This is a genomic window from Curtobacterium sp. NPDC090217 (genome assembly GCF_044746705.1).
Lineage (GTDB): Bacteria > Actinomycetota > Actinomycetes > Actinomycetales > Microbacteriaceae > Curtobacterium.
In genome coordinates, this window is the sequence record NZ_JBIVCR010000001.1 from 112,486 (window position 1) to 168,077 (window position 55,592).

The 55,592-nt window shown below is 70.2% G+C and carries 56 protein-coding genes and 2 tRNA genes (2 of these 58 only partly in view); 27 read left to right on the plus strand and 31 right to left on the minus strand.

Features of this window, described 5'->3' with window-relative positions:
- Both ACIPJ2_RS00540 and ACIPJ2_RS00545 read right to left on the minus strand, forming a co-directional pair.
- Positions 1-23, minus strand: a tRNA-Arg gene (locus ACIPJ2_RS00540); it reaches 52 nt to the left of the window's first position.
- 33 nt (positions 24-56) lie between these two features.
- Complete coding sequence (locus ACIPJ2_RS00545) at positions 57-1,148, minus strand: epoxide hydrolase family protein (RefSeq protein WP_402727126.1); 1,092 nt, start codon at positions 1,146-1,148, stop codon at positions 57-59.
- A 46-nt stretch (positions 1,149-1,194) separates the two neighbouring features.
- Between ACIPJ2_RS00545 and ACIPJ2_RS00550 the strand changes: the two genes are divergently transcribed.
- Together ACIPJ2_RS00550 and ACIPJ2_RS00555 are read left to right on the plus strand one after the other, a co-directional pair.
- Positions 1,195-1,626: an arsenate reductase ArsC gene (locus ACIPJ2_RS00550; protein ID WP_402727127.1), complete on the plus strand. Its 432-nt coding sequence runs from the start codon at positions 1,195-1,197 to the stop codon at positions 1,624-1,626.
- A complete protein-coding gene (locus ACIPJ2_RS00555; RefSeq protein WP_402727128.1) occupies positions 1,623-3,707 on the plus strand; it encodes a bifunctional lysylphosphatidylglycerol flippase/synthetase MprF in 2,085 nt (694 codons plus the stop codon). Before ACIPJ2_RS00550 ends, ACIPJ2_RS00555 begins: the two co-directional genes overlap by 4 nt.
- Before the next feature lie 17 nt (positions 3,708-3,724).
- Here ACIPJ2_RS00555 and ACIPJ2_RS00560 read toward each other — a convergent pair whose 3' ends face one another.
- From ACIPJ2_RS00560 to ACIPJ2_RS00575, 4 genes are all read right to left on the minus strand, one after another.
- Complete coding sequence (locus ACIPJ2_RS00560) at positions 3,725-5,158, minus strand: alanine--tRNA ligase-related protein (protein ID WP_402727129.1); 1,434 nt, start codon at positions 5,156-5,158, stop codon at positions 3,725-3,727.
- 130 nt (positions 5,159-5,288) lie between these two features.
- Positions 5,289-5,783 carry an HNH endonuclease gene (locus tag ACIPJ2_RS00565; protein WP_281265840.1) on the minus strand — a complete coding sequence of 165 codons (495 nt, stop codon included), beginning with the start codon at positions 5,781-5,783 and terminating at the stop codon, positions 5,289-5,291.
- Positions 5,784-6,133: 350 nt separating this feature from the next.
- Complete coding sequence (locus ACIPJ2_RS00570; RefSeq protein ID WP_402727130.1) at positions 6,134-7,084, minus strand: C40 family peptidase; 951 nt, start codon at positions 7,082-7,084, stop codon at positions 6,134-6,136.
- Between the two features lie 322 nt (positions 7,085-7,406).
- Positions 7,407-8,102 (minus strand): metal-dependent transcriptional regulator, encoded by a 696-nt coding sequence (locus ACIPJ2_RS00575; protein WP_281265842.1) that lies wholly within the window; start codon positions 8,100-8,102, stop codon positions 7,407-7,409.
- Between the two features lie 122 nt (positions 8,103-8,224).
- On the opposite strand from ACIPJ2_RS00575, the gene serC reads away from it, so the two are divergent.
- Positions 8,225-9,343 carry a phosphoserine transaminase gene (gene serC / locus ACIPJ2_RS00580; RefSeq protein WP_402727131.1) on the plus strand — a complete coding sequence of 373 codons (1,119 nt, stop codon included), beginning with the start codon at positions 8,225-8,227 and terminating at the stop codon, positions 9,341-9,343.
- A gap of 68 nt (positions 9,344-9,411) precedes the next feature.
- Here the strand turns inward: serC and ACIPJ2_RS00585 are convergent, their stop codons facing one another.
- A complete protein-coding gene (locus ACIPJ2_RS00585; protein ID WP_402727132.1) occupies positions 9,412-10,005 on the minus strand; it encodes a DUF3027 domain-containing protein in 594 nt (197 codons plus the stop codon).
- Entirely contained in the window at positions 10,002-10,379 is a 378-nt protein-coding gene (locus ACIPJ2_RS00590; protein ID WP_281265845.1) for a cold-shock protein, read from the minus strand. Before ACIPJ2_RS00590 ends, ACIPJ2_RS00585 begins: the two co-directional genes overlap by 4 nt.
- A gap of 50 nt (positions 10,380-10,429) precedes the next feature.
- Here ACIPJ2_RS00590 and ACIPJ2_RS00595 point away from each other — a divergent pair, with 50 nt between their 5' ends.
- The 5 genes from ACIPJ2_RS00595 (at position 10,430) to ACIPJ2_RS00615 (ending at position 16,768) form a co-directional block, all read left to right on the plus strand.
- The gene (locus ACIPJ2_RS00595; RefSeq protein ID WP_402727133.1) at positions 10,430-10,729 is read left to right on the plus strand and encodes a multidrug ABC transporter ATPase; all 300 of its coding nucleotides are present in this window, start codon (positions 10,430-10,432) and stop codon (positions 10,727-10,729) included.
- Between the two features lie 28 nt (positions 10,730-10,757).
- On the plus strand, positions 10,758-12,527 hold the full coding sequence (locus ACIPJ2_RS00600) for a helicase-associated domain-containing protein (RefSeq protein WP_402727134.1): 1,770 nt from the start codon (positions 10,758-10,760) through the stop codon (positions 12,525-12,527).
- Positions 12,528-12,557: 30 nt separating this feature from the next.
- Positions 12,558-14,267, plus strand: a complete 1,710-nt coding sequence (locus ACIPJ2_RS00605; protein ID WP_402727135.1) for a DNA repair helicase XPB — start codon at positions 12,558-12,560, stop codon at positions 14,265-14,267.
- A gap of 22 nt (positions 14,268-14,289) precedes the next feature.
- On the plus strand, positions 14,290-14,985 hold the full coding sequence (locus tag ACIPJ2_RS00610; RefSeq protein WP_056120555.1) for a response regulator transcription factor: 696 nt from the start codon (positions 14,290-14,292) through the stop codon (positions 14,983-14,985).
- Positions 14,986-15,061: 76 nt separating this feature from the next.
- The gene (locus ACIPJ2_RS00615) at positions 15,062-16,768 is read left to right on the plus strand and encodes a sensor histidine kinase (protein ID WP_402727136.1); all 1,707 of its coding nucleotides are present in this window, start codon (positions 15,062-15,064) and stop codon (positions 16,766-16,768) included.
- A 311-nt stretch (positions 16,769-17,079) separates the two neighbouring features.
- Here the strand turns inward: ACIPJ2_RS00615 and ACIPJ2_RS00620 are convergent, their stop codons facing one another.
- The 7 genes from ACIPJ2_RS00620 to ACIPJ2_RS00650 form a co-directional block, all read right to left on the minus strand.
- Positions 17,080-17,988: a hypothetical protein gene (locus ACIPJ2_RS00620; protein ID WP_402727137.1), complete on the minus strand. Its 909-nt coding sequence runs from the start codon at positions 17,986-17,988 to the stop codon at positions 17,080-17,082.
- A gap of 335 nt (positions 17,989-18,323) precedes the next feature.
- Complete coding sequence (gene groL / locus ACIPJ2_RS00625; RefSeq protein WP_281265851.1) at positions 18,324-19,946, minus strand: chaperonin GroEL; 1,623 nt, start codon at positions 19,944-19,946, stop codon at positions 18,324-18,326.
- A 210-nt stretch (positions 19,947-20,156) separates the two neighbouring features.
- On the minus strand, positions 20,157-20,360 hold the full coding sequence (locus tag ACIPJ2_RS00630) for a cold-shock protein (RefSeq protein ID WP_022903461.1): 204 nt from the start codon (positions 20,358-20,360) through the stop codon (positions 20,157-20,159).
- A gap of 238 nt (positions 20,361-20,598) precedes the next feature.
- On the minus strand, positions 20,599-21,186 hold the full coding sequence (locus ACIPJ2_RS00635) for a LytR C-terminal domain-containing protein (protein WP_402727138.1): 588 nt from the start codon (positions 21,184-21,186) through the stop codon (positions 20,599-20,601).
- Positions 21,183-21,479 carry a DUF3263 domain-containing protein gene (locus tag ACIPJ2_RS00640; protein WP_402727139.1) on the minus strand — a complete coding sequence of 99 codons (297 nt, stop codon included), beginning with the start codon at positions 21,477-21,479 and terminating at the stop codon, positions 21,183-21,185. The genes ACIPJ2_RS00635 and ACIPJ2_RS00640 overlap by 4 nt, the downstream gene beginning before the upstream one ends.
- Positions 21,480-21,585: 106 nt before the next feature.
- Complete coding sequence (locus ACIPJ2_RS00645) at positions 21,586-22,641, minus strand: DUF2332 family protein (protein WP_402727140.1); 1,056 nt, start codon at positions 22,639-22,641, stop codon at positions 21,586-21,588.
- A complete protein-coding gene (locus tag ACIPJ2_RS00650; RefSeq protein ID WP_402727141.1) occupies positions 22,638-23,105 on the minus strand; it encodes a GNAT family N-acetyltransferase in 468 nt (155 codons plus the stop codon). Before ACIPJ2_RS00650 ends, ACIPJ2_RS00645 begins: the two co-directional genes overlap by 4 nt.
- 57 nt (positions 23,106-23,162) lie before the next feature.
- On the opposite strand from ACIPJ2_RS00650, the gene msrB reads away from it, so the two are divergent.
- Complete coding sequence (msrB, locus tag ACIPJ2_RS00655) at positions 23,163-23,567, plus strand: peptide-methionine (R)-S-oxide reductase MsrB (protein ID WP_281265856.1); 405 nt, start codon at positions 23,163-23,165, stop codon at positions 23,565-23,567.
- Positions 23,568-23,604: 37 nt separating this feature from the next.
- Positions 23,605-23,677: transfer RNA gene (locus ACIPJ2_RS00660), tRNA-Thr, on the plus strand.
- A gap of 202 nt (positions 23,678-23,879) precedes the next feature.
- Here ACIPJ2_RS00660 and ACIPJ2_RS00665 read toward each other — a convergent pair.
- Both ACIPJ2_RS00665 and ACIPJ2_RS00670 read right to left on the minus strand, forming a co-directional pair.
- Entirely contained in the window at positions 23,880-24,911 is a 1,032-nt protein-coding gene (locus tag ACIPJ2_RS00665; RefSeq protein ID WP_402727142.1) for an aldo/keto reductase, read from the minus strand.
- A gap of 140 nt (positions 24,912-25,051) precedes the next feature.
- Positions 25,052-25,840, minus strand: a complete 789-nt coding sequence (locus ACIPJ2_RS00670) for an alpha/beta fold hydrolase (RefSeq protein ID WP_402727143.1) — start codon at positions 25,838-25,840, stop codon at positions 25,052-25,054.
- A 34-nt stretch (positions 25,841-25,874) separates the two neighbouring features.
- On the opposite strand from ACIPJ2_RS00670, the gene ACIPJ2_RS00675 reads away from it, so the two are divergent.
- Together ACIPJ2_RS00675 and ACIPJ2_RS00680 are read left to right on the plus strand one after the other, a co-directional pair.
- Positions 25,875-26,573 (plus strand): NAD(P)H-hydrate epimerase, encoded by a 699-nt coding sequence (locus tag ACIPJ2_RS00675; protein ID WP_402727144.1) that lies wholly within the window; start codon positions 25,875-25,877, stop codon positions 26,571-26,573.
- A gap of 10 nt (positions 26,574-26,583) precedes the next feature.
- Complete coding sequence (locus ACIPJ2_RS00680; RefSeq protein ID WP_281265862.1) at positions 26,584-27,477, plus strand: neutral zinc metallopeptidase; 894 nt, start codon at positions 26,584-26,586, stop codon at positions 27,475-27,477.
- On the opposite strand, the gene ACIPJ2_RS00685 is transcribed toward ACIPJ2_RS00680, so the two are convergent.
- Positions 27,474-28,382: a DsbA family protein gene (locus ACIPJ2_RS00685; protein ID WP_402727145.1), complete on the minus strand. Its 909-nt coding sequence runs from the start codon at positions 28,380-28,382 to the stop codon at positions 27,474-27,476. The genes ACIPJ2_RS00680 and ACIPJ2_RS00685 overlap by 4 nt on opposite strands.
- A gap of 244 nt (positions 28,383-28,626) precedes the next feature.
- Between ACIPJ2_RS00685 and ACIPJ2_RS00690 the strand changes: the two genes are divergently transcribed.
- Both ACIPJ2_RS00690 and ACIPJ2_RS00695 read left to right on the plus strand, forming a co-directional pair.
- On the plus strand, positions 28,627-29,727 hold the full coding sequence (locus ACIPJ2_RS00690) for an ABC transporter ATP-binding protein (protein WP_281265864.1): 1,101 nt from the start codon (positions 28,627-28,629) through the stop codon (positions 29,725-29,727).
- 99 nt (positions 29,728-29,826) lie between these two features.
- Positions 29,827-31,137 (plus strand): DUF4032 domain-containing protein, encoded by a 1,311-nt coding sequence (locus tag ACIPJ2_RS00695; RefSeq protein ID WP_402727146.1) that lies wholly within the window; start codon positions 29,827-29,829, stop codon positions 31,135-31,137.
- Positions 31,138-31,388: 251 nt separating this feature from the next.
- Here the strand turns inward: ACIPJ2_RS00695 and rlmB are convergent, their stop codons facing one another.
- From rlmB to ACIPJ2_RS00715, 4 genes are read right to left on the minus strand one after another with little or no spacing between them, the layout of a single operon-like run.
- On the minus strand, positions 31,389-32,399 hold the full coding sequence (gene rlmB, locus ACIPJ2_RS00700; protein ID WP_281265866.1) for a 23S rRNA (guanosine(2251)-2'-O)-methyltransferase RlmB: 1,011 nt from the start codon (positions 32,397-32,399) through the stop codon (positions 31,389-31,391).
- Positions 32,400-32,427: 28 nt separating this feature from the next.
- Positions 32,428-33,837: a cysteine--tRNA ligase gene (cysS, locus tag ACIPJ2_RS00705; protein ID WP_281265867.1), complete on the minus strand. Its 1,410-nt coding sequence runs from the start codon at positions 33,835-33,837 to the stop codon at positions 32,428-32,430.
- A 9-nt stretch (positions 33,838-33,846) separates the two neighbouring features.
- Positions 33,847-35,052: a 2-C-methyl-D-erythritol 4-phosphate cytidylyltransferase gene (gene ispD, locus ACIPJ2_RS00710; protein WP_402727147.1), complete on the minus strand. Its 1,206-nt coding sequence runs from the start codon at positions 35,050-35,052 to the stop codon at positions 33,847-33,849.
- Between the two features lie 10 nt (positions 35,053-35,062).
- Positions 35,063-35,545 (minus strand): CarD family transcriptional regulator, encoded by a 483-nt coding sequence (locus tag ACIPJ2_RS00715; protein ID WP_017888066.1) that lies wholly within the window; start codon positions 35,543-35,545, stop codon positions 35,063-35,065.
- Positions 35,546-35,709: 164 nt separating this feature from the next.
- On the opposite strand from ACIPJ2_RS00715, the gene ACIPJ2_RS00720 reads away from it, so the two are divergent.
- A complete protein-coding gene (locus tag ACIPJ2_RS00720) occupies positions 35,710-36,231 on the plus strand; it encodes a hypothetical protein (protein ID WP_402727148.1) in 522 nt (173 codons plus the stop codon).
- 99 nt (positions 36,232-36,330) lie between these two features.
- Here ACIPJ2_RS00720 and ACIPJ2_RS00725 read toward each other — a convergent pair whose 3' ends face one another.
- On the minus strand, positions 36,331-37,011 hold the full coding sequence (locus ACIPJ2_RS00725) for a response regulator transcription factor (protein ID WP_281265870.1): 681 nt from the start codon (positions 37,009-37,011) through the stop codon (positions 36,331-36,333).
- Positions 37,008-38,174 (minus strand): cell wall metabolism sensor histidine kinase WalK, encoded by a 1,167-nt coding sequence (locus tag ACIPJ2_RS00730; protein WP_281265871.1) that lies wholly within the window; start codon positions 38,172-38,174, stop codon positions 37,008-37,010. The genes ACIPJ2_RS00725 and ACIPJ2_RS00730 overlap by 4 nt, the downstream gene beginning before the upstream one ends.
- Positions 38,175-38,331: 157 nt before the next feature.
- Between ACIPJ2_RS00730 and phoU the strand changes: the two genes are divergently transcribed.
- Together phoU and ACIPJ2_RS00740 are read left to right on the plus strand one after the other, a co-directional pair.
- Positions 38,332-38,991 (plus strand): phosphate signaling complex protein PhoU, encoded by a 660-nt coding sequence (gene phoU / locus ACIPJ2_RS00735; RefSeq protein WP_402727149.1) that lies wholly within the window; start codon positions 38,332-38,334, stop codon positions 38,989-38,991.
- 27 nt (positions 38,992-39,018) lie between these two features.
- Positions 39,019-39,558: an AAA family ATPase gene (locus ACIPJ2_RS00740; RefSeq protein ID WP_402727150.1), complete on the plus strand. Its 540-nt coding sequence runs from the start codon at positions 39,019-39,021 to the stop codon at positions 39,556-39,558.
- A gap of 138 nt (positions 39,559-39,696) precedes the next feature.
- On the opposite strand, the gene ACIPJ2_RS00745 is transcribed toward ACIPJ2_RS00740, so the two are convergent.
- On the minus strand, positions 39,697-40,443 hold the full coding sequence (locus ACIPJ2_RS00745) for a phosphoglyceromutase (protein WP_402727151.1): 747 nt from the start codon (positions 40,441-40,443) through the stop codon (positions 39,697-39,699).
- 43 nt (positions 40,444-40,486) lie between these two features.
- Between ACIPJ2_RS00745 and ACIPJ2_RS00750 the strand changes: the two genes are divergently transcribed.
- A complete protein-coding gene (locus tag ACIPJ2_RS00750) occupies positions 40,487-41,260 on the plus strand; it encodes a class I SAM-dependent methyltransferase (protein ID WP_402727152.1) in 774 nt (257 codons plus the stop codon).
- 12 nt (positions 41,261-41,272) lie between these two features.
- Positions 41,273-41,887, plus strand: coding sequence for a hypothetical protein (locus tag ACIPJ2_RS00755; RefSeq protein WP_402727153.1), 615 nt, complete (start codon positions 41,273-41,275; stop codon positions 41,885-41,887).
- Positions 41,888-41,978: 91 nt separating this feature from the next.
- On the opposite strand, the gene ACIPJ2_RS00760 is transcribed toward ACIPJ2_RS00755, so the two are convergent.
- The 3 genes from ACIPJ2_RS00760 to ACIPJ2_RS00770 form a co-directional block, all read right to left on the minus strand.
- Positions 41,979-43,043 carry a YgfZ/GcvT domain-containing protein gene (locus tag ACIPJ2_RS00760; RefSeq protein WP_402727154.1) on the minus strand — a complete coding sequence of 355 codons (1,065 nt, stop codon included), beginning with the start codon at positions 43,041-43,043 and terminating at the stop codon, positions 41,979-41,981.
- Positions 43,043-43,657: an FABP family protein gene (locus ACIPJ2_RS00765; RefSeq protein ID WP_281265878.1), complete on the minus strand. Its 615-nt coding sequence runs from the start codon at positions 43,655-43,657 to the stop codon at positions 43,043-43,045. The genes ACIPJ2_RS00760 and ACIPJ2_RS00765 overlap by 1 nt, the downstream gene beginning before the upstream one ends.
- 151 nt (positions 43,658-43,808) lie before the next feature.
- The gene (locus tag ACIPJ2_RS00770) at positions 43,809-44,090 is read right to left on the minus strand and encodes a hypothetical protein (protein ID WP_281265879.1); all 282 of its coding nucleotides are present in this window, start codon (positions 44,088-44,090) and stop codon (positions 43,809-43,811) included.
- An 86-nt stretch (positions 44,091-44,176) separates the two neighbouring features.
- Here ACIPJ2_RS00770 and ACIPJ2_RS00775 point away from each other — a divergent pair, with 86 nt between their 5' ends.
- The 8 genes from ACIPJ2_RS00775 (at position 44,177) to pstB (ending at position 53,107) form a co-directional block, all read left to right on the plus strand.
- Positions 44,177-44,860, plus strand: a complete 684-nt coding sequence (locus ACIPJ2_RS00775) for a response regulator transcription factor (RefSeq protein WP_281265880.1) — start codon at positions 44,177-44,179, stop codon at positions 44,858-44,860.
- On the plus strand, positions 44,860-45,654 hold the full coding sequence (gene mshD, locus ACIPJ2_RS00780) for a mycothiol synthase (protein WP_402727155.1): 795 nt from the start codon (positions 44,860-44,862) through the stop codon (positions 45,652-45,654). The genes ACIPJ2_RS00775 and mshD overlap by 1 nt, the downstream gene beginning before the upstream one ends.
- A gap of 25 nt (positions 45,655-45,679) precedes the next feature.
- The gene (locus ACIPJ2_RS00785) at positions 45,680-47,845 is read left to right on the plus strand and encodes an RNA degradosome polyphosphate kinase (protein WP_281265882.1); all 2,166 of its coding nucleotides are present in this window, start codon (positions 45,680-45,682) and stop codon (positions 47,843-47,845) included.
- Positions 47,842-48,789: an NUDIX hydrolase gene (locus ACIPJ2_RS00790; protein ID WP_281265883.1), complete on the plus strand. Its 948-nt coding sequence runs from the start codon at positions 47,842-47,844 to the stop codon at positions 48,787-48,789. Before ACIPJ2_RS00785 ends, ACIPJ2_RS00790 begins: the two co-directional genes overlap by 4 nt.
- 287 nt (positions 48,790-49,076) lie before the next feature.
- Entirely contained in the window at positions 49,077-50,186 is a 1,110-nt protein-coding gene (locus tag ACIPJ2_RS00795) for a phosphate ABC transporter substrate-binding protein PstS (RefSeq protein ID WP_402727156.1), read from the plus strand.
- Between the two features lie 80 nt (positions 50,187-50,266).
- Positions 50,267-51,214 carry a phosphate ABC transporter permease subunit PstC gene (gene pstC, locus ACIPJ2_RS00800; RefSeq protein ID WP_402727157.1) on the plus strand — a complete coding sequence of 316 codons (948 nt, stop codon included), beginning with the start codon at positions 50,267-50,269 and terminating at the stop codon, positions 51,212-51,214.
- 14 nt (positions 51,215-51,228) lie between these two features.
- Positions 51,229-52,308, plus strand: coding sequence for a phosphate ABC transporter permease PstA (gene pstA, locus ACIPJ2_RS00805; RefSeq protein WP_402727158.1), 1,080 nt, complete (start codon positions 51,229-51,231; stop codon positions 52,306-52,308).
- A gap of 19 nt (positions 52,309-52,327) precedes the next feature.
- Positions 52,328-53,107: a phosphate ABC transporter ATP-binding protein PstB gene (pstB, locus tag ACIPJ2_RS00810; protein ID WP_281265887.1), complete on the plus strand. Its 780-nt coding sequence runs from the start codon at positions 52,328-52,330 to the stop codon at positions 53,105-53,107.
- A 212-nt stretch (positions 53,108-53,319) separates the two neighbouring features.
- On the opposite strand, the gene ACIPJ2_RS00815 is transcribed toward pstB, so the two are convergent.
- The 3 genes from ACIPJ2_RS00815 to ACIPJ2_RS00825 all read right to left on the minus strand — a co-directional run.
- A complete protein-coding gene (locus tag ACIPJ2_RS00815) occupies positions 53,320-54,168 on the minus strand; it encodes an anti-sigma factor domain-containing protein (protein ID WP_402727159.1) in 849 nt (282 codons plus the stop codon).
- On the minus strand, positions 54,165-54,764 hold the full coding sequence (gene sigK / locus ACIPJ2_RS00820) for an ECF RNA polymerase sigma factor SigK (RefSeq protein ID WP_402727160.1): 600 nt from the start codon (positions 54,762-54,764) through the stop codon (positions 54,165-54,167). Before sigK ends, ACIPJ2_RS00815 begins: the two co-directional genes overlap by 4 nt.
- A gap of 478 nt (positions 54,765-55,242) precedes the next feature.
- A protein-coding gene (locus tag ACIPJ2_RS00825; RefSeq protein ID WP_402727161.1) for a DNA-directed RNA polymerase subunit beta crosses the window boundary here: on the minus strand, positions 55,243-55,592 show its 3' portion. It continues 280 nt past the right edge of the window; 350 of the gene's 630 nt are visible here — the last part of the coding sequence; its start codon lies off the right edge, out of view; it ends in the stop codon at positions 55,243-55,245.

The following is a 55,592-nucleotide window of genomic DNA, read 5'->3' on the forward strand; positions in this document are numbered from 1 at the left end:
CTCTTCCATTGAGCTACAGAGGCCGGCCCGTCCACTCTAGCGGGACCGAAGCGCGCTCAGTCCCGGAACGGCTCGAGGAACGCGACGAGCTCGGCCGCGTACGACTCCGGCTGCTCGAACGGGGCGAAGTGCCCGCCGCGCTCGGGTTCCGACAGGTACACGAGGTTCGTCGTCCGCTCGAGCCACTCCCGCGGCGCACGGACGAGGTCGCCCGGGTACAGGGTGAACCCGGACGGCGCCTCCACCCGGCGAGCGGACTGCTCTGGCGGGATCGCCGCGTTCTCGTGGTACATCCGCATGGCGGAGCCGATCGTGCCCGTCACCCAGTACTCGGTGACGAGCTGGAGCACCTCGTCCCGCGTGTACACCGACCACAGGTCGCCGTCGCAGTCGCTCCACGACCGGAGCTTCTCGACGATCCACGCCGCGAGCCCGGCTGGGGAGTCGTTCAACCCGACCGCCGCGGTCTGCGGCTTCGTCCGGTGCATCGACGCGTAGGCACCCTCGGTGTCCCGCCATCGGAACGTCGACTCGACGAATTCGCGTTCCGGCGCAGACAATGACGAGACGTCGATGCCGGGCCACGGCAGCCCGCCGTCGATGCGGTGCACGGCCACCACGCGGTCGGGGTGGTCGAGCGCCAGGTACCGGGCGACGTGCGTGCCGATGTCTCCACCGGCGACCGCGAACCGGTCGTACCCGAGCGCCGTCATGAGCGTCGCCCAGAGCCCGGCGACCGCCCGCGCGTCGATCGGCGTCGGCGGCGCGTCCGAGAACCCGTAGCCGGGCATGTCCGGCACGACGACGTCGAACCCCGCGGCGACCAGCAGCGGTAGGACCTTCCGGTACCGCCAGGTCGAGTCCGGCCAGCCGTGCGCGAGCAGCAGCGGCATGCCGCCCGCTCCGGCGTGCAGCACGTTGATGCCGATCCCGTCGATCTCGACCGTGCTGCTCGGAAGCGCCGCGAGGGCGGCACGATGGGCGTCGAAGTCGAACCCGTCCGCCCAGTACTCGACGAGCTCGCGGAGTTCGGCGACGTCGACGCCGAGCGACCACCCCGGGACACCGGGTGCGTCGGGCCAGCGCGTCGCACGCAGCCGCGCACGGAGGTCCGTGATGGTGTCGTCGTCGATCCGCATCTCGGTCATGGCCCGACGCTACGCATCCCCTCCGACAACCGTGCAGGATGGGCGGATGACCACGCCGAGGCCCGCAGTGCTCTTCGTCTGTGTCCACAACGCGGGCCGCTCCCAGATGGCCGCCGGGTACCTCCGGCACCTCGCCGGCGACCGCGTCGACGTCTTCTCCGCCGGTTCCGAGCCCGCCGACCGCATCAACCAGGTCGCGGTCGACGCGATGGCCGAGGACGGCGTCGACATCCTCGGCGAAGCACCGAGGATCCTCACCACGGACGCCGTCCGGCAGGCGGACGTCGTGATCACGATGGGCTGCGGCGACGCGTGCCCGGTGTTCCCGGGCAAGCGCCACGAGGACTGGGAGCTCAGGGATCCGGCCGGGCTCCCGCTCGACGCCGTCCGCCCGATCCGGGACGAGATCCGAGACCGCGTCCGGATGCTCATCGGCGAGCTGACACCGGGGGCACTGACCCCAGGGGCGCGGCCGTGACAACGATCGAGGACGCGAGCCGACAGCGGCCCCGAGCTGCCGGGGTCCTGACGAGGATCCCGGGCACGCTCGCCGTGGTCGGCGTGCTCCTCGTCGTCGGGATCGTCGGGCAGGGGTTGTGGTCCCCCACCCCAGCGCAGACCTGGTGGCAGGACGTCGCGTACGGGCTCCCCGCACTCGAGGACGGACGGTGGTGGACGCCGGTCACCGGGACGTTCTTCGTCGTCAGTCCGGCCGCGTACATCCCGACCCTCCTGGCCTTCGCCGGGATGGGACTGCTGGAGTGGCGCCGTGGGACGCGTGTCGCACTGCTGTCGTTCGGCATCGGTCAGCTCGTCGCCGTACTCGTCACCTGCGCGTTCCTGGCGGTCGCGTCGCTGTCGGCATGGCCGTGGGCCGACCGGCTCGCCGGCGTGCTCGACGTCGGGCCGTCCGGCGGCGCCGTCGCGTGCATCGCGGCGTGCTGCGCCCTGCTCCCGTCGCCGTGGCGGCAGCGACTCTGGGTGGTGGTGTTCGGGTACGCGGCGATCAGCGTCCTGTTCCTCGGCACCCTCGCGGACGTCGAGCACGCGGTGGCGGTGCTGTTCGCCCTCGCCGTGACGCGGTCGTTCCGGATCGAGCGGGCGACCCTCCGCGACCGGCGGCTCCTGGCGTTCGCGATCAGCCTCGCACTCGGGGCCGTGCAGGTCATCTCGCTGCTCGTCCCGACGGACGGTCCGTTCGGCCCCACGCAGGCGCTCGACGGACCGTGGATCGACGTGCTCGTCGACGTGGTCGTGATCGGGTTCGTCACGAACGGCCTGCGTCTGGGACGCCGGTGGGCCTGGGTCCTGACCGTCCTCGTCGCGCTGCTCAACATCGTCACGTCGGCGCTGCTCGTGCTGGTGCTCGCGGTCGACCCCGGCGTGCAGCTCGACGGCGACGACGCGCACCACGTCGTGGCGACGTCGGTGCTCTGGCTCGCGTTCCTGGTGTACCTCGCGGCGACGCGCAGCGCCTTCCGGTCCCGACGGCGACGGGCGCTCGGTGCCGTGAAGGGCCGGCGAGCGGCGGATCCACCGACGCTCGACGAGGTCCGCGAGACCATCAGGTCCGACGGCGGCGGCACCCTGTCCTGGATGGCGACGTGGGACGGCATGGAGTACCTCCGGACGACGACCGGCGTGGTCCCGTTCCAGAAGCACCTCGGGGTCGCGATCGTCCTGGCTGATCCGCTCGGCCCGGAAGGCGGCATCCCGGGCAGCGTCGCGGAGTTCGTCGCGGCGGCCGAACGGGACGCCCTCGTGCCGTGCTTCTTCAGCGCCGGCACCCGCACGCTCGACGCCGTTCCGCCCTCGTGGCGCAGCCTCGTCATCGCGGACGACACGATCGTGGACCTGCCGGGGCTCGCGTTCACCGGGAAGCCGTGGTCCCACGTCCGTACCGCGCTGAACCGGGCGGACCGCGAGCAGGTGACGTTCCGGATGACGTCGCTCGCGGACGAGACGTGGGGCGTCCGCCAGCAGCTCCGGGCGATCTCGGAGTCGTGGGTCGGCGACAAGGACCTCCCCGAGATGCGGTTCACGCTCGGCACCCTGCGCGAGGCCGAGGACCCCGAGGTGCGTCTGGCCCTGGCCGTGTCCGCCGTGGGCGACGTCGAGGGCTTCCTCAGCTGGCTGCCCGTGTACGGACCCGGCGGCGAACACCGCGGGTGGACGCTCGACCTGATGCGTCGGCGCGACGGCGGGTTCGGCCCCGTGATGGAGTTCCTCATCGGTTCCTCCGCCCGGACCTTCGCGGAGGAGGGCGCGCAGATCATGTCGCTCTCCGGCGCACCGCTCGCGCACGAGGTCGGCGACGACGAAGGGCAGATCGCCCGGCTGCTCGGCCAGCTCGCCGGCGTGCTGGAGCCGGTCTACGGGTTCACGTCGCTGCACCGCTTCAAGCAGAAGTTCAACCCGCGCTACGAGCCGATCCACCTGCTCTACCGCGACGAGGGCGACCTCGCCCGCATCGGGCCGGCGCTCGTCCGCGCGTTCCTGCCGGACGCCACGCTCCGGCAGTACGCAGCAGCGGGCATCGACATGATCCGCCGAGACTGAACGCACGAGCCTGACGGCTACGAGCCTGGCGCGCTCCCCCCGGGCAGCCCGGCCGCCCCGAGTCGCGTCGCCGCACGCGATCGAGCCCGCTGTGCCTCGAGCGCCGCTTCGAAGTCCGCTTCCCACCCGGGGTCCAGGTCGACCCCGACCCGTGCGGCCTCCTCGACGCTGAGCTCCTTCGGGAAGCCGTTCGTGTCCGACAGCAGGAACACGTCCCGGCCGGTCATGGTCCGCCCCTGGAACGCCCCGACCGCGGCGATGCCCGCTGCGAGGGTCCGGCGGAACGCGCGCTCCTCCTTCTGCAGGACGTCGATCACCTCGGAGCGCCGCTCCTGGACCGACGGGTAGTCGTCGGCGTACAGGTCCGCGATCACCGGCACGACCTCGCCGAGGAAGTCCTCGTGCAGCCCGAGCGCGAGCGCGAACCGGATCGCCCGACGGACCAGCCGCCGCATGACGTACCCCTGCTCCTTGTTCGACGGGCGCACGCCGTCCACGGCCAGGAACGTCGCCCCGCGGAGGTGGTCGACCACGATCCGCATCGCCGTCGTCTCGTCCTCGTACCGCTTGCCGGTCAGCTCCTGGAGCTTCTCGACGATCGGCCAGAGCAGGCTGATCCGGAAGACGTCGGACGAGTGGATCGCCGCGGCCGCGATCCGTTCCAACCCTCCCCCGAAGTCGACGTTCCGACGAGCGAGCGGTTCGAACGAGCCGTCCGCGAGGCGCCGGTACTGCATGAAGACCTGGTTGCCGATCTCCATGAACTGCCCGCTGTCGCTCGCCGGGTGCGCCTTGCCGAACGACGGGTCGTGGTGCTCGGGACCGAAGTCGTAGAACACCTCGCTGTCCGGCCCGCACGGGTCACCGATGGGCGTGGCTTCGAGCGACCCACCGCGCGACCACCAGTTCTCCCCGCCGTCGTAGAAGAAGACGTGCTCCCCCGGCCGCACCCCACGTGCATCACCGTCCGCCTGGCTGCCGATCGCCACGACCTCGGCGTCGATGCCGCGCTCGGCGAACACCGCCTGCCAGATGCTCGCGGCCTCGTCGTCACGGGGGATCCCGCGGGACGCGTCGCCGATGAAGCAGCTGACCGACAGGCGTGCCGGGTCGAGTCCGACGACGTCCACCAGGAACGTGAAGAACTGACGGATCTGGTGTTCCTTGAAGTAGTCGCCGAGGCTCCAGTTCCCGAGCATCTCGAAGAACGTCGTGTGCCGGTTGTCGCCGACGTCCTCGATGTCCTGCGCGCGGACGCACGGCTGGCTGTCGGTCAGTCGCACGCCGTCCGGGTGCGGTTCGCCGAGCAGGTACGGCAGCAGCGCCTGCATCCCGCTGCCGGTGAACAGCGTGCTGGTGTCGGCGGGGACCAGCGGCGCTGGACGGATCGCGACGTGCCCGCTCGCCTCCAGGTGCCGGAGGAACGCGGTTCGGATCTCATGCGCATCCATGTGCCCGACGCTAGCGCTCGGCGGGGCCGGCGGGCCGGCGCCGTCCGGTCGCGCGGTCTGCCGTGACCACACGACGGACTGGAGGCTCGTGGCGGCGCCGCCACGAGCCTCCAGTCCGGTGGTCCCGCCGCTACGCGGCGATCAGGAACTCGTCCCACTCGGCCTGCGGGCGCTCGACGCCGCGCACGACCCAGCTCGAACCGTGCGGCGCCTTCGGTCGGAACCGCAGGTGCCAGCCCATCTCCCGCGGGGTGCGGTCGCCCTTCGCGTTGTTGCAGGCCAGGCAGCACGCGACGAGGTTCTCCCACGAGTCCTCGCCCCCGCGCGACTTCGGCTGCACGTGGTCGATCGTGGTGGCGTGCCGGTCGCAGTAGGCGCACCGGTTGGCGTCCCGGCGGAGCACACCGCGCCGGGACACGGGCACGAGTCTCGAGTGCGGGATGCGCACGTACCTGGTGAGGATGATGACGGACGGACGGTCGAAGCTCGACGTCGACCCGGTGACGGGGTGTTCGACGTCGGCGGCGACGATGGCGGCCTTCTGGTTCATGACCAGCACGAGGGCCCGACGGAACGAGATGACCGCGAGGGGCTCGTAACCGGCGTTGAGGACGAGAGTGCGCATGGGTTCCCTTCCGACGTGCCTGGACGGCTTCCAGGCGGTGCGGGGCACCGGACCGGACGGCGACGAACGGGTGACCGCGAACCCGGTCCCGGAACGAAGAAGAGCACCACCCCGCAGGGCAGTGCTCTCCATCACGCTGGGGCGTGCAGTTGCACGCGGGTCGTGGTCGACCGTATGTCGACGTGCGCGCGCCGACCCATGGTGCGGGTCGTGCGTGACGATGACATGGGGTCTCCTGTTCGGGCCGTGTCGGGCCGATGTCGCCAGGTTAACCCAGAAACCGGCCCAGCACGAGGAGTGCTGGGCCGGTTCTCCGGTTGTTCAGGTTCGCCTCAGGCCACGCGGGCGAGTCAGACACCCATCCGGACGATGTGGTAGTCGCTCGTCCAGATCGGACGGATCGACACCGAGCCACCAGGCTTCGGGGCGTCCATGATCATGCCGTTGCCCATGTAGAAGCCGTCGTGCGCCTCGTTGTTGAAGATGACGACGTCGCCGGGCTGCGCCTCGGACTCGGGGATCGTGGTGCCGGCCTGGTCCTGCAGCGGCACGGAGTGCGCGAGGTTGATGCCGTACTGGGCGTACACGAACATGACGTAGCCCGAGCAGTCGAAGCCGGACGGGTCCGCGCCGCCGAAGACGTACGGGGTGCCGATGTACTGCTTCGCGGTGGCGACGACGGCCGGCAGCGAGAACGGGGTGTTCGCGGCCGGTGCGGTCGTCGTCGTCGTGGCGGCGGTGCTGGACTTCGCGAGGTAGTCCTGCGCGGTCGGGCCGGTGTACGACGCGTACTGCTTCGCGGTCGCGGCGCGGGCGGCGGCGACCTCGGCCGCGTGCTTCTGGGACGCGAGGGTCGCGGACGACGTCGCCGAGTAGCCGTCGCGGCTGGTGTCGGCGAGCGCGGCGGCGTCGGAGACGGACAGCTGCTGGCTCTGGGTCGTGCGGATCGCCTGCTGGGCGGTCGCGGTGTCGGAGGCACCGGACTGCTGCGTCGTGGCGAAGGCGGCGGGGACGGCCATCGTGCCGAACATGCCGGCGGCGACCGTCAGCACGATCGGGGCCATGAACTTGCGCTTGCGCGAGCTCGAGGACGGCTTGTCGCTCGGGGCGGCCGTGCGGGTCGCGACGGGCTTCTGCGCGTGGGTGCCGGTCGCGCGCATCGCACGGGTCGGGCTGGAGCGTCGGGAGGTCTTGGCCTCGGCTTCGCGAGCGGCCCGCCGGGTGAGCGGGGCAACTGCGTCGTCAGTCGAGTTCGTCGGGTTCGCGGGCGTCACGTCCGCGGCGGAACCGGTCTGCGTCAAGGTGTGGGGTCTCCGGCGTCTCGTCATCACCCGCCCGACCGGCCGTGGTCCGTGCTGGCCGTCGTGCGTGCGCAACCCCATCCGTTCGTCATCGTTTCCGATCGAGGCAGGAGACGGGTTCGAGACGTCCTGCCACGGGTTCCCGGGTCGCTGTCAGCCCGGGGACTCGTCGAGTGTACGGGTGCACCGTTACCTTGTCGAGACGAAAACGCCGCTTTGTAACAGAACGGTAAAGAAGCCCTGGTCAGAGCCGAGTTTTTCGTGCGCCCCAATTCGCGGGGCAGTGGTTCACTGACGTCCCCCGGTCGCGTACCCCGACGGGCTACGCGGCGTCGATGTAGACGTGCTGCGCGACCTCTGCCGGGAGCTCGATCCCAGCGTCTTCGCCGTCGACCCGCACCGCGACGTAGGCCCCTGCTCGCTGCACACTCGCGAGTCGACCGGGCATCACGCCGGCCGAGCGCAGCTGGTGCAGGAGTTCCGGCTCGAACTGGACGGGCTCGCCCAGACGGCGGATGACACCGGTCGCGACGGCGTCGGTGCCCTCGGTCGCGGCGACGATGTTGCGGACGCCGTCGAGGAAGCCGCCGGCATCGGGGCCACCGATCTCGGCGAGGCCGGGGATCGGGTTGCCGTAGGGCGACTCGGTCGGGTTGCCGAGCATCTCGAGCAGGCGGACCTCCACCTGTTCGCTCATGACGTGCTCCCAGCGGCAGGCCTCGTCGTGGACGAACGCCCAGTCGAGTCCGATGACGTCGGAGAGCAGACGCTCCGCCAGGCGGTGCTTGCGCATGACGTGGGTCGCGCGGGAGCGTCCCTCGTCGGTGAGTTCGAGGTGCCGGTCGCCGGAGACGACGACGAGGCCGTCCCGTTCCATCCGCGCGATCGTCTGCGAGACGGTCGGTCCGGAGTGCCCGAGGCGTTCGGAGATGCGCGCACGCAGCGGGACGATCCCCTCTTCTTCGAGGTCGAGGATCGTCCGGAGGTACATCTCCGTGGTGTCGACGAGATCGGTCACGGTCCGCCTCTCCTGTACTGGGCCCAGCGCAGCCCACCCTACTTGCTCGGGCCGACATGGAATGACCAACACTTGCACGAGTAAAGAATTCCGATGGGATACCACCTCGGTAGGATCGGTCCATGGCAGACATCGTCATCCCCGCCGAATTCCTCCCCACCGACGGCCGCTTCGGATGCGGCCCGTCCAAGATCCGCGGAGCGCAGCTCGAGTCCCTCGTGACCCGTGGGGCGACGATCCTCGGCACGTCCCACCGCCAGAAGCCCGTAAAGGACCTCGTCGGCTCCGTCCGCCAGGGCCTGGCCGACCTGTTCGACCTGCCCGAGGGCTACGAGGTCATCCTCGGCAACGGCGGATCGACCGCCTTCTGGGACGCCGCCGCGTTCGGACTGATCGAGCAGCGCGCCGAGAACCTGTCGTTCGGCGAGTTCGGCTCGAAGTTCGCCAAGGCCGCTGGTGCACCGTGGCTCGATGCGCCGCACGTGGTCGAGGCTCCTGGTGGCTCGCTCGCCGCGCTGGAGATCGTCGAGGGCGTCGACGTCTACGCGTACCCGCACAACGAGACCTCGACGGGCGTCATGGCGCCCGTGGTCCGCGCCGCCGGCGACCCCGGTGCCCTGACCGTCGTCGACGCCACGAGCGCCGCCGGCGGTGCGGCGTTCGACGTCAGCGCCACGGACGTCTACTACTTCGCGCCGCAGAAGAACTTCGCGTCGGACGGCGGGCTGTGGCTCGCGCTGTTCTCCCCCGCCGCGATCGAGCGCGTCGAGCGGATCGCCGCGTCCGGCCGGTACATCCCGGAGTTCCTGTCCCTGAAGAACGCCGTGGACAACTCCCGCCTGAACCAGACGCTGAACACCCCTGCGATCTCGACCCTGCTGCTCCTCGACGACCAGATCAGGTGGATCAACGAGTCCGGCGGGCTCGGGTGGGCGGACACCCGCACGAAGACGTCGTCGTCGATCCTCTACGACTGGGCGGAGTCGGTCGACTTCGCGACGCCGTTCGTGACGAACCCTGACCACCGGTCGCAGGTCGTCGCCACGATCGACCTCGACGACTCCATCGACGCGAAGGCGGTCGCCGCGACCCTGCGAGCGAACGGCATCGTCGACACCGAGCCGTACCGGAAGCTCGGGCGGAACCAGCTCCGCGTCGCGACCTTCACGGCGATCGACCCCGACGACGTGCAGAAGCTCGTCGGTGCGATCACCCACGTGGTCGGCGCGCTGCAGGGCTGACGCCCGGGCACCCCGGAACACACGAAACGCCGCCGGATCCGGCGGCGTTTCGTCGTTGTGGGGGCGTGTCAGCGGGACGGAGGTGTGTCGTCGAGTTCGTCGACGTCCACGCCGTCGATCTCGTCGTCGTCCGACTCGGCGAGGTCGTCCTCGTCGTCGTCGAAGTCGTCGTCATCGTCGTCGTCCGACTCGTCGTCGTCCTCGTCATCGGACTCATCGTCGTCCTCGTCCGACTCGTCGTAGTCGTCGGCCTCTTCATCAGAGTCCTCGTCGTCGGACTCGTCGGACTCCTCGTCGTGGCCGTCCTGCGCCGCGCGGTACTCGGCGAGCCGCTCGGACCACGGCACCCAGTCCGGCGCGACGAGCGACCCGTCGCCGGGCATCAGCTCGACCTCGAGCACGGTCGGTTCGTCGCCCTCGACCTGGGCGATGCTGACGGTCCAGCGCCACCCCGGGTACCCGGGCATCCGGTTGGCGAACAGGTACGAGACGACGCCGTCGCCCTCGTCCGTGGTCCCGGCAGCGCCGCCGATGGTCGACTCGGCGGTCACCTCGAGGAGGGCCGTGCGAGCGAGCGCGCGGAGCTCGGGAACCTCCGGGGGCGCTGGCCGCTCGGGTGGAGCTGGCCGCTCGTGGGGCTCGGTCTGGTCGGTCATGGTCATGCGTCCAATTGGTCTGCGACGTGCCGCAGGATCGCGGCGAGGCGTGTGCCGTTCTTCGGGTAGCGACCGTGGCGGAGGTCTCCGCTGATCCGGTCGAGTTCCTTCACGAGGTCCTCCACGATGACGGCCATGTCGTCCGCCGAGCGGCGCGACATCTTCGCCAGCGACGGCTGCGGGTCGAGCAGGTGCACGGAGAGCGCCTGCGAGCCGCGCTTGCCCTGCACGACGCCGTACTCGAGCCGTGTGCCGTTCTTCACGGTGGTCACGCCGTCCGGGAGCGAGGAGGCGTGCAGGAAGACCTGGTCGCCATCGTCGCCGGTGATGAACCCGAACCCCTTCTGGTCGTCGTAGAACTTGACCTTGCCGGTGGGCATGCGTGGACTCCTCGATAGGTCTGCGGCCGTGGTGCGGATATCCTGGGTCGATGGCCAAGCCGACCCGATCCCCCGGGGACACGCGGAACTCCGCTGAACCCCCGGCGACGTTCAATCGTACCGAACGCACCCTCGCGTTCATGGTGGGCGGCATCATCGTCTTCACGATCCTCTGCTTCGCCGCCATGATCATCGGCTGGCTGACGCTCGGCACGATCCCTGGCACGGGCATCTGGCCCATCGTCCTGGGGATCCTCTACGTCGGACCGCCGATCGCGCTCGTGCTGATCTTCGTCCTGCTGGGCGTCACGTGGACCCGCAAGGCCCGAGCGAACCGGGAAGCCCGCTGACGTCCGCTCCGGACGCCGGCAGAGGACGATGACGACCACCGCCGACCTGGCCGCCCGGTTGCGGGCGATGCCGGACGACGACCTCGAGCGGCTCATCGTCGCGCGCGAGCTCCCGACCGCGGTCCTCGGCGAGACCGGCCCGCAGAGCGTCGCGGACTTCTTCGACCTCGCCGAGGCGTTCCGCGCGGACGCCGCGGTCGACGCCGCGATCGAACGGCTCCCCCGACGCACCCTCGTCGCGCTCCGCGACGGCGCCGCCGGTCCCGACCTGGCCCCGGCGATCGCACTCGCCCTGGCAGCCGAGGACGGCAGGGTCGACGACGCGGTCGCGGCACGCGTGGCCGCCCACCCCGACCTCGTGGGTCTGACGGGAGGCCCGGTGCCGGCCCGCCCCGCAGCCGCCGCCACGGAGACGGCCGGGTCCACCACCGCGCGCACCACCGGCGCGGAGCACGCGTTCGCGACGATGACGATGCTCGCGGAACTCCTCCGCGCGGTCGACGACGGCGGTGTCCGCGAGCTCGTCAAGGGCGGCATCGGTTCACCACTCGCGCGTGCCCTCGCCGAGCGTTCCGGCGCCGACCCGGACGTCGTCCCCGGACGGCTCGACCTGCTCGAACGCATCCGCTTCACCAGCACCGCCGACGGCGCCTGGTCCCTGACCGACGACGGCCTCGAGTGGCTGACGACCCCGTGGGCGGGCCGTTGGGCCGGGCTCGTCGCGCGCTGGCACGAGGGGCTCGACCCCGCCGTGGGCGAGGTCATCGCGGTGGCGGACGGCGACTGGCGCGACCTCGTCTCCCTCGGCCGCTGGGCATACCCGGCCGGCGCGCGGTGGCTGGACGCCGTCCTGCTCGACGTCGGCGGCACGGGCGCGGCGCTGGGCGTGACGGTCGACGGCGTCGTGACGGACACCGGGCGCGTCCTGCTCGGCGACGACCGGGCAGCGGCCGAGCGTGCAGCAGAGGCCGACCTGCCCGCCACGGTCGAGGGGGTCTACCTCCAGCACGACCTGACGGTCATCGCGCCTGGGCCGCTCGCGCCGGCGGACGACGCCGAACTCCGCACCGTCGCCGACCTCGAGGCGCCGGGACTCGCGGCACGGTACCGCGTCTCCGAGGACTCGCTCCGCCGAGCACTCCGGTCGGGCAGCTCCCGGCAACAGGTCGTCGACCTCTTCGGACGCATCGGTCTGACCGGGGTCCCGCAGCCGCTGGCGTACCTCGTCGACCAGGTCGCCGCCCGGGACGGCAGCATCGTCGTCGACCGGCAGGGCGACGGCGTGGGCACCGTCGTCCGCGGGACCGCCGACCAGCTCGACCTCATCGGCGTGGACGCCGAGCTGCGCCAGCTGGCGTGGGAGCGTCCGGACCTGACCACGCTCGTCTCCCGCTACCCGGCCCACGTGGTGCACGCAGCGCTGGAGGACCAGCGCTACCCGGCCGTGCTGCAACCCGGCGCCCGCCCCGAGACGCGCCACGAGCCTCCAGGCCGGCGCCGGGCCGTCGGCCGGTCCCCGGAAGCCGCGGCCAGAGGGGTCGTCGAGCGGCTCCGGCTGACGACCCAGCGGGGCGACGCCGAGCCGGAGCAGGAGTGGCTGGGGCGGCAGATCGACCTCGCCGTCCGCGGTCGCACGCCGATCCGCGTGGTCGTCCGGATGCCGGACGGCAGCGAGCGCCCGTTCTCGATCGTGCCGACCTCGGTCGCCGCCGGACGCATCCGCGGCAAGGACATCGCGGCGGACGTCGAACGGACCCTGCCGCTGTCGCTCGTCGTGTCCGTCGACAGCGAAGCCTGACCCAGGCGTGCTCGGCTAGGCTAGAAGGTCATGAACGGACCGCTGATCGTCCAGAGCGACCGCACGGTACTGCTCGAGGTCGCGCACCCCGACGCCGAGGACGCGCGCCACGAGCTCGCCGTGTTCGCCGAGCTCGAGCGCGCGCCGGAACACGTGCACACCTACCGCATCACGCGCCTCGGCCTGTGGAACGCGCGCGCCGCCGGGCACGACGCCGAGTCCATGATCGACACGCTCGAGCGCTTCGCGAAGTTCCCGGTGCCGCAGAGCGTCACCGTGGACATCCGCGACACCGTCTCCCGGTACGGACGCCTCGTGATCCGGCGTGAGGACCCCGTGGACGCGCCGGTCATCGCGAACTCCCCCGGCGAAGCACTCGAGCGGCAGCCGACCCTCCTGCTCACGGCGACGGACCCGTCGGTCCTCGCCGAGGTGGTCCGCTCGAAGCGCATCAAGCCGCTGCTCGGCGACAAGCGCTCGGACACCGCCATCGAGCTGCAGCAGTGGGCACGCGGGCAGATCAAGCAGGAGCTCGTGAAGATCGGCTGGCCGGCGGAGGACCTCGCCGGGTACACGCCGGGGCAGCCCCACGCCATCGACCTCGACACCTCCTCGTGGAGTCTCCGCCCCTACCAGGAAGACGCCGTGGGCAGCTTCTTCGCGCAGGGGTCCGGTGTCGTCGTGCTGCCATGTGGTGCCGGCAAGACGCTCGTCGGCGCCGGGGCGATGGCGACCGTCAAGGCCACGACGCTCATCCTCGTGACGAACACCGTGTCCGCCAGGCAGTGGCGCTCCGAGCTGCTGCGCCGGACGAGCCTGACCGAGGACGAGATCGGCGAGTACTCCGGCAGCGTCAAGGAGATCCGGCCGGTCACGATCGCGACGTACCAGATCCTCACCGCCCGCCGGAAGGGCGAGTACACGCACCTGTCACTCCTCGATGCGCTCGACTGGGGCCTCGTGGTCTACGACGAGGTGCACCTGCTGCCGGCGCCGGTCTTCAAGCTGACCGCCGACCTGCAGGCCCGACGACGCCTGGGCCTCACCGCCACCCTGGTGCGCGAGGACGGCCGCGAAGGCGACGTGTTCTCCCTCATCGGCCCGAAGCGGTACGACGCACCGTGGAAGGAGATCGAGGCCCAGGGCTACATCTCCCCCGCTGCGTGCTACGAGGTGCGGATCGACCTGCCGCACGAGGACCGGCTGGAGTACGCGGCGTCCGGCGACGACGAGCGATACCGGCTCGCGGCGACGACCCCGGCGAAGACCCCGGTGGTGCGCTCGCTCATCGAGCGGCACCGCGGCGAGCAGATCCTGGTGATCGGGCAGTACATCGACCAGCTGGACTCCTTGGCCGCGTCACTCGATGCCGCCGAGATCACCGGCGCGACGCCCATCGACGAGCGGGAGCGGCTGTTCCAGGCGTTCCGCGAGGGCTCGATCGACGTGCTCGTCGTGTCGAAGGTGGCGAACTTCTCGGTGGACCTGCCGGACGCCACGGTCGCCATCCAGATCTCGGGCTCGTTCGGGTCGCGGCAGGAAGAGGCGCAGCGGCTCGGGCGACTCCTGCGGCCGAACAAGGACGGCTTGCCGGCATCGTTCTACACGCTCGTGACGCGGGACACGGTGGACCAGGACTTCGCGCAGAACCGGCAGCGGTTCCTCGCGGAGCAGGGGTACTCGTACACGATCCTCGACGCCGACCAGGTGACGTCTGCTTCGCTCTCAGGAAACGTTTAGCCAACAGTCAGAGGATGGGGTCATGACCGATGGCCCCAAGATCCTGATCGTCGACGACGAGCCGAACATCCGCGATCTCCTCACGACCTCGCTCCGCTTCGCCGGGTTCGCCGTGCGTGCGGTCGGGAACGGCGCGCAGGCGATCTCCGCCGTGCTCGAGGAAGAGCCGGACCTGATCATCCTCGACGTCATGCTCCCCGACATGAACGGGTTCGGCGTCACCAAGCGCCTTCGTTCCTCCGGGTACACCTCGCCGATCCTGTTCCTCACGGCGAAGGACGACACCGAGGACAAGATCACCGGCCTCACCGTCGGCGGCGACGACTACGTCACGAAGCCGTTCTCGCTCGACGAGATCGTCGCCCGCATCAAGGCGATCCTCCGTCGCACGATGAACGACGAGGAAGACGCGATCATCCGCGCCGGCGAGCTCACGATGGACCAGGACACGCACGAGGTCACCATCGGCGACGCGCAGATCGAGCTCTCCCCGACCGAGTTCAAGCTGCTCCGCTACCTCATGCTCAACCCCAACCGCGTGTTGTCGAAGGCGCAGATCCTCGACCACGTGTGGGAGTACGACTTCAACGGGGACGCCGGCATCGTCGAGTCCTACATCTCGTACCTGCGCCGGAAGCTCGACCAGTACTCGACCGAGCCGATCATCCAGACGAAGCGTGGGTTCGGTTACATGCTCAAGGCGTCGAAGGCCTCCTGAGGCGTTCGCGTTCGTCGCGTTCTTCACGGCGCTCGTCCGGTTTCGCCGGACGGGCGCCGTCTACCGTTGAGGCAGCATGCACTCCAGAATGAACCGCTGGTGGGACGGCATCTCCCTGCGCACCAAGATCACCGGGATCACGGTGCTCCTGGTCGCGCTCGGGCTGCTCGTCGCCGGGCTCGGCACCATGACGGTGCTGTCGACCTACCTGGTCTCTCGTCTGGACAACCAGGTGACGACGACGACGTCGCAGCTCGAAGGGCAGAACATCAGCGACGGTGAGCAGTACTGCAAGCTCACCATGGTGCTCGAGAAGAGCTCGTACGTCGCCGCCTACGACGGGGACGGCAAGCAGATCTGCGACACGCAGTCGACGTCGCAGCCGGACATCTCGTCGGTGAACTTCTCCGCGGCCACGAAGGCGAACGCCCCGTTCAGCCTCTACGACAAGCAGCACAACCACGAGTGGCGCGCGCAGGTGATCCCGGCGAACCTGCAGAACCTGTCGACCGGTGCCACCGAGACCGGTTACGTCCTCGTCGCCGTGTCCAGCGCGGACACCGACCAGACCATCGCGCGGTTCACGGTCATCTTCCTGGGCTTCGGCATCTCGGTGATCCTGCTCGGCGCTATGCTCACCCGGCTCCTCGTGACCGCCACCTTCGACCCGCTGCGCGACGTCGAGGACACCGCCGCCCGGTTCGCCGCCGGTGACTTCAACCAGCGCCTCGAGGACGACACCCCGAACACCGAGGTCGGCCGACTCAACCGCTCGTTGAACGCGATGCTCGAGCGGATCGACAGCGCGTTCGAGGACCGGCAGCGCACCATCGACCAGATGCGCCGGTTCGTCGGCGACGCGTCGCACGAACTGCGCACGCCCCTGGTGTCCCTCCGCGGGTACGCCGAGCTGTACCGGATGGGTGCGCTCCGCAAGGAAGAGGACGTCGCCCAGGCGATGGGCCGCATCGAGAAGGAAGCCCAGCGCATGGGGCTCCTCGTGCAGGACCTCCTCCAGCTCGCACGCATCGACGAGTCGAAGCCGCTCGAGCTCGGCCCTGTGGACCTCGTGGCCATCGCCCGCGACTCGGCGCTCGACACCATGGCGTCGAACCCCGACCGCGAGATCCAGGTGCTCGTCGAGGACGTGCCGCAGGCCGTGCGTGCGCCGTCGGCGTTCGGACCGGCCGCGGTCTCCCCGTCGTCGGACTCCGCTCCGGCGTCGCCGTCCGCCAACACCACCGGTCCGATCGCGTTCTCCCGTCAGACCCTCGCCCGGCTGCGTGCCCGCCGGAACCGCGCCATGAACGTGGACGCACCGCCGACGGACGAGACGACGCCGCTGCCCACCGTCGTGATGCCGAAGCGCCCGCCGATCGTCCTGGCGGAGGAGAACAAGATCCGGCAGGTCGTGACGAACCTGATGGGCAACGCCATGCGGTTCACCGAGCACGACGACCCGATCGAGATCGGCATCGGCGTGGACGACGACCGCGGCATGGCGCACATCGACGTCATCGACCACGGCGAGGGCATCCCGCCGCAGCTCCGCGACAAGATCTTCCAGCGCTTCTGGCGTGCGGACACCTCCCGCGCGCGGGACACCGGCGGCTCGGGGCTCGGCCTCGCGATCGTGTCCGGGATCGTCGCCGCACACCAGGGTTCGGTGGAGGTCATCGACACCGAGGGCGGCGGTGCCACCTTCCGCATCTGGCTCCCGCTGCTCCCCCGCGACTACACCCCGCCCGCCCCGGAGTCCCCCGCCGCCCCCACCCTGTCCTGAGCCGGCGCCCGCCGTCCGCAGGGCCCCGCACACCCGCGGGCTGTCTCGCGCCCGCGGGGCCCTGCACATCCGCCCGCTGTCCCGCGCCCGCGGGGCCCTGCACATCCGCCCGCTGTCCCGCGCCCGCGGGGCCTCCGCCGCCCGCCCCCCCTCCCCCCCCCGACCGGTCACAACACCCCGCTCAGCTCCGCCGAGTGGCCGCAAATCGTCGTTCGGCGGGTTCTCGCCCGACGTTCTGCGACCGGTCGGAGGTGAGCCAACGGGGAGTCGTGACCACTCGAGGCGCCGCGATTGGTGCGGCGTGGTCGGTCTCATGCGGCGGACCGACGATCTGTGCCCAGTCGCTGCTCGAACGCCTGGTGGAGACGCTCGAACACGACGGCGGGACGATGCGCGTCGGCTGATGTGGCGTGCACGGCGATCCAGCCGTTGACGACGAACCCGTTGTCGCGCCGCTGGTCCTGCTGAAAGACGTCGCGCGCGCGATGATGATCGCCGTCGTACTCGAACGCGATGCGCAACTCGGGCCAGGCCATGTCCACGCGGCCGAGCAACTGCCGGTTCGCGTCTCGTACCTCGACGTTCAGCTCCGGCTCCGGGAACCCGGCGTCGACGATCGCCAGCCGGAACCAAGTCTCCATCGCCGATTCCGCGCCGACCCGCACGAGGCCGACCGCGGTCCGCGCTGCGATCGAGGACCGCGAACCCGGGATGATCGCGCCGGCCAGGTCCGCCATCGTCGTCTCGAAGTGGCTCCGCCCCACGAAGTGGTCCCCGACGGCGACGAGTGCACGGGTGCCGAGGAGCGAGGCGCACTGTGCCCAGGAATCAGCCGGCGTGGCGAGCCGTCGTCCGCCCGACTCCGTGACACCGGCGGCAGAGAGACGGTGGCCCCGGACGTTCGGGCGGCGCATTCGTGGAGCGTCCGAGACCGTCGACACATGGACGGCCGGATCGTCCTGCACCGCCTTCGGCAGGGGTGCACCCCAGAGTCGCGCGGCCGTCGTGTGGCTGAAGAACTGATCGGGCCGCATCACGAGGGACAGGGCGGTGACGAACGACTCGAATCCGTGACTGTCCACGGCGGCCCTGACCCCGTGGACGGGCCTCGACAGGTCCGAGCGACGGAGCCGTTCGGCGTTCACGCCGTGGGCGGCAGCGTCGGAGACGCGGAAGGCGCGGTGCAGGAGGACATCGGGCAGCGGTCGTGGGTGCGGCATCCCTGATCGTGCGTCGAGATGCCCGGAAGCCGCTCAGCGCCGGACGAAACGGTGGAGAGCGACGGGATTGGAGCCTCCTGTGTGGGACTCAGCTCGCGGGCGGGCGCTCACCACTGGTCACGACACCCCGTCAGAGTGCTGCCCACTGGTCACAGTCCGTCGCCTGAAGCCTCGCCACCCGACAACTTGTGACCACTCGGCGGAAGTGAGCGGGGTGTTGCGACCGGTCGACGAGCGCCCGGCCGCGTGCACCCGACCCTGCGCGCACGCGGAAGCGCCCGCGCACGCGGAAGGCCCCCGCACGCGCAGCGTGCGGGGGCCTTCGGAACGACGGACTAGAAGTCCATGCCACCCGTCGGGTCGCCGGCGGGAGCAGCAGGGGTGCGCTCCGGCTTGTCGGCGACGACGGCCTCGGTCGTGAGGAACAGCCCGGCGATCGACGCGGCGTTCTGCAGCGCCGAGCGGGTCACCTTGGCCGGGTCGATGATGCCGGCGGCGATCAGGTCGACGTACTCACCGGTCGCGGCGTTGAGGCCCCAGCCGGACTCGAGCTCGCGGACGCGAGCAGCGACGACGCCCGGCTCCATGCCGGCGTTGAGCGCGATCTGCTTGAGCGGCGCGTCGATCGCCACGCGGACGATGTTCGCACCGGTCGCCTCGTCACCCTCGAGCGCGAGGGACTCGAGCGCCACGGCACCGGCCTGGATGAGGGCGACGCCACCACCGGCGACGATGCCCTCTTCGACGGCTGCCTTCGCGTTGCGGACGGCGTCCTCGATGCGGTGCTTGCGCTCCTTGAGCTCGACCTCGGTCGCGGCACCCGCCTTGATGACGGCCACGCCACCGGCGAGCTTCGCGAGGCGCTCCTGGAGCTTCTCGCGGTCGTAGTCGGAGTCGGTCGCCTCGATCTCGGAGCGGATCTGACGGACGCGGCCGGCGATCTGCTCCTCGTCGCCAGCACCCTCGACGATGGTGGTCTCGTCCTTGGTGATGATGACCTTGCGGGCCTTGCCGAGCAGGTCGAGCGTGGCGTTCTCGAGCTTGAGGCCGACCTCTTCCGAGATGACCTGGCCGCCGGTGAGGATCGCGATGTCCTGCAGCATGGCCTTGCGACGGTCGCCGAAGCCCGGGGCCTTGACGGCGACGGACTTGAAGATGCCGCGGATCTTGTTCACGACGAGGGTCGCGAGCGCTTCGCCGTCGACGTCCTCGGCGATGATCAGGAGCTGCTTGCCCGCCTGGATCACCTTGTCGACGACCGGCAGGAGGTCCTTGATGTTCGAGATCTTCGAGTTGACGATCAGGATGTAGGCGTCCTCGAAGACGGCTTCCTGACGCTCGGGGTCGGTGACGAAGTACTGCGACAGGTAGCCCTTGTCGAAGCGCATGCCCTCGGTGAGCTCGAGCTCGGTGCCGAAGGTGTTCGACTCCTCGACGGTGACGACGCCTTCCTTGCCGACCTTGTCGATGGCCTCGGCGATGAGCGCGCCGATCGTCGGGTCCGCGGCGGAGATCGACGCGGTCGCGGCGATCTGGTCCTTGGTCTCGATGTCCTTGGCGTTCGCGAGCAGCTGGTCCGAGACGGCCGCGACCGCCTTCTCGATGCCGCGCTTCAGCGAGACGGGGTCGGCACCCGCGGCGACGTTGCGGAGGCCTTCGCGGACGAGGGCCTGGGCGAGCACGGTCGCGGTGGTCGTCCCGTCACCGGCGACGTCGTCGGTCTTCTTGGCGACCTCCTTGACGAGCTCCGCACCGATCTTCTCGTACGGGTCGTCGAGCTCGATCTCCTTGGCGATGGAGACACCGTCGTTCGTGATCGTGGGGGCGCCCCACTTCTTCTCGAGGACGACGTTGCGGCCGCGCGGGCCGAGCGTCACCTTCACGGCGTCGGCCAGCTGGTTCAGGCCGCGCTCGAGGCCTCGGCGGGCCTCCTCGTCGAAAGCAATGATCTTAGCCATGTGAGTTTCTCGTCCCTCCCGGACGTCGTGGGGGTCTTCTGGCACTCAGTACGACCGAGTGCCAATCCCGATTCTGGCACTCACCCCCTGAGAGTGCAACACACGACGCCCTGCACGAACGGCGCGCCGCACCACACGAACGAACGCGCCGCCCCGCACGAACGAACGCGCCGCCCCGACGGGACGACGCGTTCGCGAGTGGTTCGGCGACTAGGCCGGACGCACCGACTCGGCCTGCGGGCCCTTGGACCCCGTGCCGACGTCGAACGTCACTGCCTGACCCTCTTCGAGGACCTTGTAGCCGCTCATGTCGATGGCCGAGTAGTGGACGAACACGTCCTGGCCCCCTCCATCGACGGTGATGAAGCCGAAGCCCTTTTCAGCGTTGAACCACTTGACGGTTCCGTTGGCCATGATCTGTTGCTCCCTGCGGTACTGCTGTTGCGATCGACGGCACCGTCGGGAGGCGCCGCGGGTCCGAGTCCCGGGCTTTCCTGGCGTGCGTACCGAGGTGCGACGACATTCCGATCACGGGGTGACCACTTGTGACTCTAATCAGGAAGCGCGATTCGGCAAGGGGTGTGACGGGTATTTCACGACGATTCCGCCGGAACTCAACGTGCCGGAAACACAGTTGTTACAAAAGGAAGGCTCAACCGCTGAAGTCGGCCCCGAGCACGACACTGATGTCGGCATTCGGGAACGCCGCCGACTGTTCCACGGCGGTGACCCCGAGGGACTGCGCGATCCCCTTCGCGAGCGCGGCCTGCGACTCCTGCTGGTAGTACACGATCGTCGACGCGGTGCCCGTGGTCCCGGCGTTGCCGCTCGAGGTCACCTTCCACCCAGCTGCGGTCAGCTTCGACGTGCCCGAGGCCGCGAGCCCGGGCGTCGACGTGCCGTTCAGGACGACGAGCGTCGTGCTGCCCTGGTCCGACGGCGTCGCGGCAGCGGCCTCCGACGACGAAGACGACGAGGAACCGTCCGGCGACGAGGACGAAGACGGCGAAGCGGACGACGACGCTGACGCCGACGGCGCGGACGACGAGTCGCCGGTGAACGAGTAGCTGCCGTTCAGGAGCGCGAGGACGAGCACCCCGATGCCGACCAGCACGCCCGTCGCGAGCGCTGCCCACGCGAACGCGATCCAGCCGCGTCCCCGCCGGTGCACGCCGCGGTGCGCACCGACTCGTGGCCCGTCGGTCACGTCGTCGAAGCGGTCATGGGGGAATCTCGTCATCGTTCCTCTTCGGTTCCGGTGGCGGTCGCCGGCTGGACGAAGCTGCGGTTCGCCCGCGCGCTGGTCCGCGCACGGCGCAGTCGCTGCAGTCGCCCGACGAGCTGGGGGTCGTATGCCAGCGCCGCCGGGGAGTCGATCACCCGGTTGAGCACCTGGTAGTAGCGCGCCGGCGACATGTCGAACTCGACCCGGATCTCGGCTTCCTTCGTCCGGTCGTGCCGCGCACGCTCGTGCTCGAAGGCGAGCACGTGCTTGGCGAGCTCGCTGAGCTCGTCCGCGGGGATGGTGGTCACGACGGTCCGATCACATTCGGGTAACGGGTCTCGCACATCGTAGGGGTGCCGTCGATGTCGACCCTGGCATGGCGCTGGACTGTCGCGGAATCGGCCGCTGGCCCTCTCAGAACCAGCGGATCGTGGTGCCGAAGGCGTCGGACACCGCGACCGCGACGCCGTCGACCGACAGGGTCGCGAACGCGCCGGGAGCCGCGGCGTCGACGTCGTCCGGCAGCGTGGCCGCGACACCCGTCAGGATGCCCGTCCGCTCGAGGGCGATCCAGCGCACGCCGCGTTCGGCGACGCGGTCGACGAACCGTTGGCGGTCCGGCCCGGGGACGTAGACGAGGGTCCCGGTGGTCAGCACGACCGGCTCGCAGTCGTCCGGCAGCAGGTCGAGTGCACGGTCCAGGTCGTCCGGCACGCGGCCGGCGACCCGGACGGGAGGCACGGCGAGCGTCGCGCGCGCCGCCGCACGCATCAGGGCGGTGCGGTCCAGTGCCTCCGGCGGCACCGCCTCCACCACCCGGTCGAACGCGTGGGGCGCGGCGAGGTCGATCGGGTTCGGGTCGAGGGCGACGCGCGTCGCGATCCGGATCGGCGCCGTGGCCGGCGCCGGGACCGCTCCCGATGCGTCCGCGACGAGGTGGATCGACGGGTCCGCCGCGGCGGTGGCCATCCGCACGGTGCGGGATCGCGCCCCCTGATGGTCATCGCGCCCGGTCGTGACGGGGTGCGATGTCCGGGACGGGGCGCGATCCGGATCGGCCGCGACACGGTAGTCGAGCGTCACGCGGTCGGGGATCGAGCACAGCCCGGCGGACGCACCGACGTCGACCAGCCCGATCGGCCGCGAGACCGTCGCGGCGAGCGCCGCGAACAGCGGGACGACCGGACCGAGCCGCCGCGGGTCGTTCGCCTGCACCGTGGCGGAGGCGAGGGCCGCGACGAGCGTGGGGCGAGCCTCCCGTCCGAGGGCGCGGAGCGCTCCCGGAACCGACGGATCCGCGCCCAGCCGACGCGCGACCGCGAACAGCAGCTCCGGTTGCCGTTGGGTCGCCGGGACCTCGTCGAGGAGCCCGATCAGGTGGTCGTCGAGCGAGCGCGCCCATGCGGCGTAGGTCGGCGAGACGGACGCGATCCGGTCGGCGTACGCGGCGTAGCGGGCGCGGGTGCTCACCCGCGGTACATCCCGAGGTGGCGGATGCCCGCCTCCACGTACGGTTCGCCGAACCGCACGAACCCGTGCCGTTCGTAGAGCGCCGCGACGTACTCCTGCGCGTGCAGGACGAACGGTTCGTGCCCGTGGGCCTCGAGCACCGCCGCGACCAGACGTCCCGCGATCCCGGTGCCGCGGTGGTCGGGGTGCGTCGCGACACGACCGATCACCCACGCCGGGGCTGCCGTGTCCGCCGGGTGCACCTCACCGGCTGCCGGACGGATCAGCCTGAGGTACCCGACCGCTTCGGCGTCGGTTCCGAACCACCAGTGCTCGGTGTCGGGTTCGCGGTCGCGGTCGTCGAAGTCCTCGTCCGAGACGCGTTGCTCGAGTGCGAACACGCGATTGCGCAACCGGACGATGCCGTACAGTTCGTCCGTCGTCAGACGGTCCCACGAGGCGCGTTGCACGGAATGCTCGGACACCCGGGCGAGTTTACTGACAGTGGCTGCATCCCAGAGCCAGAAGCAGGAGGCACATCAATGGCTTACAACGTCGAGAAGTCCGACGCCGAGTGGCGCGAGGAACTCTCCCCCGAGCAGTACGCCGTCCTCCGGCAGGCCGGCACCGAGCGTCCCTGGACGGGTGAACTCCTGGACGAGGAACGTGCCGGGATCTACACCTGTGCGGCATGTGGCGCCGAGCTGTTCAAGAGCGGCACGAAGTTCGACTCCGGCTGCGGTTGGCCGTCGTTCTACGAGTCGGTGAACCCGGAGGCCGTGACCCTGATCGAGGACAACTCCCTCGGCATGGCACGCACCGAGGTCCGCTGCGCGAACTGCGGCTCGCACCTCGGGCACGTGTTCCCCGACGGCTTCGGCACGCCGACCGGCGACCGGTACTGCATGAACTCGCTCTCGCTGAACTTCTCCGAGCAGAGCGAATGAGTCACCGACGCGCTCACCGGTAAGATGATGCGCGTCAGCCGGCATGGCGCAATTGGTAGCGCACCGTACTTGTAATACGGGGGTTGCGGGTTCAAGTCCCGCTGCCGGCCCAGTGCTGTCGGGATCCCCTGACGGAGCGAGAGCCCCGGGCGACCATGTCGCTCGGGGCTCTCGGCGCAGGTGGAACACGGATCAGGGGGCGTTCCGGGGCGCTCGGCGCGGTAACCAGCCGGCCGTACCGGGATGATGACACCTCACCCAACCGCCCGTCCAGACTCGCTGAGCGACCTCGCGGCTTCCCGCAACGAACGCTCAGCGACCGCCCCGGATCTTGCGCTCCCGCTGTGCGACGCCGGCCGTGCCGTAGGGGTAGTCGTCGATCCGCGGGGCGCTCGCGTCCGTCAGCGCCTGCAGTTCGGCGTCGGTGAGCACGAGGTCGGCCGCACCGAGGTTGTCCTCGAGCTGCGACACCGTCCGCGCGCCGAGGATGACGCTCGTGACCGCCGGGCGGGCGAGGAGCCACGCGAGCGCGACCTGCGAGCGCGATGCACCGTGCGCATCCGCCACACCGGAGAGCACGTCGAGCACCTCCCACGTCCGCTCGTCGCCGTTCCGGGCTTCCCATGCCTCCATGCCGCGCTCGGGGTTCTCGCCGAGGCGGGTGGAGCCGGTCGGCGCCTCGTCGCGCTGGTACTTGCCGGAGAGCCACCCACCGGCGAGCGGCGACCACGGCAGCAGTCCGATACCGGCGTCGAGGCACGCGGGGACCACTTCGTGCTCGATGTCGCGGACGAGCAGGTTGTACTGGGGCTGCAGGGTGACGGGCGGTGCGAAGTGGTGGGCACGGGCCTCGTACACGGCCTTCGTGACCTGGTACCCGAGGTAGTTCGAGAAGCCGTACGAGCCGATCTTGCCCGCGGACACGGCGTCGTCGAGGAAGCGCAGGGTCTCCTCGATCGGTGTCAGGGCGTCCCACGCGTGCATCTGGTAGAGGTCGATGTGGTCGACGCCGAGCCGCTCCAGGGAGGCGTCGAGTGCGACACGGAGGTGCCGCCGCGACAGCCCGAGGTCGTTCGGCCCGTCGCCCTGCGGGAAGCGGCCCTTCGTCGCGATGACGATCTGCTCGGCCTCGGTGGGGTGTGCCGCGAGCCACCGGCCGATGATGCGCTCGGACTCGTTGCCGGAGTACACGTCCGCCGTGTCGACGAGCGTGCCGCCCGCTGCGACGAAGGCGTCGATCATCGCGTGCGAGGTGGGTTCGTCGGCTTCGCTGCCGAACGTCATGGTGCCGAGGGTCAGGGTGGACACCGCTGTCCCGCTGTTCCCGAGGAGTCTGTATTCCATGCGGCGGACGCTACGCCGCGTCGCCGCCGGGCCGAGAGGCCCCGGCAGTACCCGTCAGCGCGTGGCGGACAGGGCGGTGCGGTCCAGGAACGCGATCGCCGCCTGCCGGAACGCCCTCGACGTCGGGGCGCCGAACGATGTCACTGCGTGGTTGCGCCCAGGAACGCGATCGCCGCCTGCCGGAACGCCCTGCTCGTCGGGGCATTGAAGTGGTTGCGCCCCGGGATCTCGAAGAACGACGCGTCCGGCGCCGCCTCGGCCAGCCGCACGGCGCTGTCCCTGATGCCGTCCTCGCTGCCGGCCGCCATCAGGATCGGCTGACCAGGTGCGTTCGCCGGCGTCGGCTCGATGCTGTTCCGCATCCCCTCGACCATCGCCACGAGCGCGCCGAGGTCGTTCCCCTCGACGTTCCCCGCCATCGTCAGGTAGCCGTTCGTCACGCGGTCCTCGATCGGCGTGCCGTCGGCGATGAACGCCCTGGCCTGGTCGACCTGCACACGCCGCATCGGGTCGGCGTCGGGGATCCCGCCGAACACCGCGCGGGATATCCGGTCCGGGATCCGCTCGGCGGTGTGCCAGCCGACGCGGGCACCGAGGGAGTACCCGAGGAACGCGACGTCGTCGAGCAGGTACGTGTCGATGACGGTCGTGACGTCGGCAACGAGGAGGTCCATCGAGTACGCGCTCGGCTCGTGCGGCTTCGACGAGGCACCGTGCCCGCGCTGGTCGAGCGCGACGACGCGGTACCCGGCCCGCACGAGGTCGCGGGTCCAGCCGGAGGCGTGCCAGTTGAGCAGCGCGCCGGACGCGAACCCGTGCACCGCGACGATGGTCGGGGCGTCGGGGTCGCCGAAGTCGTACGTGGCGATGCGCTGCCCGTCCGGGGACATCACGGCGCGGGGTCGGGGTGCTTCGGGGACGAGTGACATGTCCTCTCCAGGGTATCCGGGCACTGTGGTCGCCATGGACGGCTACGGCGGCGATCAGATCCGGGCGGCGGAGCGGCCGCACCTCGACGCGGGTGAGCCGCTGATGCAGCGGGCGGCGGCTGGGCTGGCCGAGCACGTGGGTCGGCTGCTCGACGACCCGGCCGAGCGGCCGGGTGACGGCCGCGGGTCGGTCCTGCTGCTGGTGGGCAGCGGCGACAACGGCGGCGACGCCCTGTTCGCGGGTGCGGGGCTGGCATCGGACGGGAGGCACGTGGAGATCCTGCGCGTCGGCTCGCGCATCCACGAGGCGGGCCTCAGGGCCGCGCTGGATGCCGGTGCGGTCCTCCTGTCCGACGGTGGCGACCAGGCCGCGACCGCGTCCGACGCGGCGCTGCGCGCCGACCTGGTCCTGGACGCGATCCTCGGCATCGGCGTGCACGGCGCGTCCGCGCTCCGCTCCCCGGCGCGCGAGGTCGTGCAGGCGATCCGCGAGCTCGCGCGCGACCAGCGCGCCCCGTTCGTCGTCGCGGTCGACGTGCCGAGCGGCATCGACGTCGACACCGGCGCGATCGCCGACGACCACGTGCTGCAGGCCGACGTCACCGTGACGTTCGGCGGTGTGAAGGCCGGCCTGCTGACGGGCCCTGGCGCGACCCTCGCCGGACGCATCGAACTGGTCGACGTCGGGATCGGCGCGGAGCTCGCGCGGACGGAGCCGCTCATCCGTCCGTAGGTTCGGTGGCATGACGTTCAACGACGACTCCCAGCTGCAGGGCGGCAAGGTCAAGCGGCGTGGGCGGACGACGGCCATCGCCGGGGGCGGTGTGGGCGCAGCGGCCATCGTCGTGTTCCTCATCGCGCAGTTCACCGGCTTCGACCTCAGCGGGCTCGTCGGGACCGGCGGCGGTCTGACGCAGATCCAGGAGGCCGGGTCCGAGGCGTCACCGGTGGCCGAGTGCCGCACGGGACGGGACGCGAACCTCAGCATCGACTGCCGCATGGAGGGTGCAGCGGAGTCGCTCGATGCCTACTGGACGACCGAGAGCCGGCAGCTGGGGATCTCGTACTCGTCGCCGGACTTCTACCTGTTCGACGGGTCGACGAACACCGGGTGCGGGACGGCCTCCGCCGCGACCGGCCCGTTCTACTGCCCGCCGGACCGCGCGATCTACCTCGACACCGCGTTCTACGACGACCTGCAGTCGAAGTACGGCGCGTCGGGCGGCCCGCTCGCGCAGATGTACGTCGTCGCGCACGAGTGGGGCCACCACGTGCAGCAGCTGCAGGGCACGTTCGCCGACACCGACCGGAGCGGCAGCGGCGCCTCGTCGGGCAGTGTCCGCGTGGAGCTCCAGGCGGACTGCTACGCGGGCGCCTGGGTGGGCGACGCGGCGAACACGAAGGCGGCGAACGGGCAGACCTTCTTCAAGCCGATCACCCGTGCGCAGATCGCCGATGCGCTCTCAGCGGCGAGCGCCGTCGGCGACGACAGCATCCAGCGGAGGAGCAGCGGTCAGGTGGACCCCGACTCGTTCACGCACGGGTCGAGCGCCCAGCGGCAGCGGTGGTTCGAGCGGGGCTACGAGCAGGGCGCGACGTCCTGCGACACGTTCAGCGTCCCCGGCTCGTCGCTCTAGGACGCGCTGGCGCTCGGGCTGGCGCTCGGCGTGGGCGTCGGGGTCGCGTCGCCGGACCCGGCGGCCGTGATCACGAACGTGCGGAACTCGTCGTTGGTGAACGGCTGCGAGTACTCGTACCGCTGCCCGTTCACGAGCACCAGGGGCACTCCCGGCCACTCGGTGAGGTCCGAGCCTGGGATGTCGCCACCGGTCACCGCAGTCGTGCGCTCGTCGACCCACTTGCCGTACCGCTGCTCGTCGATGCACTTCGTGATCGTCGACCCCGACTGCACGCCGGACACCCCGGTCACGACCTTCGTCAGCTGCGCGTCGGTGAGGCCGGCGGTCCCTTCCTCCGGCTGCGCCGCGAAGAGCGCCTTGTTCACGGCGAAGAACTGGTCGGGCGACGACTCCGCGACGCAGGCCGCGGCGTTCGCGGCACGCAGGGAGTACTTCGTGCCCTGCGAGCGGTTCGACAGCGTCGCGACCGGGTGGATGTCCACCGTCGCTGCGCCGGACTCGACGAGGCCCCGGATGTAGGCGTTGTTCGTCTGCACGAAGTCGGCGCACTCCGCGCAGTTGTAGTCCACGTACATCGTGATGCGGACGGTGTCGGCACCGTCGGTCGCGGAGGGCTGCGGCGACGTGGACGCCGACACGGCCTTGAGGTCCTGCCCGATGGTGATGCCGCCCTGCGACATCGACGACGGGCCGGGGCCTGCGGGCTTCGTCGAGTCGACGAGCACGAGCGTCACGACCGTGACCGCTGCCAGCAGCACGACGCCGAGGCCGATCTGCAGCCCCAGGCGGAGTCCGCGCTGGCGGCGCTTCTGCTGGAGGCGGGCGCGCTGAGCACGCTCACGTGCCGCTGCTCGGCGTTGGTTCCGCTCGGCGCGGGCGTCACCCTCGGGGCGGTTCGTCATGCTCGGTGGTCCTCCTGATCGGTGTCCGCTCGCGCTCACCCCCGCACGGCGGACGGACCCGACCGATGGTAGTGGGACGCTCTGGGAAGCGCCCAATCCCGCAAACTGGCACTGGCGCACCACAGGGAAGTCGTGTTGTATGAACCTCGATGGTCGACGGCGACCATCCGGGGCCCCCACGGGCACACCGCTTCACTCGGATCGTCCGGCACGTACCTGCCGGTGGAGAAAGGACCGAACGCTCATGGCGTCCGTCACCTATGACAAGGCAACCCGTCTCTACCCCGGAGGCAACCGCCCCGCGGTGGACTCCCTCGACCTGGACGTCGCTGACGGCGAGTTCCTCGTCCTCGTCGGCCCGTCGGGCTGTGGGAAGTCGACCTCGCTGCGCATGCTCGCGGGCCTCGAAGAAGTGAACTCCGGCGCGATCCGCATCGGCGACCGCGACGTCACCGACGTCCCGCCGAAGGACCGCGACATCGCGATGGTCTTCCAGAACTACGCGCTGTACCCGCACATGACGGTCGCCGAGAACATGGGCTTCGCGCTCAAGATCGCCGGCGTCGGCAAGGAAGAGCGCGCCACCCGCGTGCAGGAAGCCGCCAAGCTCCTCGACCTCGAGCAGTACCTCGGCCGCAAGCCGAAGGCGCTCTCCGGCGGTCAGCGTCAGCGTGTCGCGATGGGCCGTGCGATCGTCCGTCAGCCGCAGGTGTTCCTCATGGACGAGCCGCTGTCGAACCTCGACGCCAAGCTCCGCGTCCAGACCCGTACGCAGATCGCCTCGCTGCAGCGCCGCCTCGGTGTCACCACGGTCTACGTCACGCACGACCAGACCGAGGCCCTCACCATGGGTGACCGCATCGCGGTGCTCAAGGACGGCATCCTCCAGCAGGTCGGCACCCCGCGTGACCTGTACGAGAAGCCGAACAACGTGTTCGTCGCCGGCTTCATCGGCTCGCCGGCCATGAACCTGCTCCCGGCCGGTGTGGTCGAGGGCGGCATCTCCTTCGGTTCGCTCAACCACCCGATCGACCGCGACACGCTCTCCAACGCGCGTGCCGGTCAGGTCACCGTCGGTGTCCGCCCCGAGGACATCATCGTGTCCCAGTCGGGCGAGGGCCTCCCTGTCACGGTCGACGTCGTCGAGGAGCTCGGCGCCGACGGCTACCTCTACGGTCACGCCGACGTCAACGGCACGCGCACCGACATCGTCGCGCGTGTGGACGGCCGCGCACACCCGTCGATCGGCGACACGATCGTCGTGAGCCCCAAGCAGGGCCACGTGCACGTGTTCGACGCCGAGTCCGGCGAGCGCCTCGACGACAAGGCCGTCGTCAGCGCGTAAGCAGCGCACCCTTCGGGAGCCCGCGCCCGCCTCACAAGGGCGGGTGGCGGGCTCCCGTCGTACCACCCACCGGACGCACACCGCACCACAGGAGCAACCGTGCCCGACTCGATGTCCATCACCGCAGCCACCGTCGACCCCGGCCTGCTCGACCTGCCGTGGGATCTGCCGCTCGACGAATGGCCGGACGAGACGATCGTGGCGCTCCCGAAGGGCATCTCGCGGCACCTCGTCCGGTTCGTGCACCTCAGCGGGTACGTCGTCGCGGTGAAGGAGACCGGCGAGGAGATCGCCCGGTCCGAGTACGAGATGCTCAGGACCCTGCAGCGCATGGACGTCCCGTGCGTGGACCCGGTCGCCGTCATCACGAACCGGATGAGCGCGGACGGAGAACCCCTGCACCCGGTGCTCGTCACCCGGCACCTGCGCTTCTCGCTCCCCTACCGCGCGCTGTACTCCCAGACGCTCCGACCCGACACCGCGACCCGGCTCGTGGACGCGCTCGCCCTCCTGCTCGTGCGCCTGCACATCCTCGGCTTCTACTGGGGCGACGTGTCGCTGTCGAACACCCTGTTCCGCCGGGACGCCGGGTCCTTCGCCGCCTACCTGGTGGACGCCGAGACCGGCAAGCTCTACCCGGGCGGGCTGTCGAACGGGCAGCGTGAGAACGACCTCGAGGTCGCACGCGTGAACATCGCCGGTGAGCTCCTCGACCTCGAGGCAGGCGGACGTCTCGACGAGAACGCCGACGCGGTGGACGTCTCGAACCGCATCGTCGCCCAGTACCGGACGCTCTGGAAGGAGCTCACCGGCACCGAGCAGTTCGACGCCAAGGAACGCTGGCGCATCAACGACCGGGTCGAGCGCCTCAACGCACTCGGCTTCGACATCGAGGAGCTCTCGATCAACGCGGCACCCGGCGGCGGCGAGGTCCGCATCCAGCCGAAGGTCGTGGACGCCGGACACCACCAGCGACGTCTGCTCCGGCTCACCGGACTGGACGCCGGCGAGAACCAGGCACGCCGCCTGCTCAACGACCTCGACGCCTACCGTGCGCGGAACGGTCGCGACGAGCTCGACGAGGAGATGGTCGCGCACGAGTGGGTGTCCCGCGTGTTCGAGCCCGTCGTGCGAGCGATCCCACGCGATCTCCGCGGACGGCTCGAGCCCGCCGAGGTGTTCCACGAGCTGCTCGAGCACCGCTGGTTCATGTCCCAGGAAGAAGAGCGTTCGGTGTCCCTGCCCGAGGCGACGACGGCGTACATCAACGACGTGCTGCGCCACCGTCGCGACGAGCGCCTGCTGATCAACCCGCCGACGTCCTCGATGACGCTGCCGATCCCGCTGGTCGAGAACGACGCCGACGTCGACGAGGCCGAGGACGTCGAGGACTGGCGCGCGAACGTCTGACCCCGGCCCCGCGGCGCCCCGCCGCGCCCCGCCGCGCCCGCCGCGCCCCCGCCGCGCCGACCGGTCACGACACCCCGCCCGGTTCCGCCGAGTGGCCAGGAGCCGTCGGCCGGAGCGTCGCGAAGCGGCGTTCTGCGACCACTCGGCGGCGCGCCCTCGGGGTGTCGCGACCACTCGGACGGGCGGTGAGCAACGCACTGGAGGCCCGGCGCCGGTCCGTCGGACCGGCACCGGGCCTCCGGTGCTGCGCCCTACTCCGCGCGACGGCGGCGGGCGACCTCCCACAGGGTGACGCTCGCGGCGATGCCCGCGTTGAGGGACTCCGTCGCCGACGAGATCGGGATGGACACGATCGCGTCGCAGGTCTCGGTGACCAGGCGCGACAGGCCCTTGCCCTCGGAACCGACGACGATGACGATCGGCCGGTCGGCGAGCTCGAGCGCGTCGAGCTGCACGTCGCCGTCGCCCGCCAGGCCGAGCACGAACAGCCCCATCGACTTGAGCGACTTGAGCGTCTGCGTGAGGTTCGGCGCCATCGCGACGGGGGTGCGGGCGGCGGCACCGGCGGAGGTCTTCCACGCCGAGGCGGTCACGCCGACCGACCGACGCTGCGGCACGATCACGCCGTGGCCGCCGAACGCCGCGGTGGACCGGATGATCGCACCGAGGTTGCGCGGATCGGTGATGCCGTCGAGCGCCACCATCAGCGGCACCTCGTCGCGGGAGAACGCGCGCTCGACGACGTCCTCGGCCACGGCGTACTCGTACGCGGGGACCTTGAGCGCGACGCCCTGGTGCACGCTGTCGTGCCCGGTGATGCGGTCGAGCTCCGGGCGCATGATCTCCATGATCGGCACGCCGCGGTGGTTGGCGAGCGCCAGGATCTCCTTGACGCGGTCGTCCACCTCGATGCGGGCGGCGATGTAGAGCGTCGTCGACGGGGTCTTCGTGCGCAGGGCCTCGAGCACGGAGTTGCGCCCGGTCACCAGCTCCGAGTCGTCGCTCTTGCGCTGCGGAGGACGCCCGGTGCGGTTCGACGGCGCGCTCGACGCACCGTGCCGACCACGAGCGGCGTCGTACCGTTCCTTGGCGGCCTTGCGCTTACCGGCGGGGTGGTACGGGCGGTCCTCCGCCTTCGGGGTGGGCTTGCGCCCCTCGAGCGCCTGCGCTCCCTGGCCGCCGGAGCCGACCTGCTTGTTGCCCTTGCGCCCGGAGCGCACGGCACCGGGACGGCCCTTCTTGTTGCCCGAGACGTTCTTCATGGTTCTCTCCTGTTCGGCACTGCCGTGGTCAGGCGATGCTCCAGCGTGTTCCGGCCGAGGTGTCCTCGATCGTGATGCCCGCGGCCGCGAGGTCGTCGCGCACACGGTCGGCCGTGGCGAAGTCCCGGGACGCCCTGGCGTCGGAACGCTCCTGCACGAGGCGTTCGACGAGGGCGGCGAGCGGTGCGGCGGAGGGGTCCTGACCGGCACCGGACCAGTGAGTCGCTCGCGGGTCGATGCCGAGCACCTCCACCATCGCAGCCACCTGATGGTACGCGGTCCCGAGCGCATCCGCATCGTCGGCGTCCAACGCGGCGTTCCCGGCGCGGACGGTCTCGTGCAGGACGGCGAGCGCCTGCGGCACCGAGAGGTCGTCGTCCATCGCTGCGGCGAACGCGTCCGGGACGTCCGGGGCGTCGGCGAGCGTGACGCCTTCGAGTCGCGAGGCCGCTCGCGAGAGGAAGCCGTCGATCCGGTCGAGCGCTGCCTCTGCTTCGCCCAGGGACCCCTCGTGGTGGTCGATCGTCGACCGGTAGTGGGCGGCGCCGAGGAAGTAGCGGACGACGATCGGCCGCGCGGACCCGAGGAAGTCCGCCGCGAAGATCGAGTTGCCGAGGGACTTCGACATCTTCTGCCCGCCGACGGTCACGAGGCCGTTGTGCAGCCAGTACGTCGCGAACGGGTCGCCGGCGGCCGTGGACTGGGCGAGCTCGTTCTCGTGGTGCGGGAACCGGAGGTCGAGCCCGCCGCCGTGGATGTCGAACGCCGGCCCGAGGTACCGCCGGGACATCGCGGAGCACTCGATGTGCCAACCCGGACGGCCGGCTCCCCACGGGGAGTCCCAGCTCGCCGTCGTGGGTTCGCCGTCCTTCGCGCCCTTCCAGAGCGCGAAGTCACGGGCGTCCCGCTTACCGCGAGGGTCGGCGTCCGCGGCTTCGACCATGTCCTCGCGACGCTGGCGGGTCAGGGCGCCGTACGACGCCCAGCTCCCGGTGTCGAAGTAGACGTCCCCGGAGCCGTCGGCGGCCGGGTAGGCATGCCCCCGCTCGATGAGGCGGGCGATGATGTCCTGCATCTGCGGGATGCTGGCGGTGGCGCGGGGCTCGTACGTGGGCGGCAGGATGCCGAGCGCGGTGTACCCGGCGGTGAACTCGAGCTCGACCCGGTACGCCCGCGCCCACCAGGGCTCGTCGGTCCCGGCGGCCAGGTCCAGCACCTTGTCGTCGATGTCCGTGACGTTCCGGACCAGCGTCACGCGGTACCCGCGGTGGGTGAGCCAGCGGCGCCAGATGTCGTACACCAGGGCCGAGCGGAGGTGCCCGATGTGCGGCGACGACTGCACCGTCGGTCCGCACACGTACATGCTCACCTGTCCGTCGACCAGCGGGACGAGGTCGACGACGTCTGCGGCACGGGAGTCGTAGAGGCGAACGGTCACGCCTCAACCCTAGACGGAGCGGTCGGCCCGGACGAGTGCCGTCGCGATCGCCGCGAGCCCCTCGCCACGACCGGTGAACCCGAGCCCGTCCGTCGTCGTGCCGGAGACCGCGACGGGCGCCCCGACGACCGCGGACAGTGCGGTTTCCATCTCGGTCCGCCGAGCACCGATCCGCGGACGGTTGCCGATCACCTGCACGGTGACCGAGGTCGGGACGAGGCCGGCCGATGCGAGCGCGGACACCGCACCGCGGACGAAGACGTCGCCGGTCGCTCCGGCGTAGGCGGGGTCCGACGTGCCGAACCGTCCGCCGATGTCCCCGAGTCCCCCGGCGGAGAGCAGCGCGTCGCACACCGCGTGCGCCACGGCGTCCCCGTCGCTGTGCCCGGCGAGCCCCTGCTCGCCGGGGAACTCGAGCAGTCCGACCCGGCAGACCGCATCGGCGTCGAACGCGTGCACGTCGACGCCGAGCCCGACCCGGACGTCTCGAGCGGCTCCGGTGCGCTCCGACACCACGGCAGCGGCCCGGCGAAGGTCCCACGGCGTCGTGATCTTGAACGCGTCCGCGTCGCCGGGGACGAACCGCACGGTGCCACCAGCTGCCTGGAAGACGCCGGCGTCGTCGGTCTCGGACTGCGTCGACACCGCGTACGCCTCCCGGAGCGCGGCGAGCGGGAAGCCCTGGGGGGTCTGCACCCCGACGAGCGCCGACCGGTCCACGGTGGACACCACGACGTCGCCGGACACCTGCTTGACCGTGTCGGTGACGGGCAGCGCGGGGATGATCCCGCCCCCGGTCGCGGCCACCGCGGCGAACACGTCCTCGAACTGTGCAGCCGGCGTCAGACAGCGGGCAGCGTCGTGCACGAGCACCGTCTCGACCGACGACGGCAGCGCCTGGAGACCCGCCTGCACCGACGCGTGCCGATCGGCCCCGCCCGCGACGACGGCCGTGTACCCGACGGCGGGTCCGGCCACCACGGCGACCACGTCCGAGCACTCGGAGAGCAGCGCGGCCGGGGCGACCACGACCACGAACGTCGGCGTCGCCAGCGTGAACAACGGCGACAGTGCACGCTCCAGCATCAGCGACCCGGCGACGGGCACGAAGGCCTTCGGCGTCGCCAGCCCGAGCCGGGTGCCCGACCCTGCCGCAACGACGACGACCCCACGGACCGTGTCGGTCAGTGGGGTCGTCGAGGGGCTGCTGCTCAAGCCGGGGCGATCAGGAAGCGAGGACCTCGTCGAGGACGGTGGATGCCTTGTCCTCGTCGGTCTTCTCCGCGAGCGCGAGCTCGGAGATCAGGATCTGCCGGGCCTTGGCGAGCATGCGCTTCTCACCAGCCGAGAGACCGCGGTCCTGGTCGCGGCGCCACAGGTCACGAACGACCTCCGACACCTTGATGACGTCACCGGACGCGAGCTTCTCGAGGTTCGCCTTGTAGCGGCGAGACCAGTTCGTGGGCTCTTCCGTGAACGGTGCGCGCAGCACTTCGAAGACCTTGTCGAGGCCTTCCTTGCCGATCACATCCCGGACGCCGACCAGGTCGACGTTGTCCGCCGGTACCTCGATCGTCAGGTCACCCTGCGTGACACGCAGCTTCAGGTAGACCTTTTCCTCGCCCTTGATGACTCGCGTCTTGACTTCAGAGATGGTTGCCGCCCCGTGATGGGGGTAGACGACGGTCTCGCCGACCTCGAATTGCATGTATCAAGCTCCGTTCCGCAACACCCAGTTTACCACAAGGAAAATTCGGGTAAGGGGCGCCTAACCGCGAGCACTCCCAGGTGATCGGTAGGATGGAGGCCGCGCGAGCCGCTCGGTTGGCGCATCGTGATCTTCGGAGGAATCTCTTGCGAGCTCGGGTACTCGTGTCCGTCGCCGTTGCGGCAACCATCGCGATCGGCGCATCCGGCTGCGCGTTCTGGACGCCGCAGGACACCAAGACGATCAAGCAGATCACGGACGGCGTCAACGTCACGACGGGCAAGATCGACGTCCGCAACGCGCTGCTCATCTCCGACTCGGGCGACGACGCACGCTTCATCGGCACGCTCGTCAACAACAGCGACACCGACGACATCACCGTCTCGGTCGAGATCGGCGGCGACACCGAGACCGTCGACGTGCCGGCCAGTTCGCACGTCGACCTCGCGAACGACCAGAAGCACGACACCCTCGACTTCGCCGACGCCAAGGTCACCCCCGGGTCGCTCGTGAAGGTCTACTTCTCGTACCCGGGCGCCGCGGGCGTCTCCGGCAGCGTCCCCGTCCTGACGAGCTCGCAAGAGGAGTACCAGACCCTCGCCCCGACCTCGACGCCGACGTCGGAGATCACCCTCCCCGTCGAGACGCCGTCGGCGACCCCGACGGACACCCCGATCAACCCGTAACGCGACGACGCGTCACGCACCGACGCGCCAACGTACGCATTGGAGGCCCGGTGCCGGTCCGTCGGACCGGCACCGGGCCTCCGATGCGTTGCCAGGCCGTCAGGCCTCGATCCGGTACCCCAGACCACGCACCGTGACCAGCACCTCCGGCGCCGACGGCACCCGCTCGATCTTCGATCGGATCCGCTTGATGTGCACGTCGAGGGTCTTCGTGTCGCCGAAGTAGTCGGAGCCCCACACGCGGTCGATGAGCTGCCCGCGGGTCAGCACCCGGCCGGCGTTCCGGAGCAGCAGCTCGAGGAGCTCGAACTCCTTGAGCGGCATCGGCGTCTCGGACCCGTCGACCGACACCGTGTGGCGCTCGACGTCCATCTTGATGCCGCCGACCTGCAGGATGCCGCTGTCGGCGGGGTCGTCCTCGGTGCGACGGCGGAGCACCGCGCGGATGCGTGCCAGGAGCTCGCGGGTCGAGTACGGCTTCGTCACGTAGTCGTCGGCGCCGAGCTCGAGCCCGACGACGATGTCCACCTCCGAGTCCTTCGCCGTCAGCATGATGATCGGGGCGTTCGACCGCGTGCGGATCTGCCGACAGACCTCGGTGCCGGAGAGCCCCGGGAGCATGAGGTCCAGCAGGACGAGGTCGGGGTTCTCCGCGTCGAACTTCGACAGCGCGGTCACGCCGTCCGCTGCGACGGAGGTCTCGTACCCCTCGCGCTGCAGGAGGAACTCCAGGGGTTCGCTCAGGGCCGGCTCGTCGTCGACGATGAGGATCTTGGTCACGATGGCTGCTCTTCCAGTTGCTCTTCGAGTGCTGTTGTCAGTTCGGTGTCCGCCTCCGGCAGGCGGATCGTGAAGGTCGAGCCCTTGCCGGGCTGGGACCACACGCGCACGTCGCCGCCGTGGTTGCCGACGACGTGCTTCACGATCGCGAGTCCGAGGCCGGTGCCCCCTGTCGCCCGCGACCGTGCTGGGTCGACGCGGTAGAACCGCTCGAACACCCGGTCGAGATCGGCCTCCGGGATGCCGACGCCCTGGTCGGTCACCGCGATCTCGACGAAGCCCTTGCTGCTCCGCACACCGACGCCGACGCGGGTGTTGTCCGGGGAGTACTTGATCGCGTTCGCGATGAGGTTCGACACCGCGACCTGCAGGAGACCGGGGTCGCCCATCACGCGGAGCTTCGACTTCTTCGCCCGGACCAGCTCGATGTCGCGCGCGCGGGCGACGACCTCGTTCGCGTCGATCGAGGCCTGCACGACCTTGTCGATCGACGTCTCCTCGCTCGTGTCCAGCGTGTCGACGGACTGCAGTCTGGACAGCTCGATGATGTCCTTCGTGAGGGCACCGAGCCGCTCGGACTCGGTCACGAGCTGCGCGGCGAACTTCTTCACGTGCACCGGGTCGTCGGCCGCGGCGATGAGGGTCTCCGACAGCAGGCCGATCGCGCCGATCGGGGTCTTCAGCTCGTGCGAGATGTTGGCGACGAAGTCCCGGCGGACCTCGTCGATGCGTCGGGACTCGGTGAGGTCGTCCGCGGTCACGAGCACGTAGCGGTTCCCGAGCTGGGCGGCCCGGAAACTGAGGTACCCGACGAGCTCCCCGCGACGGCCACGCGGGAGCTCCATGTCCTCCGAGCCCATCTCGCCGCTCGAGCGCACGCGGTCGACGAGCGCACGCAGCTCGTCGTGCACGAGCCGGCGCCGCACGACCAGTCCGATCGTCAGCGCCTGGGGCGACGCGGCCACGACGGTGTTCGAGGGGTCGACGACCACGGCCGGGTTGTGCATCGTCGCGATGACCGCTGCGACGCCGTCCGGCAGGGTCCGCTCGGCGACGTCGGCTGCCCGTGCCGTGCGCTCGGCGGTGATGATGAGTCCGACGACTCCCGCGCCGAAGACCCCGCCGAGGAGCATCGACAGTGGCACGAGCCACGCGTTGTCCATGCCGTCAGTGTAGGAGTGGTCACGAGGGGTTCCGGCGCCGTTCACCCGCGTTCGCGGGCCTTCGCCCGGAGGATCGCGAAGCGTTCAGTCGCAGGTCACCGTTCGTTCACCTGGGCACTCGACACTCTCCCGGTACGCATCAGAGAGGCAATCCCCCATGCGCGAAGTGTTCCAGCAGGAGCTCCAGGACGTCCAGGAGCGTCTGACCGAGATCGCCGGGCTCGTCGAGTCCGCGATCACCCGGGCCACCGAGGCCTTCACCGAGTCGGACGTCGCCCTCGCGGAAGAGGTCATCGCCGACGACGCGAAGATCGACGAGGCGGCGAACAACCTCGACGAGGTCGCGATCGACATCCTCGCCCGCCAGGCCCCCGTCGCCCGTGACCTCCGCGTCGTCGTGACCGCCCTCCGTGTCAGCTCCTCGCTCGAGCGCATGGGCGACATGGCCGAGCACATCGCGCAGCTCGCCCGCCAGCGCTTCCCGGAGAAGGTCGTCCCGAAGGGCCTGCGCGGTACCTTCAAGAAGATGGGCCAGCACGACGTCGCGATGGCGCAGAAGCTCACGCGCCTGCTCGCCACCGAAGACATCCAGCTCGCCGAGGAGATCCGCGACGAGGACGACGCCGTCGACGAGCTGCACGCGAGCGTGTTCGACTTCGTGCTCGGCGAGACCTGGAAGGGGGCGCCGATCGACACCGTCGACGCGACCCTCGCATCCCGGTACCACGAGCGCTTCGCGGACCACGCGGTGTCGATCGCGAAGAAGGTGCAGTACCTGGCGACGGGCGACTGGGCCGGCGCGAGCGCCAACGTCTGACCGACGGTTCTCTGCCAGGATCGTGGCATGGCCCAGGTCGCGATCATCGTCAACGGCATGCCCGGTTCCGGCAAGAGCACGGTCGGCGCCGCCCTCGCCGAGGTGCTCGGCTGCCCCTTCCTCTCGAAGGACCGGATCAAGGAACCGCTGGCGGACATCGCCGGCCCGATGATCGCCTCGCGTCCGCTCGGCGCCATCGCGATGACCACGATGTGGGCGATGGCCGGAGCGGTGGAGAACGGGGTCGTCCTCGACGCCGTCTGGCTGCCGTCCCGTGACCGCGCCTTCCTGGAGGCCGGGCTCGCCTCCGCAGGGTCGCCTCGCGCCGTCGAGGTGTGGTGCGACGTCGACCACGCGACCGCCGTGGAGCGGCTGACGGACCGGTACGACCCGGGTTCACCCGTGCGTCACGAGGTGCACGGCGACCTGGCGGACCTCCTGGCGTTCTGGGACGAGCACGGCCCCACCGCCGGACCGATCGGCCTCGGACCGGTCGTCCGCGTCGACACCACGGCGCAGTACGACGTCGGCGAGCTCGTGCAGGAGATCGCGTCGCACTTCGTCTGAGGCGCGCCGTCGCCCGCGCGCTTCCGCGAAAGCGACAGTTCGCGGTGCCGTCACCCGCGCTCTTCCGCGAAAGCGACAGTTTGCCGCGGATCTTCCGCGGCGAACTGTCGCTTTCGCGATGAGTGCTGGACTCGCGTCCTACTTCTTGGCGCCCTGCGCGGCGACCGCGGCGGCACCGGCGGCGGCGGCCTCGGGGTCGAGGTAGCGCGACGGGCCGGTCGGGCGGAAGTCGTCGTCGAGCTCGTACACGAGCGGGATGCCCGTCGGGATGTTGAGCCCCGCGATGTCGTCGTCCGAGATGCCGTCGAGGTGCTTGACGAGCGCACGCAGCGAGTTGCCGTGCGCCGTGACCAGCACGGTCTTGCCAGCGCCGAGATCCTTCGTGATGTCGGACTCCCAGTAGGGCAGCAGCCGGTCGATCACGAGCTTCAGCGACTCCGTGCGGGGCAGCGCGTCACCGAGCTCGGCGTAGCGACGGTCGCCGAACTGCGACCACTCGGCGTCGTCGGCGATGGGGGGCGGCGGGACGTCGAACGAGCGGCGCCACTCCATGAACTGCTGCTCGCCGTACTGCTCGAGCGTCTGGGCCTTGTCCTTGCCCTGCAGGTCGCCGTAGTGGCGCTCGTTGAGACGCCAGTCGCGCTTGACCGGCAGCCATGCCAGGTCCGCTTCGAGCAGGGCGATGTCGGCGGTCTGGATCGCACGGGTCAGGAGCGAGGTGTACAGGACGTCGGGGACGATGCCGGACTCGGCGATGAGCTCGCCGGCGCGCTTCGCCTCCTTCTCACCGAGCTCGGAGAGCCGGACGTCGACCCAACCGGTGAACAGGTTCTTCTGGTTCCAGTCACTGTTGCCGTGACGGAGCAGGACGAGCGTGGAGGTCATGCTCCGATCCTACCGAGCGCCGTGGTCCCCGTACCCTTGACGCATGCCGATCGGGAACGTCACGCGCGGGACGACCGGGTACAACCGGCTCCGCCGCGTCGACCGGTGGATCGCGTCGTTGCCGGCCCTCCGCAAGGCGTCGGACCCGCTCGTCGCCGACGTCGGGTACGGCGCCAGCCCGACGACGACGCTCGAGCTCCGGGACCGTCTGGCACGCGTCCGGCCGGACGTCGAGGTCACCGGGATCGAGATCGAGCCCTCCCGCGTCGCACTGGCGAACGCCGGCACGCGCGACGGGGTGACGTTCCGGCTCGGCGGCTTCGAGACCCCGACACCCGGCGGACGTCGGCCTGCGGTGATCCGGGCGTTCAACGTGCTCCGGCAGTACGACGAGTCCCAGGTCGTGGACTCGTGGCGGATCATGCAGGACCGGCTGCAACCGGGCGGCGCGCTCGTCGAGGGGACCTGCAACGAGGTCGGCCGGGTCGCGTCGTGGGTGACGCTCGACCCACTCGCACCACGGACGTTCACGGTCTCGCTCCGGCTCGCGGGGCTCGACGTCCCGAGCATCGTGGCGGAGCGGCTGCCGAAGGCGCTCATCCACCGGAACGTCCCCGGGGAGCGCGTGCACGACTTCCTGCGGGACCTCGACCTGTCGTGGGCCGTCGCCGCTCCCCTCGGCACGTACGGCCCTCGGCAGCGGTGGCTCGCGGCCGTCGTCGGCATGCGCGACCGCGGTTGGCCGGTGCTGCACGGCACGTCGAGGTGGCGCCTCGGCGAGCTCAGCGTCCCGTGGTCGGCCGTCGCCCCGCGCTGACAGGATGGGAGCATGAACGTGCGCACCACTCAGCTCTTCGCCGTCGCCGGGCTCGTGATCGGCGCCGTCGCCCTGTCGGGGTGCTCGGCCGCCGGGCAGCCGGACGTCCAGCGCCGCTCGGCGTCGGCGAGCCCGACCCCGACCGTCTCGGCGCCGCCGAGCACCCCCGTCACCGCGGACACACTCCGCGACGACGTGAGCGGGACCGTGGTGCGACCGCTGGCCATCGTGACGGACTTCCCCGTCCCCGCCGATGCCCCGGCCGGAGGTGTGAAGCCGGTGCTCGTCGAGATCCGCGTCACCGCCGGTACGAAGTTCTCGAACGACGTCATGGAGTCCGCGGTGTCGATCACGCGGCGCGACGCGAACCTGGACCTCGTGAGCCTCGGACTCTCGAACCCTGATGACCTGACGCCCGCGATGTCGAAGGCCGGGTACACGCCGATCGGCACCGTCCCGAACGGCACCACCGCCACCGGCTGGATCGGCGCCTGGATGAACCCGGACACGACCGACTACGACCTGGTCTACGACCGCCCGGCGGGCACGGTGCTCAACGTCGGCGGCTCGGACAACGGCAAGGAGATAGCCGGCAGCCGCTCGATCACGACGCTCACCGTCGGCTGACGACGCCTCGTCGCGCCCGCACGTGGACATTGCGCCCGTTCGTGACCGGGCGCGATGGTCGTACGGGGGCGCGACCCGGCCCGACCGGGGATTACGAGCGGCGGACGGCGCCGAGGCGGGGCAGGCGCGGGACGTTCGCGGTGGCGCCGGCGCCCGGCGGGACGATGGTCTCCTGAGCCGCGGTCACCACGACGTCATCCGCGGTGAGCGTCAGGACGGCCGTGGGGTCCAGGGAGCGCTTGACCACGGCGAGGCCGATCGGCCCGAGCTCGTGGTGCACCGCCGATGCCGCCAACCTGCCGACGACGACGCCGTCGAGCGTCACCGGGGTGCCCGGCGCCGGCAGCACGGCGTCCGACCCGTCCAGGTGCAGCATCACGACACGACGCGGCGGGTGTCCGAGGTTGTGGACCTTCGCGACCGTCTCCTGCCCGCGGTAGCAGCCCTTGGTCAGGTGCACGGCGGACCGGAGCCAGTCGAGCTCGTGCGGGATCGTCCGCTCGTCGACGTCGGTCAGCGCGGGGCGCCACGCGGCGATCCGCAGGGCCTCGAGCGCGAGGAGCCCCGCGACGGGCAGGTCCGACGCGGCCAGGGCGTCGACAGCCATGGTGTCGAGCACGGCGATCCGCAGCGCCCAGTCGGCGCCGGGGTGCCCCTGCTGCTCGGCGTAGCTCCACCCGCCCGGCGTGATCGTGTTCCACGGGTCGACCCACTCGACCACCGCGTCGGGGATGAGCCCCGGGGCGAACGACCCGACGGTGACGAGGTCGGACGAGACGTCGGCGACCTCCACCCGGAGCATGAAGCGCATCGACGACAGCCACGCGGCGAGCGGTGCGGCATCGGCCGGCTCGGTGAGGAGCCACGTCGTCGTGCCGTCGTCCACCACGCGGGCGGCGTGCTCGACACGACCGGACTGGTCGAGCACGAGCGTCTCGGTGCTCATCCCCGGCGCGAGGCCGAGCAGCAGCTGGGACGTGATCGAGTTGAGCCACGACAGACGGTCAGGACCGGTGACGGTCACGACGCCGAGCCCGAGCTCGACGACGGCGGAACCACGGGCGAGGAGACGTTGCTCACCGAGCGGGTTGCCGAAGTGCGCGGCCGGACCGAGGTCGGACGCGACGAACCCCGCACGGTCGGCCAAGGCGGCCATCAGTCGACCTTCGCGAGCTGCCCCGAGGCGTGCGAGGTGAGCCCCTGGCCGAGCGCGGCGATGTCCCACGCCCAGAAGAGCTTGCCCTCGACGAGCCCGTACATGCGGGTGGCCGCGGAGTAGTCCTTCGCGTTGGCCGAGCGCATCACGGCGTCGGTGGCGAGGTCGATGCGGCCCTTGCGGACCTGCCCGACGTAGAGCTCGTTGACGCCGGTCGGGTGGATGATCGCCGCCTCGATGTCGAAGCCGTCGTTGGCGTTGCGGAGCGCCTCGACGCTCTGGGTCGTGGTGAACGGCACGTTGCCCTCGCCCATGAGCATCGCGGGGCCGCGGTCGCCCGGCTCGGACGGACGGTCGAGCCGCCAGTAGCCCATCTCGGCCGCGAGCGGCGTGTGCTCGTCGTCGAGCAGCCACGTCGTGGACGAGTAGTTGAGGTACGGCAGACCGTCGTGGCTGAAGCTCACGCGCTGGCCGAACTCGTACGTCCTGACGTCGGGTTCGTCGGCGTCGGCGGGACCGACGGGGTACTCGACGACACCCGTGCCCTCCCAGACGCCGACGAGCCAGGAGAGGGGGACGAGTTCGGGCGCCAGGCCCTCTGGCAGTTCGATCAACGCTGACCCTTGAACAGCTTCACGACGACGGTCACCGAGACGAACGCGATCGCGAGCGATGCCAGGCCCAACAGACCGACGTAGAACAGCTCGAGCGCAAGCAGCGAATCCATGCCAGGAGTCTACGCGGCCACCATCCGAGCGCACCGGGTCAACGCGCCAGGAGCACCACCGCGGTGACGAGCACGACGACGAACGACCCGGACGACGCGATGCTGATCCGTTCGACCAGGCCGTCCTTCGTCGCGGTGATGAGCTGCAGCACGAAGCTCACGAGCACGGACGCCACGAAGACGAGCAGCAGCCAGGCGAAGGAGTCCTTCTCGGTGAGGGTCAGGACGAGCACGGCGCCGACGATCGACAGCAGCCAGACGGGCAGCACGGACGTGAGCTTCAGGCGGCGCTGGTCTGCTGGCTGGACGGGCTCGGTCACCACCCCATCATTGCAGGCTGCGTCGAGGACGCTTGTCGAGCATCACTAGGATGTCCGCACGACGTCTCATCCGTTCTGGAGGTCCTGTGGCACAGCTCCTGGTACTCACTTCGGCTGCGCCCGGGGACGTGCTCCCGAGCCTCGGCCTCCTGAGCCACCGGATCCGCCACGTGCCGGCGGAAGCCGCGCAGCTGGTGAACGCCCCGCAGAGCGACCTGATGTTCGTCGACGCCAGGACCGACCTCGTCAGCGCCAAGGCGCTGTGCAAGATCCTCTCCACCTCCGGCTCGACGACACCGATCGTGCTCGTCGTCACCGAGGGCGGCCTCACCGCGGTCAACAGCGAGTGGAACATCGACGACGTCGTGCTCGAGAGCGCCGGCCCGGCAGAGGTCGACGCCCGCATCCGGCTGAGCGCCGGCCGTGCCGCGAAGAACCAGACCGGCTCGAAGATCCAGGCCTCCGGCGTCGTCATCGACGAGGCGAGCTACTCGGCCAAGGTGCGCGGCAAGCCGCTCGACCTGACGTTCAAGGAGTTCGAGCTCCTGCGCTTCTTCGCCACGCACCCGTCGCGCGTGTTCACCCGCGAACAGCTCCTCTCCGAGGTCTGGGGCTACGACTACTTCGGCGGCACCCGCACGGTCGACGTGCACGTTCGACGTCTCCGCGCCAAGCTCGGCGACCTCGAGTCGCTCATCGGCACCGTCCGGAACGTCGGCTACCGCTTCAACGTCTACGACGACGAGGCCGATCGGCTGATGGGCCAGTAGTGGTGGACCCCGCCCGGTTCACCGTTCCCGGCGAACCACCGCCGTTCTCCGACCAGACCCTCGTCGACGTGCGCGCGGGGCGCGCGGTCGTGCTGCAGGAACCCGACGGGGTCGCGGTCGTCAGGAACGGCGAGCTGGAGCTGGTCGTCGGACTGGAGGCCCGTGGCCACGGCGTCGGGACACGGCTCGTCGAGCAGGCGCTCGCCCTGGGCGGCGGGGCCGCTCCCCGGCTCGCCTGGGCACACGGCGACAGCCCGGCGGCACGCGCGATCGCGACCCGGTACGGCTGGGCCGCCACCAGGACGCTGCTGCAGCTGCGCGCACCGGTGCCGACGTCGGCACCCGACCCGAGCCTCCCGGCCGGGTACTCGCTGGCCGCCTTCCGGACCGGCACCGACGAGGCGGACTGGCTCGCCCTCAACGCTGCGGCCTTCGCATCGCACCCTGAGCAGGGCTCGATGACGCTCGAGGACCTGCGGGCGCGGGAAGCCGAGCCGTGGTTCTCGCCGGACGACCTGATCCTGCTGCGCGACGCCGACGGGGAACTCGCGGGGTCCTGCTGGCTCAAGGTCGAGGACGGGATCGGCGAGTTCTACGCCGTCGCCGTCCGCCCCGACCTGCAGGGGCAGGGGCTCGGCGGTGTGCTCATGCGCGCCGGATACGCCCGCCTCGCCGGTCGTGACCTGACCGCAGCCGCGCTCTACGTCGAGGGCGACAACGAACCCGCGCTGGCGCTGTACCGGCGGTCCGGGTTCACGCAGCACGCGATCGACGTGCAGTACGCCGCTCCCTGAAACGTCCGGGTGGCAGGATGTGGGCATGGACACCGAACCGCAGCTCGACGGCGACTCCGTCGCGCCCGACCTCGACGACTTCGACGAGGTCGTGGAGATCGAGCACGAGTCCCTCCCCTCGGATCGATACTTCGACCGCGAACTGAGCTGGCTCCGGTTCAACCAGCGCGTGCTCGAGCTCGGCGAGGACCGCACGGTACCTCTGCTCGAACGCGCCAACTTCCTGGCGATCTTCGCGTCCAACCTCGACGAGTTCTTCATGGTCAGGGTCGCGGGCCTGAAGCGCCGCATCGACACCGGCATCGCGGTGCCCACGAACGTCGGACGCGCCCCGAGCGACGTCCTCCGCGACATCGCGACGAAGGCGCACGAGCTGCAGGACCGGCACGCGCAGGCGTTCATGGGGTCGCTGAAGCCCGACCTCGACGCCGCCGGCATCCACATCGAGCACTGGTCCGACCTGGCAGAGGCCGACCGGCTCCGGATGCGCGAGTACTTCGCCGAGCAGATCTTCCCGGTGCTCATGCCGCTCGCGGTCGACCCGGCGCACCCGTTCCCCTACATCTCCGGCCTGTCGCTCAACCTGGCCGTGCGGGTCCGGAACCCGAAGTCGCAGCGGCAGGAGTTCGCACGCCTCAAGGTGCCGCAGAACTTCTCCCGACTGATCAAGCTGCCGGACGACAACTCCGGCCGCATGCGGTTCATCCCGCTCGAGGACCTCATCGCGAACCACCTCGACGACCTGTTCCCCGGCATGGAGGTGCTCGAGCACCACGTGTTCCGGGTCACCCGCAACGAGGACGTGGAGATCGAGGAGGACGAGGCCGAGAACCTCATCCAGGCCCTCGAGCGCGAGCTCCTCCGTCGTCGGTTCGGGCCGCCCATCCGCCTCGAGATCACCGAGGACATGGACCCGGTGACGCTCGACCTGCTCGTCCGCGAGCTCGACATCACCGAACAAGAGGTCTACCGGCTGCCGTCGCCGCTCGACCTCGGCTGCCTGTTCGAGATCTCGAAGATCAGCCGCCCCGACCTGCACTACCCGAAGCACGTCCCGACGACGCCCGTGCAGTTCCAGCCGGGCGAGCCGAACACGAAGCCGGACCTGTTCCGTGCGATCGCGTCGCGGGACGTCCTCGTGCACCACCCGTACGAGTCCTTCGCGACGAGCGTCCAGGCGTTCCTCGAGCAGGCCGCCGCCGACCCGAACGTGCTCGCCATCAAGCAGACGCTGTACCGCACGTCCGGCGACTCCCCCATCGTCGAGGCCCTCATCGACGCCGCGGCCGCCGGCAAGCAGGTCCTGGCGCTGGTGGAGATCAAGGCGCGCTTCGACGAGCAGAACAACATCACGTGGGCGCGGAAGCTCGAGAAGGCCGGCGTGCACGTCGTGTACGGCCTGGTCGGGCTGAAGACGCACTCCAAGCTGGTGCTCGTCATCCGCCAGGAGGGCGGGACGCTCAAGCACTACAGCCACATCGGGACGGGCAACTACAACCCGAAGACCTCACGCATCTACGAAGACATGGGGCTGTTCACCGCGGACGACACCGTTGGCAAGGACCTCACGCGCCTGTTCAACGAGCTCTCCGGGTACGCGATCGAGAAGAAGTTCAAGCGGCTGCTCGTCGCGCCGCTGCACCTGCGGAAGGGCCTGCTCAAGCGCATCCAGGTCGAGACCGACAACGCCGCGGCGGGCAAGCCGTCCGGCATCCGCATCAAGGTCAACTCGATGGTGGACGAGCAGATCATCGACGCGCTCTACCTGGCGAGCCAGGCCGGTGTGCCCGTGGACATCCTGGTCCGAGGCATCTGCTCCCTGAAGCCGGGCATCGAGGGGGTCAGCGAGACGATCCGTGTCCGCAGCGTCGTCGGCCGGTACCTCGAGCACTCCCGCGCGTTCGCGTTCCACAACGAGGGCGACCCCTACGTGTTCATCGGCAGCGCCGACATGATGCACCGCAACCTGGACCGCCGCGTCGAGGCACTCGTGCGGATGTCGGACCCGGCGCACGTCAACGAGATCCAGGAGATCTTCGACCTGGCGATGGCCGAGACGACGAGCTCCTGGCACCTCGAGTCGGACGGCGAGTGGACGCGCCACTCTACGGACGACGACGGACGGCCCCTCGACGACGTGCAGAATGTCCTCATGCGGAAGATCTCTGCGCGGAAGCGTTCCACTCGGTGAGCGGCGGTCCCACGGGTCCCGTCGTCGCGGCGGGAGCGGTGGTCTGGCGTGAGCAGGACGGCGTCCCGCTCGTGCTGCTCATCCACCGCGAGCACCACAAGGACGTCTCCCTCCCCAAGGGCAAGGTCGACCCGGGCGAAGCCGTCCCGACGACGGCCGTGCGCGAGATCCACGAGGAGACCGGCTACCGCGTGCACCTCGGCGCACCGCTCGGCGTCGCGGAGTACGTGCTCCCGAACGGCCGCGACAAGGTCGTGCACTACTGGTCGGCTCGGGTCTCGAACAAGGAGTACGAGCGTGCTGGGGAGTTCCGGCCCAACGACGAGGTCGCCGCGCTCGAGTGGGTCACGATCGACCAGGCCCGCACCCGCCTGACGTACGCGCGTGACGTCGAGATCCTCGACCGCTTCGCCGCCCGCGCCGAGGTCGGGCACCACCGGACGTTCGCGCTCATCACGCTCCGGCACGCCAAGACCATCCCGGGCTCGGACTGGCAGGGACCCGACGCCACCCGTCCGCTGCTGCCCGTCGGCCGTTCGCAGGCCAAGGCCGTGGCGTCGCCCGTCGCCGCCTTCGGGCCGCGCAAGATCCTGAGCAGCACGGCCGCCCGGTGCCTGGCGACCGTCGAGCCACTCTCGGACACGACGAAGCTCGGTGTCTCCAGCACGCCGGACATCAGCCAGGACGCCCACGACCAGGGTGCGGCCGACGTCAAGGGCGTCGTGCGCAAGCGGCTCGAGAAGGGGAAGACCGCCGTGCTGTGCTCGCACGGTCCGGTCGTCCCGGACATCATCGCGCGCATCGCCACCGCGACCGCCGACGACAGCGGCCGGTTCGACCTCCGTCGTGCCGCGATGCTGTCGGTCGGCGACTTCTCGGTGATGCACATCGCCGACGGGCAACTCGTCGCCGTGGAGACGCACCGCAACCCGGTTTCCGCCTGAGGAGCACAGCGCGAGCAGGACCTGCGATCCCGGCCACCCGCCGGGGTCCCGCGGCGCGCCCGGGCGAGCCGGGCCTCCCGTCCGCTCCTGGGCACGCTGTTCCCGAGCATGCCCCCGGATCCGCACCCGTGTGCGCGTTCCGCGCGAGGACAACCCGTCGTTCACCTTCCGTTCACCAGTGGGCGTGATCCCGGTCACTTCGCGTCCCTACAGTCGCTCCCGGGTCGGCACCGGCCCGGGGACCAGCAGCGGTCCCACCTGCACTCCACATTCCCGAAGGGACCCCTGTGAACATCAAGCGAATCGGTACGGTCGCGGCAATCGCGATCGCCGGCGCGGTCGTGCTCTCCTCGTGCGCGGCGAACGAAGGCGGCGCGGGCAGCACCTCGTCGGCTTCGGCCTCGGGTGTCGACTACTCGAAGCTCTCCGGCACCCTCACCGGATCGGGCTCCTCCGCCCAGCAGACCGCCGAGGCCACCTGGGCCGCCGGCTTCCAGGACCAGGCCTCCGGCGTCACGGTGAACTACTCGCCCGACGGCTCCGGTGCCGGTCGCAAGAACTTCATCTCGGGTGCCGCGGACTTCGCCGGCTCCGACGCCGCACTCTCGGACGGGGAGCTCTCCGGCTCCTTCGGCCTCTGCGCCGCGGACTCGAAGGCCATCGACGTCCCGGTCTACATCTCCCCGATCGCCATCGCCTACAAGGTCGACGGCGTCAAGGACCTGACGCTCGACGCGAAGACCATCGCCGGCATCTTCTCCGGCAAGATCACCAAGTGGAACGACTCGCAGATCGCGGCACTGAACGACGGCGCGAAGCTGCCGGACGCGAACATCACGGTCGTGCACCGCTCCGACGACTCGGGCACCACGCAGAACTTCTCCGAGTACGTCTCGGCGAACGCCGGCGACGTCTGGACCGAGGCCCCGAGCCAGACCTACCCGTACCAGGTCGGCGACAGCGCGAAGGGTACCTCGGGTGTGGCCTCGGCCATGCAGGGCGCCTCGAACGCGATCACCTACATCGATGACTCCGGCGCGGGTGACCTCGACAAGGCCAAGCTCATGGTCGGCGACACCGCCACCAAGATCTCGGCCGAGGGCGCCGCTCAGGTCGTCGCCGACTCGAAGACCGTGTCGGGTCGCGAGACCAACGACCTGGCGATCGACATCGACCGCAAGGACACCGCCAAGGGCGCATGGCCGCTCGTCCTCGTCTCCTACGCCATCGCGTGCCAGGAGTACAAGGACTCGGCCAAGGCCGACCTCGTGAAGTCCTACCTGACGTACGTGGTCTCGGACGACGCGCAGAAGGCCGCCGCGACGGAGGCCAAGTCGGCCGCCCTCTCGAGCGACCTCGCGAAGAAGGCCGCTGACGCGGTCGCGTCCATCAAGTAGCACCTCCTGAACGCCCGGGTGCCGGTCCACCGACCGGCACCCGGGCACTTCCCCGTCACCCGACAGGAGCCCCACTTCCCATGACGACAGCACCGGCCCACCCAGGGTCACCGACCACCCCGAAGCCGAAGGCCGTCGTCCGCGTCGGCGACCGGGTCTTCTCCGCCGCCTCGGTGATCTCCGGCGGACTCATCCTCGTCGTGCTCGCGCTGGTCGCGGCCTTCCTCGTGTGGCAGAGCATCCCCGCCTTCTCCGCGAAGGTCGGCGAGCTGCCGAACCAGGCGGCGAACTTCTGGGACTACGTCGGGCCCCTCGTCTTCGGCACCGTCTGGTCCGCGCTCCTCGCGCTCGTGATGGCCGTGCCACTCTCCATCGGGATCGCACTCTTCATCTCGCACTTCGCACCGCGCCGCATCGCGCCGGTGCTCGGCTACGTCATCGACCTGCTCGCCGCGGTCCCGTCGGTCGTCTACGGCCTCTGGGGCATCGTGGTGCTCGCCCGGTTCGTGCAGCCGTTCTACTCGTTCCTCAACGAGTACCTCGGGTGGTTCCCGCTGTTCTCCGGGCAGATCTCCGGCACCGGACGCACCATCCTCACCGCGTCGATCGTGCTCGCGGTCATGGCGATCCCGATCATGACCGCCGTCATGCGCGAGATCTTCCTGCAGGCGCCGACCCTCAACGAAGAGGCGGCACTCGCGCTCGGCGCCACGCGCTGGGAGATGATCCGCCTGTCGGTCCTGCCGTTCGCCAAGTCCGGCATCGTGTCCGCGATCATGCTCGGCCTCGGTCGGGCGCTCGGCGAGACGATGGCGATCGCGCTGGTGCTGTCGGTGTCGACGAACGTCACCTTCCAGCTGCTCACGTCGCTGAACCCGTCCACGATCGCGGCGAACATCGCCCTGCAGTTCGCCGAGGCATCCGGAACCGCCCTGAACGCGCTGATCGCATCGGGTCTGATCCTCTTCGTCATCACCCTGGTCATCAACATGCTCGCGCGGTACATCGTGCGCAAGCGCGTCAGCTGAGAGGTCGCACCCCGATGTCCCTCGCACTCCGTCAGTCCCCCGGCAACGTCTTCGCCAACGGGAAGCTCCACAAGTCCGTCCCGTGGCTGCTCCTCGGCGGGAGCTGGGTCGCGCTCGCCCTCGTCTTCGCCCTGCTCAACGCCGGCGGCGCGGTCAAGGACTTCAACATCGTCGCCGCGCTGTTCCTCGGCACGGTCCTGTTCGACGTCCTCATCGTGGTCGTGTCCCGGATCGTCGAAGGCGGGCGCAAGGCGGTCGACCGGCTGATCACGTCGCTCGTCGTCACGGCCTTCGTCATCGCCGTCCTGCCGCTGGTCTCGCTGCTGTACACGGTCCTCGCGGACGGTCTCGCCCGCTTCGACGCGGCGTTCTTCTCGTACTCGATGCGCGGCGTCATCTCGGTCGGCGGCGGCGCACTGCACGCCCTGATCGGCACGCTCGAGATCACGTTGTTCGCGGCGCTCATGGCCGTGCCGATCGGCCTGCTGACCTCGATCTACCTGGTCGAGTACGGCCGTGGACCCCTGGCACGCGGCATCACGTTCTTCGTCGACGTCATGACCGGCATCCCGTCGATCGTCGCCGGTCTGTTCGCCTACTCGCTCTTCGCGCTGTTCCTCGGTCCCGGCGCCCGGTTCGGCCTGGTCGGCTCGGTCGCCCTCGCGGTCCTGATGATCCCGATCGTCGTCCGCTCCACCGAGGAGGTGCTGAAGATCGTCCCGATGGAGCTCCGCGAGGCGTCCTACGCCCTCGGTGTGCCGAAGTGGCTCACGATCATCAAGGTCGTCCTCCCCACGTCGCTCGCAGGCATCACGACGGGTGTCATGCTCGCCATCGCCCGCGTCATCGGTGAGACGGCTCCCCTGCTGGTCACCGCCGGGTTCACGACGAGCATGAACTACGACCTGTTCAAGAACCCGATGATGACGCTGCCGGTGTTCGCGTACACGCAGTACTCGCAGCAGGGCGCCAACCCGGTGCCGTTCGTCGACCGGGCCTGGACCGCGGCACTCGTGCTCATCCTCATCGTGATGGTGCTCAACCTGCTCGCCCGCTTCATCACCCGCCTCTTCGCCCCCAAGCTCTCCCGCTAGCACCTCCGGAAGGTCCACTGTGTCCAAGCGCATCGAGGTCGACGGCCTCAACGTCTACTACTCGAAGTTCAAGGCGGTCGAGGGCGTCGACATGACGATCGAGCCCCGCACCGTCACCGCGTTCATCGGCCCGTCCGGTTGCGGCAAGTCCACGTTCCTCCGCACGCTCAACCGCATGCACGAGGTCATCCCCGGCGCGTACGTCGAGGGCTCCGTGAAGGTGGACGGCGACGACCTCTACGCACCCGGCGTCGACCCGGTCATCGTCCGGCGTCAGGTCGGCATGGTGTTCCAGCGCCCGAACCCGTTCCCCACGATGTCCATCAAGGACAACGTCCTCGCGGGCGTGAAGCTCAACAACAAGCGCATCTCGAAGTCCGAGGCCGACGACATCGTCGAGCGTTCCCTGCAGGGCGCGAACCTCTGGAACGAGGTCAAGGACCGCCTCGACAAGCCCGGCATGGGCCTGTCCGGCGGTCAGCAGCAGCGTCTCTGCATCGCGCGGGCGATCGCCGTGCAGCCCGACGTGCTCCTGATGGACGAGCCGTGCTCGGCGCTCGACCCGATCTCCACGCTCGCGATCGAGGACCTCATCGAGGAGCTGAAGAAGGAGTTCACGATCGTGATCGTGACCCACAACATGCAGCAGGCCTCGCGCGTGAGCGACAAGACGGCGTTCTTCAACATCGCCGGCACGGGTGCTCCCGGGAAGCTCATCGAGTTCGACGACACCGCGACGATGTTCTCGAACCCGTCCGTGCAGGCCACCGAGGACTACGTCTCCGGCCGCTTCGGGTGAGCGTGCGGGTTCTGGGGTCGGCCTCGCGCTGACTCGGAACGACAACGCCGATGTCGTACGACATCGGCGTTGTCGTCGTCCGCGGGCGCCCGGGGTCGGCGCACGCAACGAACGACGAAGTCGCTGTCGTACGACAGCGACTTCGTCGTTCCGAGTCGGATGGCGATGCCAGCACGCGTCGGGCGCCCGGCGAAGGGCGCGGGCGGACGAACCTACGCCGTGGGCACCGCGACGATCGGCGTCGTCGTCGGCTGCTTCGACCCACCGGCGGGCTCGACCGTGATGCCGACCGTCGCCCCGGCGGACTTCGCACCGCTCAGCACGGCCGAGCGGACACCGCCGTCGACGTCGTTCATCAGCCCGGCGGACTCGATCGTGCCGCCAGACTCCTCGGAGCCGATGTACCAGAGCTCGTAGGTCTTGTCCTTCGGCGCAGCGGCCACCCCGTCGAGGATGACGGCGGACTTGCCGAGCTGGTCCGACCACACGACCGTCGCAGAGCCACCGCCGGTCACCGGGGAGGTGGACCGCTTGAAGTCGGCAGCGGCGTAGATCTGGTCGAGGCCGGACGCCGCCTGGGACGCGCTGGTCCCCGGGCCGGAGTCCTGGCCGAAGATCGCCCCACCGGCGCCGAGTCCGACACCGAGGAACACGACACCGACCGCAGCAGCGGCACCGAGCATCGCGGCCGGACGCTGGAACCACCGACGGCGAGCCGCGGCACTGGCCGAGCCACCCCCGGAGGTGACGTCCGTGACGGAGGCGATCGGAGCCTCCTGGACGGTGGCGGGCACCGACTGCGCAGCCCGACCGGTGTCGGGAGCGACCTGCGGCGTGGTCTGGATCGCGGCCATCAGCGACGCCTTGAGGGATGCCGGCGGCTCGATCGGCTCGACCGCGTAGGCCAGGGCCCTGGCGGTCTCGGAGAGCGAGTCGGCCTCTGCACGGAGTTCCGGGAACTCGGCGAGTGCCGCTTCGACCTCGCGTCGCTCGGCGTCGCTCAGCGCGTCGAGCGCGTACGCACCCGTGAGGAGTGCGGGATCGTCGTGTCGTTCGGTCATGACGCCACTCCCATCTCGTCGCGCAGTCTGATCATCCCGTCGCGGAGACGGGTCTTCACGGTGCCGATCGGCACCCCGAGGAGCTCGGCCATCTCGCTGTGCGAGTAGCCGCCGTAGTAGGACATCTGGACGGCCTGCCGCTGGAACTCGGTCAGGCGGGCGAGTGCCCGGCTGACCCGTTCGTGCTCGATCCGGATCTCGACGGACTCGGACACCTGGTCGAAGCCGGACTCGAAGTCGCGGATCCCGATCTTGGTGTCGCGGTCACGGGAGGACTGCGCGGCACGCACCCGGTCCACCGCGCGGCGGTGGGCCATCGTCAGCACCCAGCTCGAGGCGCTGCCCCGGGTGGTGTCGAACTTGGCGGCCTGCTGCCAGACTTCGAGGAAGACCTCTTGTGCGACCTCTTCGGACTGGGCACGGTCCTTGAGCAGGCGCGTGATGAGTCCGAGGACGCGGCCGGCGAGTTCGTCGTAGAGCTCCGAGAAGGCCTGCTGGTCGCCCTGGGCGACGCGGAGGAGGAGGGAATCCGGCGACGACGGAACAGGCTCGGTCGAGCTCCAGCGTTCGGTGTCGCGTTCCACGATGGCAAGCATTGCAGGTTTTCCTCCTTCCGGTGTCCGGGTTGCTCCATGCTGCGTTGATTGGCAGCGAGGGTCCCGTGCGATCCGCAGGGAATTACTCCGGCCGGGTGAGCCGGGTCGGGTCGCACGGGGAGCCCCCGCTGTGTGACGGCCCATGAGTTCCGTCACGCTGATGATTCGGCACCCTCGTCCAGTCGGATTGCTCGGGATTCCGGCGAGGATCGTCACGCGTTCGGGGCGCGCCCGAGATCGATGTGTCCACCGAGAGTGAACACGGACGCGCGCACGGCAGGTGTCTCGTAGAATCGATGTCGCCGGGCCGCAGCAAGCCCCGGGCTCCAAAATTCGCCGCTTCGAGCGGCCTCGCGCCGAGAGGCGCTTCTGCGGCCCGGTTTTTCTCTGCCTTCTGACCGGTTGGTCCGGTTGGTCCGGTCGTCCGGTCTGGAGGCTCGGTGCGGGTCTTCCGCCCCGGTTTCGTCGGGTGGTCGGCTCAGTCCAGGGCGTCGCGGCGCCACAGCGCGGCAGCCGCGGACAGGTCCTCCGCCAGCTCGGACAGCCGGAAGGCACGGACCGTCAGCACGCTCGCCCGCTCCTCTGCCGTGAGGTCCGAGTCGTCGGCGAGGCTCGTGGCTCCCGCTGCGGCGAGGCGGCAGAACGCGGCACCGCGGTCGAGCGCCACCGCGAAGTCGCCCGTGTAGAGGCCGTGCAGGATGCTGTCCGCGAGCGTCAGGATCTCGGCGGGGCCCGTCGGTGCCTCAGCACCCGCGACGGCCTGGTCGATCGTGCCGATGCGCTCCGTGCCCCGCGTGAAGAGGAACGCGATCTCGTCCGGGTTCTGCC

Excerpts from the sequence above, each read along its gene's own strand:
- ACIPJ2_RS00545 (WP_402727126.1), bottom strand. The coding sequence starts at position 1,148 with ATGACCGAGATGCGGATCGACGACGACACCATCACGGACCTCCGTGCG.
- ACIPJ2_RS00630 (WP_022903461.1), bottom strand. The coding sequence starts at position 20,360 with ATGGCCAACGGAACCGTCAAGTGGTTCAACGCTGAAAAGGGCTTCGGC.
- ACIPJ2_RS00715 (WP_017888066.1), bottom strand. The coding sequence starts at position 35,545 with ATGCAATTCGAGGTCGGCGAGACCGTCGTCTACCCCCATCACGGGGCG.
- ACIPJ2_RS00550 (WP_402727127.1), top strand. The coding sequence starts at position 1,195 with ATGACCACGCCGAGGCCCGCAGTGCTCTTCGTCTGTGTCCACAACGCG.
- ACIPJ2_RS00670 (WP_402727143.1), bottom strand. The coding sequence starts at position 25,840 with ATGTCACTCGTCCCCGAAGCACCCCGACCCCGCGCCGTGATGTCCCCG.
- pstA (WP_402727158.1), top strand. The coding sequence starts at position 51,229 with ATGTCCCTCGCACTCCGTCAGTCCCCCGGCAACGTCTTCGCCAACGGG.
- ACIPJ2_RS00680 (WP_281265862.1), top strand. The coding sequence starts at position 26,584 with ATGACGTTCAACGACGACTCCCAGCTGCAGGGCGGCAAGGTCAAGCGG.
- ACIPJ2_RS00600 (WP_402727134.1), top strand. The coding sequence starts at position 10,758 with ATGACGACCACCGCCGACCTGGCCGCCCGGTTGCGGGCGATGCCGGAC.
- ACIPJ2_RS00610 (WP_056120555.1), top strand. The coding sequence starts at position 14,290 with ATGACCGATGGCCCCAAGATCCTGATCGTCGACGACGAGCCGAACATC.
- ACIPJ2_RS00595 (WP_402727133.1), top strand. The coding sequence starts at position 10,430 with ATGGCCAAGCCGACCCGATCCCCCGGGGACACGCGGAACTCCGCTGAA.
- ACIPJ2_RS00605 (WP_402727135.1), top strand. The coding sequence starts at position 12,558 with ATGAACGGACCGCTGATCGTCCAGAGCGACCGCACGGTACTGCTCGAG.
- ACIPJ2_RS00590 (WP_281265845.1), bottom strand. The coding sequence starts at position 10,379 with ATGCCCACCGGCAAGGTCAAGTTCTACGACGACCAGAAGGGGTTCGGG.
- ACIPJ2_RS00665 (WP_402727142.1), bottom strand. The coding sequence starts at position 24,911 with ATGGAATACAGACTCCTCGGGAACAGCGGGACAGCGGTGTCCACCCTG.
- ACIPJ2_RS00745 (WP_402727151.1), bottom strand. The coding sequence starts at position 40,443 with ATGACCTCCACGCTCGTCCTGCTCCGTCACGGCAACAGTGACTGGAAC.
- ACIPJ2_RS00740 (WP_402727150.1), top strand. The coding sequence starts at position 39,019 with ATGGCCCAGGTCGCGATCATCGTCAACGGCATGCCCGGTTCCGGCAAG.
- ACIPJ2_RS00565 (WP_281265840.1), bottom strand. The coding sequence starts at position 5,783 with ATGCGCACTCTCGTCCTCAACGCCGGTTACGAGCCCCTCGCGGTCATC.
- rlmB (WP_281265866.1), bottom strand. The coding sequence starts at position 32,399 with ATGAAGAACGTCTCGGGCAACAAGAAGGGCCGTCCCGGTGCCGTGCGC.
- msrB (WP_281265856.1), top strand. The coding sequence starts at position 23,163 with ATGGCTTACAACGTCGAGAAGTCCGACGCCGAGTGGCGCGAGGAACTC.
- serC (WP_402727131.1), top strand. The coding sequence starts at position 8,225 with ATGGCAGACATCGTCATCCCCGCCGAATTCCTCCCCACCGACGGCCGC.
- ACIPJ2_RS00615 (WP_402727136.1), top strand. The coding sequence starts at position 15,062 with ATGCACTCCAGAATGAACCGCTGGTGGGACGGCATCTCCCTGCGCACC.
- ACIPJ2_RS00755 (WP_402727153.1), top strand. The coding sequence starts at position 41,273 with ATGAACGTGCGCACCACTCAGCTCTTCGCCGTCGCCGGGCTCGTGATC.
- ACIPJ2_RS00730 (WP_281265871.1), bottom strand. The coding sequence starts at position 38,174 with ATGGACAACGCGTGGCTCGTGCCACTGTCGATGCTCCTCGGCGGGGTC.
- phoU (WP_402727149.1), top strand. The coding sequence starts at position 38,332 with ATGCGCGAAGTGTTCCAGCAGGAGCTCCAGGACGTCCAGGAGCGTCTG.
- ACIPJ2_RS00760 (WP_402727154.1), bottom strand. The coding sequence starts at position 43,043 with ATGGCCGCCTTGGCCGACCGTGCGGGGTTCGTCGCGTCCGACCTCGGT.
- pstC (WP_402727157.1), top strand. The coding sequence starts at position 50,267 with ATGACGACAGCACCGGCCCACCCAGGGTCACCGACCACCCCGAAGCCG.
- ACIPJ2_RS00685 (WP_402727145.1), bottom strand. The coding sequence starts at position 28,382 with ATGACGAACCGCCCCGAGGGTGACGCCCGCGCCGAGCGGAACCAACGC.
- ACIPJ2_RS00620 (WP_402727137.1), bottom strand. The coding sequence starts at position 17,988 with ATGCCGCACCCACGACCGCTGCCCGATGTCCTCCTGCACCGCGCCTTC.
- ACIPJ2_RS00560 (WP_402727129.1), bottom strand. The coding sequence starts at position 5,158 with ATGGATGCGCATGAGATCCGAACCGCGTTCCTCCGGCACCTGGAGGCG.
- ACIPJ2_RS00815 (WP_402727159.1), bottom strand. The coding sequence starts at position 54,168 with ATGACCGAACGACACGACGATCCCGCACTCCTCACGGGTGCGTACGCG.
- ACIPJ2_RS00690 (WP_281265864.1), top strand. The coding sequence starts at position 28,627 with ATGGCGTCCGTCACCTATGACAAGGCAACCCGTCTCTACCCCGGAGGC.
- ACIPJ2_RS00635 (WP_402727138.1), bottom strand. The coding sequence starts at position 21,186 with ATGACGAGATTCCCCCATGACCGCTTCGACGACGTGACCGACGGGCCA.
- groL (WP_281265851.1), bottom strand. The coding sequence starts at position 19,946 with ATGGCTAAGATCATTGCTTTCGACGAGGAGGCCCGCCGAGGCCTCGAG.
- ACIPJ2_RS00785 (WP_281265882.1), top strand. The coding sequence starts at position 45,680 with ATGGACACCGAACCGCAGCTCGACGGCGACTCCGTCGCGCCCGACCTC.
- ACIPJ2_RS00750 (WP_402727152.1), top strand. The coding sequence starts at position 40,487 with ATGCCGATCGGGAACGTCACGCGCGGGACGACCGGGTACAACCGGCTC.
- ACIPJ2_RS00585 (WP_402727132.1), bottom strand. The coding sequence starts at position 10,005 with ATGACCATGACCGACCAGACCGAGCCCCACGAGCGGCCAGCTCCACCC.
- ACIPJ2_RS00675 (WP_402727144.1), top strand. The coding sequence starts at position 25,875 with ATGGACGGCTACGGCGGCGATCAGATCCGGGCGGCGGAGCGGCCGCAC.
- sigK (WP_402727160.1), bottom strand. The coding sequence starts at position 54,764 with ATGCTTGCCATCGTGGAACGCGACACCGAACGCTGGAGCTCGACCGAG.